General features: G+C 56.4%; 45 protein-coding genes (1 of these 45 cut by a window edge). 12 read left to right on the forward strand and 33 right to left on the reverse strand.

All coding sequences use genetic code 11. The features are described from left to right. Window positions 1-16: 16 nt before the first annotated feature. Entirely contained in the window at window positions 17-517 is a 501-nt protein-coding gene (locus tag ACI1P1_RS10790) for a hypothetical protein (protein ID WP_416216390.1), read from the reverse strand. Between the two features lie 222 nt (window positions 518-739). On the opposite strand from ACI1P1_RS10790, the gene ACI1P1_RS10795 reads away from it, so the two are divergent. After that, window positions 740-895 (forward strand): DUF1540 domain-containing protein, encoded by a 156-nt coding sequence (locus ACI1P1_RS10795; protein WP_416216391.1) that lies wholly within the window; start codon window positions 740-742, stop codon window positions 893-895. Window positions 896-1454: 559 nt separating this feature from the next. On the opposite strand, the gene ACI1P1_RS10800 is transcribed toward ACI1P1_RS10795, so the two are convergent. The 4 genes from ACI1P1_RS10800 to ACI1P1_RS10815 form a co-directional block, all read right to left on the reverse strand. Continuing rightward, complete coding sequence (locus ACI1P1_RS10800; RefSeq protein ID WP_416216392.1) at window positions 1455-2108, reverse strand: FMN-dependent NADH-azoreductase; 654 nt, start codon at window positions 2106-2108, stop codon at window positions 1455-1457. 156 nt (window positions 2109-2264) lie between these two features. Next, the gene (locus tag ACI1P1_RS10805; RefSeq protein WP_416216393.1) at window positions 2265-4109 is read right to left on the reverse strand and encodes a CotH kinase family protein; all 1845 of its coding nucleotides are present in this window, start codon (window positions 4107-4109) and stop codon (window positions 2265-2267) included. Between the two features lie 18 nt (window positions 4110-4127). Continuing rightward, window positions 4128-4802: a DUF4956 domain-containing protein gene (locus ACI1P1_RS10810; protein ID WP_416216394.1), complete on the reverse strand. Its 675-nt coding sequence runs from the start codon at window positions 4800-4802 to the stop codon at window positions 4128-4130. Window positions 4803-4804: 2 nt separating this feature from the next. Beyond that, the gene (locus ACI1P1_RS10815; RefSeq protein WP_416216395.1) at window positions 4805-5512 is read right to left on the reverse strand and encodes a polyphosphate polymerase domain-containing protein; all 708 of its coding nucleotides are present in this window, start codon (window positions 5510-5512) and stop codon (window positions 4805-4807) included. Window positions 5513-5697: 185 nt separating this feature from the next. Here ACI1P1_RS10815 and ACI1P1_RS10820 point away from each other — a divergent pair, with 185 nt between their 5' ends. Next, window positions 5698-6954: a purple acid phosphatase family protein gene (locus tag ACI1P1_RS10820; protein ID WP_416216396.1), complete on the forward strand. Its 1257-nt coding sequence runs from the start codon at window positions 5698-5700 to the stop codon at window positions 6952-6954. A 90-nt stretch (window positions 6955-7044) separates the two neighbouring features. Here ACI1P1_RS10820 and ACI1P1_RS10825 read toward each other — a convergent pair whose 3' ends face one another. From ACI1P1_RS10825 to ACI1P1_RS10840, 4 genes are all read right to left on the reverse strand, one after another. Further along, window positions 7045-8628: a copper amine oxidase N-terminal domain-containing protein gene (locus ACI1P1_RS10825; RefSeq protein ID WP_416216397.1), complete on the reverse strand. Its 1584-nt coding sequence runs from the start codon at window positions 8626-8628 to the stop codon at window positions 7045-7047. A 550-nt stretch (window positions 8629-9178) separates the two neighbouring features. Then, window positions 9179-10663, reverse strand: coding sequence for a glutamate synthase subunit beta (locus ACI1P1_RS10830; RefSeq protein WP_416216398.1), 1485 nt, complete (start codon window positions 10661-10663; stop codon window positions 9179-9181). A 109-nt stretch (window positions 10664-10772) separates the two neighbouring features. Next, a complete protein-coding gene (gene gltB / locus ACI1P1_RS10835; RefSeq protein WP_416216561.1) occupies window positions 10773-15371 on the reverse strand; it encodes a glutamate synthase large subunit in 4599 nt (1532 codons plus the stop codon). Between the two features lie 177 nt (window positions 15372-15548). Then, entirely contained in the window at window positions 15549-16244 is a 696-nt protein-coding gene (locus ACI1P1_RS10840; RefSeq protein WP_416216399.1) for a response regulator transcription factor, read from the reverse strand. Window positions 16245-16454: 210 nt separating this feature from the next. On the opposite strand from ACI1P1_RS10840, the gene ACI1P1_RS10845 reads away from it, so the two are divergent. The 5 genes from ACI1P1_RS10845 (at window position 16455) to ACI1P1_RS10865 (ending at window position 22253) form a co-directional block, all read left to right on the forward strand. Further along, window positions 16455-16826 (forward strand): response regulator, encoded by a 372-nt coding sequence (locus ACI1P1_RS10845; protein WP_416216400.1) that lies wholly within the window; start codon window positions 16455-16457, stop codon window positions 16824-16826. Window positions 16827-16838: 12 nt separating this feature from the next. Further along, window positions 16839-19718, forward strand: coding sequence for an ATP-binding protein (locus ACI1P1_RS10850; RefSeq protein ID WP_416216401.1), 2880 nt, complete (start codon window positions 16839-16841; stop codon window positions 19716-19718). Between the two features lie 104 nt (window positions 19719-19822). Continuing rightward, complete coding sequence (locus ACI1P1_RS10855) at window positions 19823-20410, forward strand: thymidine kinase (protein ID WP_416216402.1); 588 nt, start codon at window positions 19823-19825, stop codon at window positions 20408-20410. A gap of 103 nt (window positions 20411-20513) precedes the next feature. Next, complete coding sequence (locus tag ACI1P1_RS10860; RefSeq protein WP_416216403.1) at window positions 20514-20969, forward strand: hypothetical protein; 456 nt, start codon at window positions 20514-20516, stop codon at window positions 20967-20969. 327 nt (window positions 20970-21296) lie between these two features. Then, complete coding sequence (locus ACI1P1_RS10865) at window positions 21297-22253, forward strand: DMT family transporter (protein ID WP_416216404.1); 957 nt, start codon at window positions 21297-21299, stop codon at window positions 22251-22253. Here ACI1P1_RS10865 and ACI1P1_RS10870 read toward each other — a convergent pair. Both ACI1P1_RS10870 and ACI1P1_RS10875 read right to left on the reverse strand, forming a co-directional pair. Next, window positions 22243-22599 (reverse strand): EamA family transporter, encoded by a 357-nt coding sequence (locus ACI1P1_RS10870; protein WP_416216405.1) that lies wholly within the window; start codon window positions 22597-22599, stop codon window positions 22243-22245. The genes ACI1P1_RS10865 and ACI1P1_RS10870 overlap by 11 nt on opposite strands. A gap of 178 nt (window positions 22600-22777) precedes the next feature. Then, window positions 22778-23668, reverse strand: coding sequence for a YihY/virulence factor BrkB family protein (locus tag ACI1P1_RS10875; RefSeq protein ID WP_416216406.1), 891 nt, complete (start codon window positions 23666-23668; stop codon window positions 22778-22780). 180 nt (window positions 23669-23848) lie between these two features. Here ACI1P1_RS10875 and ACI1P1_RS10880 point away from each other — a divergent pair, with 180 nt between their 5' ends. Beyond that, window positions 23849-24754, forward strand: coding sequence for a GNAT family N-acetyltransferase (locus ACI1P1_RS10880; protein WP_416216407.1), 906 nt, complete (start codon window positions 23849-23851; stop codon window positions 24752-24754). 531 nt (window positions 24755-25285) lie between these two features. Here the strand turns inward: ACI1P1_RS10880 and ACI1P1_RS10885 are convergent. Together ACI1P1_RS10885 and ACI1P1_RS10890 are read right to left on the reverse strand one after the other, a co-directional pair. Next, entirely contained in the window at window positions 25286-27688 is a 2403-nt protein-coding gene (locus tag ACI1P1_RS10885; protein WP_416216408.1) for an S-layer homology domain-containing protein, read from the reverse strand. 5 nt (window positions 27689-27693) lie between these two features. After that, window positions 27694-29553, reverse strand: a complete 1860-nt coding sequence (locus ACI1P1_RS10890) for an ABC transporter substrate-binding protein (protein WP_416216409.1) — start codon at window positions 29551-29553, stop codon at window positions 27694-27696. A gap of 127 nt (window positions 29554-29680) precedes the next feature. On the opposite strand from ACI1P1_RS10890, the gene ACI1P1_RS10895 reads away from it, so the two are divergent. Further along, the gene (locus ACI1P1_RS10895; protein ID WP_416216410.1) at window positions 29681-29851 is read left to right on the forward strand and encodes a hypothetical protein; all 171 of its coding nucleotides are present in this window, start codon (window positions 29681-29683) and stop codon (window positions 29849-29851) included. 52 nt (window positions 29852-29903) lie between these two features. On the opposite strand, the gene ACI1P1_RS10900 is transcribed toward ACI1P1_RS10895, so the two are convergent. Continuing rightward, window positions 29904-30887, reverse strand: coding sequence for a Gfo/Idh/MocA family protein (locus tag ACI1P1_RS10900; RefSeq protein ID WP_416216411.1), 984 nt, complete (start codon window positions 30885-30887; stop codon window positions 29904-29906). A 487-nt stretch (window positions 30888-31374) separates the two neighbouring features. On the opposite strand from ACI1P1_RS10900, the gene ACI1P1_RS10905 reads away from it, so the two are divergent. After that, a complete protein-coding gene (locus ACI1P1_RS10905; RefSeq protein ID WP_416216412.1) occupies window positions 31375-32571 on the forward strand; it encodes an MGDG synthase family glycosyltransferase in 1197 nt (398 codons plus the stop codon). Between the two features lie 283 nt (window positions 32572-32854). On the opposite strand, the gene ACI1P1_RS10910 is transcribed toward ACI1P1_RS10905, so the two are convergent. From ACI1P1_RS10910 to ACI1P1_RS10920, 3 genes are all read right to left on the reverse strand, one after another. After that, entirely contained in the window at window positions 32855-34882 is a 2028-nt protein-coding gene (locus ACI1P1_RS10910) for a YhgE/Pip family protein (protein WP_416216413.1), read from the reverse strand. Window positions 34883-34966: 84 nt separating this feature from the next. Beyond that, a complete protein-coding gene (locus ACI1P1_RS10915) occupies window positions 34967-35542 on the reverse strand; it encodes a TetR/AcrR family transcriptional regulator (RefSeq protein WP_416216414.1) in 576 nt (191 codons plus the stop codon). An 86-nt stretch (window positions 35543-35628) separates the two neighbouring features. Beyond that, the gene (locus ACI1P1_RS10920; protein WP_416216415.1) at window positions 35629-37488 is read right to left on the reverse strand and encodes an ATP-binding protein; all 1860 of its coding nucleotides are present in this window, start codon (window positions 37486-37488) and stop codon (window positions 35629-35631) included. A gap of 271 nt (window positions 37489-37759) precedes the next feature. Here ACI1P1_RS10920 and ACI1P1_RS10925 point away from each other — a divergent pair, with 271 nt between their 5' ends. Next, window positions 37760-38425 (forward strand): oxidoreductase, encoded by a 666-nt coding sequence (locus ACI1P1_RS10925; RefSeq protein ID WP_416216416.1) that lies wholly within the window; start codon window positions 37760-37762, stop codon window positions 38423-38425. A gap of 64 nt (window positions 38426-38489) precedes the next feature. Here the strand turns inward: ACI1P1_RS10925 and ACI1P1_RS10930 are convergent, their stop codons facing one another. From ACI1P1_RS10930 to ACI1P1_RS11005, 16 genes are all read right to left on the reverse strand, one after another. Further along, window positions 38490-39998, reverse strand: a complete 1509-nt coding sequence (locus tag ACI1P1_RS10930; RefSeq protein WP_416216417.1) for an SPFH domain-containing protein — start codon at window positions 39996-39998, stop codon at window positions 38490-38492. A 13-nt stretch (window positions 39999-40011) separates the two neighbouring features. Beyond that, window positions 40012-40536 (reverse strand): NfeD family protein, encoded by a 525-nt coding sequence (locus ACI1P1_RS10935; protein ID WP_416216418.1) that lies wholly within the window; start codon window positions 40534-40536, stop codon window positions 40012-40014. Window positions 40537-41296: 760 nt separating this feature from the next. After that, window positions 41297-41590: a hypothetical protein gene (locus tag ACI1P1_RS10940; RefSeq protein WP_416216419.1), complete on the reverse strand. Its 294-nt coding sequence runs from the start codon at window positions 41588-41590 to the stop codon at window positions 41297-41299. 194 nt (window positions 41591-41784) lie between these two features. Beyond that, the gene (locus ACI1P1_RS10945; RefSeq protein ID WP_416216420.1) at window positions 41785-42669 is read right to left on the reverse strand and encodes a metallophosphoesterase; all 885 of its coding nucleotides are present in this window, start codon (window positions 42667-42669) and stop codon (window positions 41785-41787) included. A 47-nt stretch (window positions 42670-42716) separates the two neighbouring features. Continuing rightward, window positions 42717-44435, reverse strand: coding sequence for a type 2 periplasmic-binding domain-containing protein (locus ACI1P1_RS10950; RefSeq protein WP_416216421.1), 1719 nt, complete (start codon window positions 44433-44435; stop codon window positions 42717-42719). Then, a complete protein-coding gene (locus tag ACI1P1_RS10955) occupies window positions 44432-45832 on the reverse strand; it encodes a response regulator transcription factor (protein WP_416216422.1) in 1401 nt (466 codons plus the stop codon). The genes ACI1P1_RS10950 and ACI1P1_RS10955 overlap by 4 nt, the downstream gene beginning before the upstream one ends. Further along, the gene (locus tag ACI1P1_RS10960) at window positions 45807-47573 is read right to left on the reverse strand and encodes a histidine kinase (protein ID WP_416216423.1); all 1767 of its coding nucleotides are present in this window, start codon (window positions 47571-47573) and stop codon (window positions 45807-45809) included. The genes ACI1P1_RS10955 and ACI1P1_RS10960 overlap by 26 nt, the downstream gene beginning before the upstream one ends. Before the next feature lie 141 nt (window positions 47574-47714). Continuing rightward, window positions 47715-49541, reverse strand: a complete 1827-nt coding sequence (locus ACI1P1_RS10965; protein WP_416216424.1) for an extracellular solute-binding protein — start codon at window positions 49539-49541, stop codon at window positions 47715-47717. A gap of 970 nt (window positions 49542-50511) precedes the next feature. Next, window positions 50512-51405: a carbohydrate ABC transporter permease gene (locus ACI1P1_RS10970; RefSeq protein WP_416216425.1), complete on the reverse strand. Its 894-nt coding sequence runs from the start codon at window positions 51403-51405 to the stop codon at window positions 50512-50514. Window positions 51406-51424: 19 nt separating this feature from the next. Further along, window positions 51425-52396, reverse strand: coding sequence for an ABC transporter permease (locus ACI1P1_RS10975; RefSeq protein WP_416216426.1), 972 nt, complete (start codon window positions 52394-52396; stop codon window positions 51425-51427). A 488-nt stretch (window positions 52397-52884) separates the two neighbouring features. Continuing rightward, on the reverse strand, window positions 52885-53274 hold the full coding sequence (locus ACI1P1_RS10980; protein WP_416216427.1) for a DUF350 domain-containing protein: 390 nt from the start codon (window positions 53272-53274) through the stop codon (window positions 52885-52887). Beyond that, on the reverse strand, window positions 53274-53948 hold the full coding sequence (locus tag ACI1P1_RS10985) for a signal peptide protein (protein ID WP_416216562.1): 675 nt from the start codon (window positions 53946-53948) through the stop codon (window positions 53274-53276). Before ACI1P1_RS10985 ends, ACI1P1_RS10980 begins: the two co-directional genes overlap by 1 nt. A 5-nt stretch (window positions 53949-53953) precedes the next feature. After that, window positions 53954-55150, reverse strand: coding sequence for a glutathionylspermidine synthase family protein (locus ACI1P1_RS10990; protein ID WP_416216428.1), 1197 nt, complete (start codon window positions 55148-55150; stop codon window positions 53954-53956). A gap of 44 nt (window positions 55151-55194) precedes the next feature. Further along, on the reverse strand, window positions 55195-56202 hold the full coding sequence (locus ACI1P1_RS10995) for a hypothetical protein (RefSeq protein ID WP_416216429.1): 1008 nt from the start codon (window positions 56200-56202) through the stop codon (window positions 55195-55197). Window positions 56203-56272: 70 nt separating this feature from the next. After that, window positions 56273-56497, reverse strand: a complete 225-nt coding sequence (locus ACI1P1_RS11000) for a hypothetical protein (RefSeq protein ID WP_416216430.1) — start codon at window positions 56495-56497, stop codon at window positions 56273-56275. 90 nt (window positions 56498-56587) lie between these two features. After that, window positions 56588-57478, reverse strand: coding sequence for an aldose epimerase family protein (locus ACI1P1_RS11005; RefSeq protein WP_416216431.1), 891 nt, complete (start codon window positions 57476-57478; stop codon window positions 56588-56590). A gap of 161 nt (window positions 57479-57639) precedes the next feature. Here ACI1P1_RS11005 and ACI1P1_RS11010 point away from each other — a divergent pair, with 161 nt between their 5' ends. After that, window positions 57640-57671, forward strand: partial view of an MFS transporter gene (locus ACI1P1_RS11010; protein WP_416216432.1) — the beginning only. It continues 1261 nt past the right edge of the window; the window shows 32 of its 1293 coding nt (coding positions 1-32); it begins with the start codon at window positions 57640-57642; its stop codon lies off the right edge, out of view.

A 57671-nucleotide genomic window follows, 5' to 3' on the forward strand; every position in this document is an offset into this window, starting at 1 on the left:
CTTTTTGGGGGTTTTTTTATCGGATTGCCCGTTTTCGGTGGGCGTAAATCCAGGTTTTTTTGATTTCCTTCATCAGATCGTCCTCGGCTTCCAGAACACGATCCACATAGGCGTCGAAGGTGGCAAAACGCTCCGGCTCCACAGGCAGCGGCTCTGTGCCCTCCCCGAGGAAAAGCTGACCCTGCAGACGGTAAGCCAGATTATGAGCCAGCTTCATCAGCAGGAAATCCTCCCAGGTGGTGGCATCCTCCTCCCGGGCAACCAGAAGCTCGGGAGCTCCCGTTGGACCCTGCTCGCAGGCTAAAAGAATGCCCTGCAGACGGTATAGAATCTCAGGCAGCAGCAGCCAGCCTTCTTTTCCCCCAAATGGCGGAACCAGCATTTCTCCTGTGGGAATCAGCTCACAGCCCCATTCCCCGGCAATCTCCCGGGCAACCGGAAGCGCCGCCTGCAAGGACAATGCCTCAGCTCCATTAACGGGTTGTACAGGTGTCCGGCAAATCCGCAGGTTCATCATAACGGCTCTCCCCCTTTTCTTCGTGCGCCAATGGGTTCATTATACAAACTCTTTGAAAAAAATGAAAACGGCCTGATGCGGTAAACAGCAAAAAAACCTCCTAAGCATGCTCAGGCAGGCTTTTGGGGGCAGGTCATAAGGAATTACCCGGAAAATCCGGGCCGTATGTATAACGTCCCCCCGGTTGCGACCATCCTACTTGTGAGGGGAGGTGAATCACCGATGGCAAAAGACGTAGTGTGCGAAGTTAATTCCTGCAAATACTGGGCAAACGGTAATCTTTGCAGAGCATCCTCCATCAAAGTTACCCACCACCGCGGCAAACAAGCCTCCAATTCCGAAGAAACCGATTGTAGAACCTTTGAGCCCAAGGTCTGATGACCGGAAGAGCGGCAGCGCCACTGCCGCTCTTCTTTTTTTGGGACAGCTGGGAGGAGAGCGCCGCGGTTGGCGGACAGTGCCTGGTAAAGGACATGGTAAAGGGCCTGTTACAGGCACTGGTAATAGTATAGCCATTATTGAGAATGATTATCACTTATGTGCTGTAAAAAGATGCGGGCGGGACGGGCTGGTACTTGTTTGATATGGCTCCCTCGTGCGGGCGATAGGTTTTTTGGGTAAATGCTCCGCGGATATTCTAACGGCGGTGAGCGCCGCTATTTCCTGATTATGTGCCCCTCTCGGATTCTAACGGCGGCCAGAGCCGCTATTAGGGCCTTTTCACCGGATTTATGCGCAAAGGGCGGCCAATAAGGTCCGTAGCTTCCGTTAGAATTTTGGAAACACCTTTTAGGGCAGAATAGCGGCGCTCACCGCCGTTAGATTTTTTGCCCTATGGTTCTATACAAACCACCATCCCTATACCTATGCTAAGCCGCAAAAAGAAACCCCCAGCTTGTCCATACTGGACCTCCGGGGGTTATTGGTTTGTTAGCCTTTATGCTTTTCCCGCCAGGGAAAACCGGGCGGCTTTTTCCTTGGCCTCGGCAATGGCCTTTTGCTTGATGTCCTCGGCTTTGTCCGGGAAGGCGCTCATGCCTTCGACGAAGATGGCATCCACTTGGGTAACGCCGATAAAGTTGAGGATTTTCACCAGATAGCTGTGTCCGCTCTCCAGCGCCGCTGCCGGGCCTTCCGAATAAATCCCGCCGCGGGCCTGGATGTGCAGCGCCTGCTTGTTGTTCAACAGGCCCGCTGGGCCTTGTTCGGTGTACTTGAAGGTTTTGCCGGCGATACAGATGGCGTCGATGTACGCTTTCAGCACGGGCGGGAAGCTCAGGTTCCACATAGGAGTGACAAAAACATATTTGTCTGCGGCGACAAATTGGTCCACCAGCTCGTTGAGCTTGGTGATTTTGCTTTTTTCGGCCTCAGGCAGCTTGTCGAAAGCGGCGCCGGAGCGCAGTTGGCCCCAACCGCTGAACACGTCGGCATCAATATGCGGAATGCCCAGCTTGTACAGGTCCAAGTGCACCACATTGTCTTGGGGATGCTTCTCTTTGTAGGCGTCGACGAAGGCCTTGCCGACAGCCAGACTGTAGGACATTTGGTGGTCCAGCGGATGGGCGGTAATATACAGCAATGTAGCCAATGGAATTCTCTCCTTTTTTTGTGGGAATGAGGATGTTGTTGTTCATGTTCCTCTTTGAGTGTTCGCTCTTTCCGTGGAAAATATTATCCACGACTGCGGCAAATCCGAAAGCAAAAGCCAGCCCCGGACATAACTCCGGAGCTGGCTGCCTTCATGTTAGTGCTGGCGCCTGAATCGCAGGATAAACCAGCTGGCCGCCAGCATCACCAGCAGCAGTGCTCCTGCTGTTACAGCCTCGCTGAAGCCGCCTGTCTGGGCTGCCTGCTGGCCGCCGGGGCCGCCCGGCATTCCGGGCATGCCGCCTTGAGGGCCGCCGCCTTCACCGCCGAAATCCGGCGGTATCATTTGGCCACCCTGCTGCTGGCGTCCGCCTGGGCCGTTCTGCTGGGGGACTCCGCCCTGCTGTTGGCCGTCGCGGTTACCCTGCTGCGGGATTCCACCCTGCTGCTGGCCATTTTGGCCGTTCTGCTGGCCGTTGGTTTCCCCTGCGCCGCCTCTCATCCCGCCCATGCCTCTGCCGCCGCCCATTCCTCCGCCGCTGCCCTGTCCATTGTTAGTAGAAGCAATGGTTCCGTTCAGCTGCTGAATGACACTGGTGATCATGGTGGTGTTGGCGGTTTTCAGCTGCTCCACTCCCTTGAGATACTCCTCGTAAGTGTAAAAGGAGGTGGGATCATTCTCCACATAAGCGGAGATTTTCGCGGCGAGCCCATCTACCTTGGCATTAAACTTTGTTTCCGAGAGGAAGCCTTCACTGATTTCCTTCAGAATGGCGTGGTAACGCTCCTTATACTCGTCCACCGCCAGCAGCTTGGCAATCAGCGGCCGTTCGGCCACGGCGCCTTGGGTAGGCTCATCGATGAGCACCGAAGCGCCCGTTGCCGTCTGGGCGTTTTGACCCCCCATGCCGGGCTGCTCGGCTTGTCCGTTGCCTTGCTGCGCTGCTCCCGCGTTGGCCTGTGCCTGGCCAGCCGCATCCGCACCGTTGGCATTCCCTTCTCCCGTCGGGACGTTTTGACCGCCCATACCTCTGCCGCCCATACCACCCATGCCGCCGCCCATACCTCCGAAGGCCATGTTATAGTCCCAGGGCAGGACGTTGAAGATACCTTCATCCTCATACAGATAATAATTCTGCTTGTTGGACCCCAAATAACTGTCCATATTGTTGGTTGCCACATTCAGTGCAATGTACTTGAGCACATTGTCTACATTCAGCACGGACTCATAATCGGTGCCGTTGTTCAGCTCCTCCAGCATCTCAATGAGAACATCCCCGTTGGAGGACTTGGACTTTTGCGCCAGCCCCGTATACTTGGAGAGATCGTCTCCCAGCCAGGACAGGTCACTGCCAACACCAGTCATCTCGCCTTTGTACAGAGCACCGTAGGAGTTGCCGAAGTTCCGCTCCAGATAAGCATCGCCCACCTGCTCCACGGCCAGATAGAAGCCCCACAGCTTTCCGTTGATGTAGACGTTGACGTAGGAATGGCCAGGTGTAGGCAGCCCCATCTCCTCCGCCAGCTCGTAGGTCAGGAACTCCCGCATATACGAGGCATCGCTGTAATTGTTATTCAGATTGATTTTACTGATGCCAGCCAACGTTTGGTTATCCACATATTCATCAAAGGACAGCTTGAAGCTGTACCGGTCAGAGTCTTGCATCTGGACCACGCTGCGCAGGCTCAAATTTCCCTTGGTGCGGATTCCCACGTTGTCGAATTTGGTCCCGTTGTACTCCACCGAGGCCATTTTGTATTCCTCCAGGGAGGCATTGTCCAGCATGTCCTGGAAATCCGCCTCGTCCACAGTAATCTTTACATCAATAACCTTTTCCTTGGGAAAAACCGTTTCCGACAGCTCCTCCGCCGTTTTTCCCGAATAGGCATTTGCCGGTACGGTTAAGGCCTCTTGGCTGCCGGAGTATTTTCCGTACAGCCCCACCGCCAGCATCACCACAAACAGTATCACCAGCACAGGTACCGCCGTTTTGGATTTCATCTGCATTCACCGCCGTTATTAGGATACATAATCGCCGCTATAGCTGATCAGCACGGCGTTCTTGACTCCGTCAACAGCAGAAACACGATTGACGAATTGAGCCTCCTTTTCCTTCACACGGATCTCGATGGTCAGCTCCACGTTGCCGCGGGACACGGTTTTTTGCTTCAGGTTAAAGCGTTTGGCTTCGCCTTGAACGGCCTTCATCACATGGGTTTCGCTTTCGTCGCTGTCGCAGTTCACGACCAGCAGGTACGGGGTTTCGAAGGATGCTTTTTTGATAAAGATGAACATAACCAGACCGATCACGACAGAAGCTGCCAAGGCCAAGGAATAGAATCCTGCACCCGTTACAATACCCACAGCGGCGGCCCAGAACAGGAAGATCAGATCAGTAGGGTCCTTGATGGGCGTTCTGAAGCGGACGATGGACAGGGCCCCGACCATACCCAGGGACAGCACCAGGTTGGAGTTAACGGCAATGATCACCATGGACGTAACCATTGTCATTCCGATGAGAGAAATGTTGAAGCTTTTGGAATAAAGCACCCCGCTGAAAATCCGCTTATACAGGATGTAGATGAAGAAACCCAGCAGGAATGAGATGGACATGGTGATGATGATTTTGCCGATATCGATGTTTGCCGTGAAATTATCCATTACCGAGTTTTTGATCATGTCTGTAAAGTTCATCGTTATTGATCCTCCCAGGAGTTCATTTTAATATACTTGCGGCAAATCACATACTTGGAGGCTGACTGACGCTGCAAACCCTCCATTTGCAGAGCATCCCGGATGTAACCGGGGAGATATTCGTCGAATTTCACTTCGAGAATGATGAAATTTTCATCTAGCGCACGGACGGCTCCCAGCTCCGTATCGAACAAATCCGTACTGCTCAAGCCGCTCCGCAGCTCCTTGTCGAAGGTAATGCGGACGTTGCCGTTGGCGCAGACATAAGGCTCCCGGACATAATCTACGATCACCTTGGGGCGGAGCAGCCGGTGCTTCATTTCATCGTACAATTCGGCGAACAGCGGCTTGTCCGGAACGTTCAAAATCTCAATATTCCCGTGCAGCAGCTCATCGACCATACTGCGGGTGAGGGACTCCTTTACCTTGGCAATGTACTCGTTTTTCTTGATTTTTTTCTCAAAATGGATGACCTTGTCTTCCATGTTGTAAATGCGGATCCGGTATTTCACCCGGTCGCTGACACCGCCCAGCTTCTCATCCAACGCCGTATTGCCGATATCGTCAAAATATAGGCTGCGAATATGGTATTCACCGTTAGGCCCGGCATGCTCATCGCGCTTCATCAAGGCCTTGAGGCGCTGCCGGATGGTAAAATACTGGTGGTAATTAATCATAAATTTCAGCTCGTTGCGATATTTAAGTCCCATGGTTGTGCACCCCGTTTCTGTGTGTCTTGGAGAAGGGAAGCGGCTTCCCTTGTTTCTTGAGACCATCATAACGGTTGTTTATGAATGTTGGTTTAAGGAAGACTGAATGTTCGCTGAATGTTATGCTTATGTTAACGGAATGTAAACGCCTCTTCGGAGCACTGCAAAAAACCAATGGAAGGAGAATGGCCGTGAAGTGGAATTCGATCGCCTTGTGGGCGGGGGTGGGTGCTGTTATCCTGGTCGCTGTGTTGCTGTCCACTCTCCAAAACCTTGGCAGCAGCGGAAAAAATGGCCCCTACTCCATTGGAATGACATTCCGCGGGGAAGCGTCAACGTCCCGCGCATTTACTTGGCGGTATGACCAGGGTGAGGCGGACGGTGTTCTGCAGGTGGCCCTAAGCCGCGATGGGCTGGTGAAGGATCAGGCGGACAAGCTGAGCTTCACCGCCTCCCGGGAAATCCGTACGGGGGAAAAGGGTAAGACCGAGGGGGTCTATCAGGCGGAGGCATCAGGTCTTAGCCCCACTACCGGCTATTGGTACCGGGTGGGAGATGCAGCGGCGGATGTGTGGAGTGAGCCGGCTTCGTTTACGACCGGGCCGGAGGCCGGAGCGGACGGGGAAGTGAGCTTTTTGCATGTGACGGACTCGCAGGGAGAGACGGAGGCGGACTTCCGCCTGTGGAGCCGCACCCTGGAGCAGGCGGTGAGGCAATTCCCCCAGGCAGCTTTCATCATGCATACAGGGGATCTGACGGAAAATCCGGAGGATCCGGCGGCATGGCGGCACTTTTTTGACCTGGCCCGGCCGGTCCTGTCCCGTCTGCCCTTAATGCCCACAACCGGCAATCATGATGAGGTGGATAACGATGCTCTGGAATACCGCTCCCGCTTTTTTCTGCCGGACAACGGAATCACCTCCAAGGATAAAGGCCCCAGCTATTCCTTCGATTACGGGCCAGTGCATATGGTTGTGCTGAACACGGAGTCGGATTTGAACAAGCAGCGGGATTGGCTGAAAAAGGACCTGGCCGCGTCGGCGGACAAGCCTTGGCGGATCGTAGCCATACACCGGGGCGCTTATGGGGGCAATAGGTACGACAAGCTGGAGGATTGGGTGAAGGTGTTCGATGAGTACCAGGTGGATCTGGTGCTCCAGGGGCATAATCATGAATATTCCCGTTCGTATCCCCTGCGCGGCGGCAAAGTGGTTGGCAACGGCGATGATCCCGTCCGGGAACGGACCGGTACTGTCTATGTGACGCCCAATACGGCAGGGCCGAAGTTTAACGACAAAAAGGAGGACCTGTTTTACCACAAGGTCCACTTCCAGAACAAGAAGCAGATGTTTGGCGGTGTTACCGTCGCCGGCAAGACGCTGACTTATGAGGCCTATGATGTGGACGGCCGCCTGCTGGACCGTTTTGTGCTGGAGCATTGAATATGTGTTATATGCCAAAAAAACCGGAGCTCACGAACGCTCCGGTTTTTTGGTGATCGGGTTGTTTGATCGGGTTAATAGTTGATCGTGTTAATCCAGGGTCACGATTATCGAAGAGGATTCCGCTTCCCACTGCAGGTTTGCACCCAGCGCTTCCGCTACACTCCGCAGGGGCACATAGAAGGAGCCTTGCTCCACCACTGCAGGACGCTCCAGGGAAAGGTCCGTTGAACCATTGAGGGCTGCTTTGCTGCTGCCTGCTGTCAGACGGATGCTGTGTTTCCCGTCAGCTGTAGTTAGAACCACGGATTGGCTGGCTGCATCCCAAGCCAAATCCATATCCAAATTGGCAGCCAGGGAACGGGCGGGAACCATGGTTACGCCGTTATCGCTGTAAGCCGCCCAGCCGGCAGTATATTCATCCAGCTCCTCCTGGGGCATCACGTAGAAATAACCGGTTTTGCGGGTAACGTGAAGATCATCCTTCAGGAATTTGTAGAGGGCCGACTCAGGCTTAATTGCCTCCAGCGCTTGTTCCGGACCGTCCAGCTTCATGAGATCCAGTGCCCCGGCAGTTGAGATGGTGTCAGCTTTCACCGTACCGTTCACATTCCAGTTTTCGAAGCTGCTTTTGACACGGATGGACTTCAGAGGGCTTGCGTCCGTTTCCGTCGGCGCCAGCAGCAGGTTAGCCACGGACTTGCGGACCTTCATGTTGTTGTCCACATACAAATCGACCGTCATGGAGGATTTGTCTCCCAGGAACTTCACCGCTTCCGTTCCTTCGCTGTCCAGCATGACCAGCAGAATAACCAAAAGCTGCTTGGCTTCCGTTTGGACAACCTCTACACCCTCCTCCTTATTCTGGAGGATGGAGCGGATGGCCCCGAGCACCGAGCTCAGCTCATCGTCACCACTCATATCCGCCGGAATGAAGCTGTTCACGGCGCCTTGAATCACATCATAGTATTGGGCAATAACTGCCTTCATGGCCTGGTCATCCTTCATCAGGTTCAGGATGAAGGTCCGCAGCAGCGGCAGAATGTCCTTGCCGTCCAGATCAGCGCGGACATGGTGCAGGTACACGCTTTCGCCGTTGATGGTTTCATTGCCGGACTCCAGCTTCAGCTTGGAGGGGTTGGGCATTTTGCCAAGGAGATATTCATACAGCGGTTTGATGTAATTGGGGTCTGCCGCCTTCTTCTGGAAGTCGGTCATCCATTTCATGTCTACGCCGTCGTACAGCCCTTCTCCAGTAGGATCGGCAAGATCCGTGGTGGAGATGGTAAAGGGTTTAGTGGCCCCTTCCGGCAGTACGGTCAGTGCCTCCGGAGATATGTATGCGGTAAAAGGAATCGACTTCTTAGCCACTTCTAACGCACCTTTTACCGAAGCCACTTGAGTGCTCTCCTGCTTAATGTGGTCGAAGCTCAGCTTCATTTGGCTGAAGGCCGCCATAGCCGCCGAGTCCGGGCCCGCTTCCTTCAGCGCAGCCTCATCCAGCTCCAGCGAAACCTCAACGGAGCCCTTGCCTTCCATCGTCTTCATATCGAAGGAGCTTAATAATGCCTTGTTCAAATCCACGCCGCCGATTGCTTGGCAGCCCCCGATCAGTCCTGCAATCAAACAGACTACTGCTAATAAAATTCCGTAACGCTTGGTTGTCCTTCTCATCCATCTGCCTCCTGTCAATAGAACCTGCTATACCATTTCCATACTTATGGATGGTTTTCCTTCTCTATACCTGTAAATCATGCCAAAAATGGTGCTTCGGTCCCGCGGGGGACGTTGAGGAGGAGCACCAGCACGATTTATCGCTTCGGCGGAACACGCGCAATCGTTGCTTCCGGACAGCCCCCGCCACCTCCCGGACGGCTAACGGAACTGAGCGACGCTTAGAGGCGGAAATTAGCTACCTCGGCGCGCTAATGGATCTTAGCGATGCTTAGAGGCCGAAATCCCCTTCTCGGGGCGCTAACGGAACTAGGAGGCTCTTAACCGGGGGAACCGGACCAAATTAGCTTAAAAATATGCGCTAAGAGGCGCTGAGTTCCGTTAGAAATCAAACGGGGCCCTTTTCTGCCGCTAAGCGCTTCTCAGTTCCGTTAGCGGTTCCGCCGCCCCTCCTGCAGCACCAAAAACCCCCGGAACACGCTGCTGCGTATCCCGGGGGTTGTGTGTTACAAGTGTTTAGTTGGTGCAAGTTGCAAGAAACTGCTGCAGCTTACGGCAGGTCAGTTGCACCCATCAGGAAACGGTCCACTTCACGCGCAGCCTCGCGGCCTTCGTTGATGGCCCATACCACCAGGGACTGGCCGCGGCGCATGTCGCCGGCGGCGAAGACACCTTCGACGCTAGTGGCATATTTGCCATAAGCAGCCTTGGCGTTGGTGCGCTCATCCTTCTCCACACCCAGTTGATCCAACAACTGGTTTTCCGGACCGGTGAAGCCCAGCGCCAGCAATACCAGCTGTGCCGGATATACCTTCTCGCTGCCGGGAACTTCCGTAGGAACAAACCGGCCGTTGCCGTCTTTTTTCCACTCGATAAGAACGGTGTGGACTTCCTTCACATGGCCGTTCTCGTCGCCCACAAAACGCTTGGTAGACACCAGGTAATCGCGGGGATCGCGGCCGTGTTTGGCTGCGGCTTCCTCTTGCCCGTAGTCCATCTTGAAGGTTTTGGGCCATTCCGGCCACGGGTTATTGTCTGCCCGGTGCTCGGGAGCCTTGGGCATAATTTCGAACTGGTGAACACTGTTGGCTCCATGACGGACAGAGGTAGCGATACAGTCGGTACCGGTGTCGCCGCCGCCGATGACGATCACATCCTTGCCGGCTGCGGAGATGTAAGCACCGTCGGCATGGTTGGAATCCAGCAGGCTCTTGGTGTTCTTATGCAGGAATTCCATCGCCAGATGGATACCTTTCAGCTCGCGGCCTTCCGTGGGAAGGTCGCGTCCCTTGGTGGCGCCGCCGCACAGGACAACCGCGTCAAACTCGGACTTCAGCTTTTCCGCCGGATAGTCCTTGCCTACTTCTGTGTTGGTGACGAAGGTAACGCCTTCCTCCTCCAGCAGCTTCACGCGGCGTTCCACAAGAGACTTCTCCAGCTTCATGTTGGGAATACCGTACATCAGAAGCCCGCCCGGACGGTCGGAGCGCTCGAACACGGTAACGGTGTGTCCGGCTTTGTTCAATTGGGCAGCGGCCGCCAGCCCGGAAGGACCGGAGCCGATAACGGCTACCTTCTTGCCGGTGCGCTTAGCCGGAGGCTGGGCCTTGATCCAGCCTTCTTCGAAGCCCTTATCCACGATAGACCGCTCAATATTCTTGATAGTGACAGGGCTATCGTTCAAGCCTACCGTACAGGAGCCCTCGCAGGGAGCGGGGCAAACCCGGCCGGTAAACTCGGGGAAGTTGTTGGTTTTGTGCAGACGGTCCAACGCCTCCCGCCACATGCCGCGGTACACCAGATCATTCCACTCGGGGATCAGATTATGCACCGGACAGCCGGCAGCCATACCGTTCAGAAGCTTGCCCGTATGGCAATAGGGAATACCGCAATCCATGCAGCGTGACCCTTGGGTGCGAAGCTTCGACTCTTCCATATGCTCATGAAATTCCTGATAATGGCCGATTCTTGACAAAGGCGACTCATCCACAGGGAGTTCGCGCTTGTATTCCAAAAAACCCGTAGGCTTTCCCATGGTTCTCCTCCTAAAAGCTTACTTCGCTAGAGCTTTCTTAATTAAGGGGTCCCCCAAAAGCGCCGGCCAGCCCTTTCGAAACTCCCGTCACTTTTTGGGGGGGATTGGTTTAGTTACCGCCAACACGGGCGGCGTCGCTCATGTTTTCCTTAAAGGCCGCCATAACCGCTTCTTCCTGGTTAAGCCCGGTCAGCTTGGCTTTTTCGATGGATTCGAACATCCGTTTGAAGTCCTTCGGAATCACCTTCACGAAGCTGAACACATTCTCTTCCCAGTTTTCGAGGATCCTCTGGCCAACGGAGCTGCTGGTGAACTTCACATGGTTGCGGATCAGGGTTTTCACCTCATTGATCTCGTACTGCTCGCTCAGTTCCTCCACATGGACCATTTCCTTGTTGATCTTGCTCTTAAAGCTGCCGTCGGCATCGTATACGAAGGCGATACCGCCGGACATCCCTGCGGCGAAGTTGCGGCCGGTCGGGCCCAATACAACCACACGGCCGCCGGTCATGTATTCACAGCCATGGTCGCCTACACCTTCGACAACCACACGCACACCGGAGTTCCGTACGGCAAAACGCTCGCCCGCCACACCGCGGATGTAAGCTTCACCCTCGGTTGCGCCGTAGAAAGCGGTGTTGCCGATGATAACATTCTCTTCCGGCACGAAGGAGGAGCGTTCGGGCGGGAAGATCACAATCTTGCCGCCGGAGAGGCCCTTGCCCACATAGTCGTTGGCGTCGCCTTCCAGCGACAGGGTTACACCCTTCGGTACGAAGGCGCCGAAGCTTTGGCCGGCGGAGCCGTTGAAGTGCAGCCGGATGGTATCGGCAGGCAAGCCCTCAATACCGTAGCGGCGGGTAACCTCGCTGCCAAGGATGGTGCCCACAACGCGGTTGACGTTGCGGATCGGCATAATGGCATGCACATTTTCCTTATAGTCGAGAGCCGGCTTGCACACGTGCAAGAGCTCCTTCATGTCGATGGACTTCTCCAGACCGTGGTCCTGCTCCATTTGGCAATAGGTGCCGTAATCTGCAGGAACTACCGGTTGATACAGAAGCGGAGACAGATCCAACCCCTTGGCCTTCCAATGGTTCACAGCCACAATGGCTTCAAGCGCGTCCGTACGTCCCACCATCTCTTCTATGGTACGGAAACCAAGCTCGGCCATCAGCTCACGAACCTCTTGAGCGATGAAGGTCATGTAGTTGACCACATGCTGCGGGTCTCCGGCGAATTTCGCACGAAGCTCCGGGTTTTGGGTGGCAATGCCTACCGGACAGGTATCCAGGTGGCAAACCCGCATCATTACACAGCCCAATGCGATAAGCGGCGTGGTGGCGAAGCCGAATTCCTCGGCGCCCAGAAGAGCGGCGATAACTACGTCGCGGCCGGTCAGGAGCTTGCCGTCGGTTTCCACGGTAATCCGGGAACGCAGATTGTTCAGGATCAGGGTTTGATGAGTTTCGGCCAGACCCAGCTCCCACGGCAGACCCGCATTGTGGATGGAGGTCTGCGGAGATGCGCCTGTGCCTCCATCATAACCGCTGATCAGTACCACGTCGGCTTTGCCCTTGGCTACACCGGCGGCGATGGTGCCTACACCCACCTCAGATACCAGCTTTACGCTGATCCGGGCACGGGGGTTGGCGTTCTTCAAATCGTGGATCAGTTCGGCCAGATCCTCGATGGAATAGATATCATGGTGAGGCGGCGGAGAGATCAGGCCTACGCCGGCAGTAACGCCGCGCACTTCCGCAACCCACGGGTACACCTTGCGGCCTGGCAGCTGTCCGCCCTCGCCGGGCTTGGCGCCTTGAGCCATCTTGATCTGAATTTCGTCCGCATTCACCAGGTAGTTGCTGGTAACGCCGAAACGTCCGGAGGCAACCTGCTTGATGGAGCTGCGGCGGGAATCGCCGTTGGCGTCCGGAATGAAGCGCTCCGGATGTTCGCCGCCCTCACCGGTGTTGCTGCGGCCGCCGATGCGGTTCATGGCGATAGCCATTGCCTCATGAGCTTCCTTGGAGATGGAGCCGAAGGACATGGCGCCGGTCTTGAAGCGCTTGAAGATCGCTTCCAGCGGTTCAACCTCATCCAGCGGGATGGAACGGCGGTCGTTCTTGAAGCCGAGCAAATTCCGTAGTGTGTATTTGACCTCGGGATCAGCATTGATCTTGGAGGAGAACTTCTTGTACAGACCGTAGTCCGCAGTGCGGCATGCGGTTTGCAGCGTGTAGATGGTCTCCGGGTTGTACATATGCTCTTCGCCTTCGGCACGCCATTGCAGCTGTCCGCCGGTTTCCAGCACACGTCCTGTGGTTTCTACCTGGGAGAAGGCCTTATGGTGGCGCAGCTCCACTTCCTTGGAGATGGTATCCAGATCGATACCTTCAATACGGGATGCGGTCCAGGTGAAGTACTTGTCGACAACAGCCTTGCTGATGCCGATGGCTTCGAAAATTTGGGCGCCGCGGTAGCTTTGTACCGTGGAAATCCCCATCTTGGCCAGAACCTTGGTTACGCCCTTCACACAGGCCTTCAGGTAATTGTAAGCGGCCTTCTCGTAGGTCAGGCCCTCCAGCATACCGTTTTTGACCATGTCCTTCAGGGACTCCAGAGCCAGGTACGGGTTCACGGCGCTGATGCCGTAGCCCAGCAGCAGAGCGAAGTGATGCACCTCGCGGGGTTCGCCGGATTCCAGCAGCAGGCTGACCTTGGTGCGTGTGCCTTCGCGGATCAAATGGTGATGCAGACCCGCTACAGCCAACAGCGCCGGGATACCGGCCAGGTCCTTGGAAATGCCGCGGTCGGTAAGGATCAGCAGGTTGGAACCAGCGGCGATGGCCGCATCGGCTGCCGCATACAGGTCCTCCATGGCTTTCTCCAAAGCGCCTGCACCGTCATAAACGGGATACAGGATCGGCAGATCGATGGAACGGAAGCCCTCCCGCTCTACATGCCGGAACTTGGCCAGATCCTCGTTGCCGATAATGGGGCTGGGGATCCGGATTTGGCGGCAGCTCTCCGGCTTCGGATTGATCAGATCGCCTTCAGGACCGATCGTGGTTTCCTGGGAGGTAATGATTTCCTCGAAGTTGGAGTCAATGGGCGGATTGGTTACTTGGGCGAACAATTGTTTAAAATAGCTGTATAATAGCTGCGGTTTCTCGGATAATACCGCCAGCGGGGCGTCATTGCCCATGGAGCCGATCGGATCCACGCCGGTTCTGGCCATCGCCTCCAGGAACTTGCGGTTGCCCTCGTAGGTATAACCGAAGGCCTGCTGGCGCTGCACCAGCGCTTCCGCTTCAGGAGCCGGGAGTTCGGGTGCGGCAGGCAGATCGCTCAGATTCACCAGATGCTGATCCAGCCATTCCTGGTACGGATGCTCGCTGGAAATGCGGCTCTTGATTTCGTCGTCGGAGATGATCCGGCCTTCCACGGTATCCACCAGCAGCATACGGCCGGGGCGGAGGCGGTCCTTCTTCACGATCTTGTCGGGAGCCAGATTCATTACGCCTACTTCAGAGGCCAATACGATCACATCATCGGTGGTGATGTAATAGCGGGACGGACGCAGACCGTTGCGGTCCAGCACCGCGCCGATAATCGAACCGTCTGTAAAGGCGATGGCGGCGGGGCCGTCCCACGGCTCCATCAGACAGCTGTGGTATTCGTAGAATGCGCGTTTTTGGGGATCCATGTTTTCATGCTTGGACCAGGGCTCGGGAATCATCATCATGGCTGCATGCGGCAGGGAACGGCCGGAGAGCATCATGAATTCCAGCGTGTTGTCGAACATCTGGGAGTCGGAGCCTTCATTATCGATAATCGGCATGATCTTCTGGAGATCATCTCCGAACAAGTCAGTATTGCACATGGCCTGGCGGGCATGCATCCAGTTCACATTGCCGCGCAGGGTATTGATTTCCCCGTTGTGAATCATGTAGCGGTACGGATGAGCCCGTTCCCAGCTGGGGAAAGTATTGGTACTAAAGCGGGAATGCACTAAAGCGAGTGCGCTCTTCAAATCAGGATTTTGCAGCTCGAGATAATACCCGTATACCTGCTCCGGCGTAAGCATGCCCTTATAAACAATGGTACGGCTCGAGAAGCTGGAATAATAAAACGGCTTGCCAAAATCGGTGGTAGCGCCCAGGTTTTCGGTGCGCTTGCGAATCACATACAGCTTGCGTTCGAAAGCAAGCTCATCCTTGCCTTCCAGGGCGGCGCTTGCGCCAATGAATAATTGGCGGACAAAAGGCTCTGCAGACTTGGCGAAATCGCCCAGCGAGGAGTTGTCAACAGGCAGGGTTCTCCATCCGATGACCGTCTGGCCTTCCTCCCGGACAACCTTCTCCACCATTTGCTCGCAGGCTTCGCGTGCCGAGGCATCCTGTGGAAGGAAAACCATGCCGACGCCGTATTTGCCGGGGGCGGGAAGCTCAAAGCCCAGCTCCTTCACCGCTTCGCGCAGGAAGCTGTCGGGAATCTGCAGCAGAATGCCTGCACCGTCTCCGGTATTGGCTTCGCTGCCCTGGCCGCCGCGGTGGTCCAAATTGCACAGCACCTGGAGCGCCTGGCTGACAATCTCATGAGATTTGCGGCCCTTGATATCGGCCACAAAGCCAATTCCGCAGGCGTCATGCTCATACTGCGGGTCATACAATCCCTGCTTGGGAGGCAATCCGTTTTGGGTCATCATTGTGCAACCTTTCCTTCTGTTTTTATTGGTTCCTGCCGATAAAAATTATTATTTCAGCAAGGGAAGAGTGATAGTATTTTTTTAATTTTAACATCCCATGTTAGCTGAATCAATTTAAAAATGTAATGAAAACCATCGCAAAAACAGATTATTGTAAGGGGTTTCTAGGGCTTCCTAATCTCCCTCCGGCACAAATTTGTAGCCGACTCCCCATACAGTTTTAATGAAACGCGGATTTTTCGGGTCCGCCTCGATTTTTTTGCGCAGATTGGTGATATGCACGTCTACGGAGCGTTCCGTTACATACGTATCGATGCCTCTGATCCGGTTTAGCAGCTCTTCTCTGCTGAAGACATTGTTCGGATGCAGCCACAGCACCTTCATAATTTCAAATTCGGAGTAAGTGGTTTCCACCAGCTTGTCCGCTACATACAGCACCCTCCGGCTCTTATCCATATGCACGGCGGGACGGACATCCTTAGCTGCAGCAGGCTCCACAACGGGAGTCATGGCGGAACGCCGCAGAAGTGCGGTCAGCCTGGCGGCCAGCTCCCGCATAGAAAAGGGCTTGCACAGATAGTCGTCGGCGCCCACCAGAAGTGCATTCACCCGGTCTGCCACTTCCTTCTTGGCGGAAACCATCAGAATGGGAATAACCGTGACCAGACGGATTTCCCCGCACAGGGTAATGCCGTCCGTATCCGGCAGCATCACGTCCAGAATAATGATGTCCGGCTCCGCACTCTGCAGGAGCTTCTTGCCCTCTTCGCCGTCTGAAGCCCAGGTGACCGTGTACCCCTCTTCCTCCAGGTAAATGGTCATCATGTCGGCAATGCTCTGATCATCTTCAATAATGAGTACTTTAGGCATAACCAGCTCTCCTTGCCGCAATTTAACATTTTCCTAGCACTTTTCTGCAACTTTTCTAAAGGATAAGGCGGATAATAGGTGTTGATACCTTTTATTATAGCGAATAACGCGGATTCCTGCCGGGATTCGGCTCGAATTGGGCAAAAATCCGCAATTTATATCCGGATCTTCAAAAGTCCGGCATCCCCTACAACGCAGGAGGCTTGCTGCATGCGCATCCTGATTATCGACCCTGCCGCTTTCTCCCGCACGGTACTCCGCAGAATTGTGGAGGAGGCGGGTTATGCCGTTGCCGGCGAAGCGGGCAACAGCGAGCAAGCCCTGGTCCAATACAGAAGCACCGCACCCGATGCGGTGACCATCGATTTGACAGCCCCCACCCTCAACGGTGTGGCGCTGATCCGCCGGATCCGCAGTCTGGATCCCGAAGCCCGTATTTTGGCCATATCCGGAATGAACCAGAATGCCTCCGGCCAGGAAGCCCTCCAGGCGGGAGCCTATGATTGTGTAATGAAGCCCTTGGAGGAATCACGACTGCTCACAGCACTGGCCCATGCCCGGCTGCTGATGCAGGAACCGTAGGGGGGCGTCTGCATGTCCAAACACAGGCTTATTCCTCTGGTGGTGCTCTTTCTGCTTAGTGCAGCCTCTCTGGCCAGCGGGCTTTTTCCCCTGCGGCTGATGTTCGGCGTTGAATATTTCCTTGCTGGCCTGTTCGGCTTTGCCGCTTATGCCCTGTTCGGCCCCTTCGCGGGTGTCGGCGTGGTTCTGATCGGCGTGCTGCCCAGCTTGTGGTATTGGGGCCATCCCTACGGCATGGTTCTGATGGTGCTGGAGAACATACTTGTTTCTCTCCTGGTCAAAAAATACCGATACGGCTATACCACGGCCAGCCTCATCTACTGGGCAGTGATCGGGATTCCGCTGACCCTGCTTTTCTATGGTCTGATCCTGGACATCCCCGGCACCAGCCTGCAGTTCATCGTGTTCAAAATGGCCCTGAACGGGCTGGGCAATTCAGCAGCCGTTTCCCTCGTCATTCCCGTTATTGCCCTTATCTGCAAAAAGTTACCCCACTCCGTTATGGGACGCCGGGGCTTCTATGATCTGGCTCCCTTCAGCCTGGCAGGCCAGCTGTCCAATATTATGGTATTTATTATTCTCATTATGGCGATGGTACAGATGGGCATCCACAGCCGTCTTCTCATTGCTAATGAAGAGGATACCATTGCCGAGAAGCTGGTATACGCCGCGGAGCAAATGAATTTGTATACGGATACACCCGGCAGCTTTCCGGTGCAGGAGGCCTTTGCGCTGCTGGATGACCGAATGCCGGAGCTGCGCTTCCGTCTGGTGGACCGCGGGCTGAAGCCGGGGGCTTCCATGGAGGACCAATACGGGCCGCTGCCCGCCTATCTGACCGGCAATGCCGATGACTCCCATGTCCGGGCGGTGACGGAACGGGTGAATTTATGGTCGCCCAGCCTAGATGAATCCGGCAGCCGGATTACACAGCGGATGAACTCCGTCTATTATGTGGACATGCGGTGGAACGGGGATCAGCGGTTCCAGATTTTCGTAGAGCTGCCCGCCCGGGCCACGTGGACCGGAATTTACGGGGAGCTGGCCCAGGAGCTGACTACGGCCTTTACTATTTTGGCGCTGGCGGTGCTCATTATTTATCCCATCTGCCGCTACCTGAACCGGCCCATTGTGCAGCTGGCAGAGTTATCCGGCAGACTGTCGTCCTCCATCGGCACCGGCTTCCGTCCCCAATGGCCGGACAGCGCCCTGGTGGAGATCCAGGCGCTGACCAACGCCTTCAAGCTGATGTCCATGGACTTGAACCAGCAGTTTGCCAGCATTCTGGAGGCTACCCGGGAAGCCATGGTGCTCTGCGACAAAAACGGCACCATCCTGTACGCCAACAGCCAGTTGGATGTGTTTTTCGGCGAACGGCCCATTGGCATGCATTCCATGAAGGAGCTGTTCGGGGCCATGCGGCGCTTTCCCAAGGATGACGCCACCCAGCTCCAGCAGGAGATCGACTCCATTCTGCACCATGTGGGCGAGCACGGCTCTCTGCAACGCAACATTACCTTCCACAATAACCAGCGCAAAATGTATTTGTCCTTGTATGTGACCGTCATCCAAGGCACGGAGGAAATCCGGGACCGCAACCGCCTGTTCATCTTCCGTGACCGTACGGAGGAGATGGAACGGGAGCTGCTCCAGGAGGAAATGATTGCACAGGTGTCCCATGAATTCCGGACCCCGCTCACCCCCATTCTCGGGTATTCGGAAATTCTGCGCAGCAAGGAGCTGCCGCCGGACAAGCTGAAGTCCTATTCCGCCACCATACACCATGAAGCGGTCCGGCTGTCCCGGCTGGTGGATGATTTCCTCGATTTGCAGCGGATGGAGTCAGGCAGGCAGCCCTATTACCTAGTTCCCCTGGACTTGCGGGAAATGGTCTCCCAAACGGTGGAGGAATGGCGCCACAACGGCAATCATCATTCCATCCTCCTGAAGCTTCCGGAGGAGCCTGTCATCGCCCTGGCGGATGCCGACCGGATGCGGCAGGTGCTGGACAACCTGATCAGCAATGCGGTGAAATATTCACCTGACGGGTCGGAGGTGCATATCTCTGCGGCTCTGGAGGGCGGCGCCATCCGCATCGACATCGCCGATAACGGACTGGGCATCCCGGAGAAGGACAAGGAGAAGGTGTTCCGCAAGTTTTACCGGGTGGAAAACAACGACCGCAAGAAGATTCCCGGCAGCGGCCTGGGCCTGCCCATCGCCAAGGAAATCGTCGAGGGCCACAGCGGCCAGATCACCTTCGTGTCCCGTCATTACGGGGGCAGTATCTTCACGGTGTGGCTCCCGGTGTATACCCCGCCCTCCACCGCAGGCGCCGTCCTGCTTATCGGCAAGGAGGACGGCTATACGGAAAGCCTGGCCAGCGTTCTGGCCCAGCGGGGCGAGCATGTGCTCCACCTGGGCTCCTTTGAGGAGGCCCTGTTTGCCATTGGCTGCGGCAACATCAATATGCCCCGCATCATCGCCGCCAATCTGGTGGGCACCGGGCTGATGAACGGACTGGAATTCGCCTCCCGGCTCCTGGCATTGGATTGCCCGCGTAAGGCGGCCATGGTATTCCTGGAACGGATGGCCTCCCCCTCATCCCCAACCGCTTCCGCTTCCGCTTCCGGGCCCAATCTGGAAATGGTCCAGCCCGTTAAACCCTTCAGCCTCCGGGAGATGGTCCAGTTTCTGCAGCCGGGCGCCGCCCGGGGGATCGCTTCCGCCGGTATGCGCGAGCCGGACTGGTGCTACTGCTTTTTTCCCGTCCAGGAGGAAAAGGTGCTGCGGATGCAGCTGGCCAAATTCGGCCTGATTCCAGAGGTTTTGGCGGAAATGAACGATATGCTCCTGGCCGGTTTTGCGCCTAAGGGGAACAATCATCCATAGGAAAGGCTGCAAAAACATGCTATCCTTGGAGAGGGCCGGGACGCTCCTGGACCTTAGGGTTAGGGACCGCCCCGCATCAAGTGCTGCAGAGAGGAATAAACAACGTGGCTAAATTATATTTTCGTTATGGAACCATGAACAGCGGCAAATCCATCGAGGTGCTCCGTACCGCCCACAACTATGAGGAACAGGGTAAACGGGTGCTGCTGTTCGTCCCCGCCATCGACGACCGGTTCGGCGTAGGCAATGTCACCTCCCGCATCGGGATGCAAAAGGAAGCCATCATCGTTCACGAGAATACGGATATGTACGCCATTGCCAAGGACACCATGCCCAACTGCGTGCTTCTGGACGAGGCCCAGTTTCTGACCCGGAAGCAAATTGAGCAGCTCACGGACATCTGTGATGACCTGGGCATTCCCGTTATCGCCTACGGACTGCGCTCCGACTTTATGGGGAATCTGTTCGAAGGAAGCCTGCAGCTGTTTGCGGCTGCGGACAAAATCGAAGAGGTCAAAACCGTCTGCTGGTTCTGCGACCGCAAGGCTATGCTGAATATGCGCTGCAAGGACGGTCATCCCGTATTCGAGGGGGAGCAGATCCAGATCGGCGGCAACGAAAGCTATATTCCGGTATGCCGCAAGTGCTACAAGGAACGCAAGAAACGGTCGCAGCAGGACGCACAGCGCTAAAAATATCCGTATCCCCCGCCCCCACCTGTACCCCTCCAGGATTGTTCCCGCTGCATATAATGCAGAAAACAATCCTTGTGCGGGTGAACGGAGGGTGAGCGTTATGACGGAAAACTCCGCCCGTTGGCGGCTTGTGATTTTTGTGTATTTGTCCCTGGCCTTCGCCGCTTCCGCCGCCTGTCTTCTGTATCTGTTAAGCGGCGGCCTGGAGGACCCTGCCTCCGCCTCCCTGACAGCGGTAAGACCCTATTTATTTTATATCAGTGCCGGGTCCCTGGGCGGCTCCCTCTATGCCCTGCGGGCCTTCCACCAGTTTTATGACCAGCCGGTGACCATCCGCTTTGTGTATTGGTATTTCATGCGGCCCTACCTCTGCGGCGGTACGGCCATGATTACGATTATCCTGCTGGACAGCGGCATTATGCTGCTTTCGGTAGAGAATTCCCTGTCAGCCCGGACCGGGCTGGCATTTCTCACCGGGTTCGGCTACGGCAAGTTTATGGAGAAGCTGACCCATTTGGCGGAGGCGCTTTTTAACGGCAACGGTAAAAAGGAATAGCAGGCTATCCTGCAAAAGTGCAGTTATTTTTCACCATGACGCGCGTTATCCGTTCCTATCCTGCAAAAGTGCAGTTATTTCACTCAAAAACCGCAAAACAAGCAAAATCGGCAGGCAATAAATGCACTTTTGCATTTGGGCCTGCCGCTTAAGTTCTAAGCCATAAAATAAATGCACTTTTGCATCTCGGCTCATCTCAGCCCATTTCGGCCTGCCGCAAAACCTTAAGCAAATCCTTCAACTAAAATAGCCGATTCTCCCAAAGTAGGATATAATGGAGAGGTTGTGCAATTGCGAGTTTTACCCTGGAAGGAAGTATTGCAGCCCATGTCTGACAACCGTTCCCCGCTCCCCCGTTGGGTGCTGCTGGCCCTTTTGGTGACCGGCATTATTGCGATTTCATTCTCATCGATCTTTATCCGCTGGTCCCATGCGCCCTCCTCTGTGATGGCCATGTACCGGCTCTTTTTCACGGCCGTTTTGATGGGCCCCTTCGTGTGGAGAAGCAAGCCTGACCTGAAGGCTCTCTCTTCATCGGACTGGGGCCTTATGGCCGTTTCGGGGCTGTTTTTGGCCCTGCATTTTTTGTTCTGGATGGAGTCACTGGCCTTCACCTCGGTAGCCAGCTCCACCATTATTCTCGCCCTGGAGCCTATCCTGATCCTGGCAGGCGCGTATTGGCTGTTTAAGGAACGGACCACCCGCAAGGCGGTGCTGGGCCTGGCCGTGGCCATCCTGGGCGCCTCCCTTATCGGATGGGGAGATATCGGCATCTCCGGCAGAGCCCTGACCGGAGACCTGCTGTCCTTAGCCGGCACGGCGGCGGTGGCCCTTCACCTGTTGGTAGGCCAGCGTCTGGCAAGCCGTGTCCCCTCCTTGTTCTACAGCTTTTTCATCTTCCTCGTGGCCGGGACCGCTTTCCTGATCTACAACCTGGCCCGTGGCACCGCTCTCGGCGGATATCCCACCCGGGAGTGGGGCATCTTCCTGCTGCTTGCGGTAGTGCCCACCGTCTTCGGCCATGTGCTGTTCAATTGGCTGCTCCAGTACGTCAACGCCGTCACCGTCTCCATGAGCGTGCTCGGCGAGCCGGTGGGGGCCACCATCCTGGCCTACCTGCTCCTGGACGAGAAGCTTACGCTTACTCAAGGGGCAGCCGGCCTGGTGATTATCTGGGGCGTCTGGTACTTCATGCGCCACAATCAGGTGAGGTATGCGGTTGAAGAGGCAGACAAGCCGGTCAAGCACAAAAAGGCCGCAAGCGGCCCGTCCGTTACCGGGTGATGATGAAGATGCCCACCATAATTACCAGGGCGCCGGCAATTTTTTGCAGCGTCAGCGCTTCATTCAGAAGCACGGCACTGAACAGGAACACGAAGATATAGCTCATGCTGTTCAGCGGATACGCACTGGTTAAGTCCGCGCGGGACAGCACCTTGACCCAGATCAGGGAGCTTAGGGCAAACAGCAGGATGGCCATCCAGAATTCGGGCACACGCAGAATCCGCCCGATATCGGTGGCGAAGGTGGCCGGCGACAAGGTAAGGCGTCCCACCCGGTCCGAGCCGTGCTTCATCATGATTTGCCCGATGGAGCCCATCATGGCGGACATCAGGACAAGCCGGAACATGTCCGCCACCTCCGCTCAAAGCCGCCGCGGGCTGAGTTCGTAAGCCATATGCGCATGAAGCAACCCCTACTTTCTACAGTTGAAATCGGACTCATACCACTATATGTGATAGAAGAGGGGTTTATCCCAGCCATATGTACAGGCGTTTCGCCCGCGGTTCAGGCTCCATGCGGCAGGCTCATTCGGGCTTCTTTTTCTTCCAGAAGGACAGACGGCTGCTGAAGGATTTACAGCCGGGTTTGCTTTTTCCCTCCTTGTCAAAGGTAAGAGTGGCGTTGATTTCCCCCCCGAGGATGATTATGATGCAGCTGATGTACAGCCACACCAGAAGCACAATGACGCCGCCGAGGCTTCCGTAGCTTTTGGAATAGTTGCCGAAGTGGCTTACATAAAAGGAAAACAGCAGGGAGATGGCAATCCACCCCAAGGACGCAAACACCGCTCCCGGAAGGACGCTTTTAAACCGGAGCCGGCGGTTAGGCACTGTCCAGTACAGGAGGGCAAATCCCAGCAGCATGGCTGCCAGCGGAATGGAGAATTTGACCAGACCCCAGATTAGCTCAAAATCATTGGGGTAGCCAAGAAACTTGAACAGCTGCTCCCCGATTACATGGCCGAACACCAGAAGTACAAAGGTAAGAAGCATCACCAGGGTCAGACCGACAGTCGCCAGGAGGGCCAGTCCCTTCAGCTTCCAGAACGGCCGGGTTTCCGGTTCGTCGTAGGCCTTGTTTAACGCCTTGATCACAGCAGACAAGCCATTGGAGGCCGCCCACAGCGTACCGATCATACTGAAGGAAAGCAGTGCTTCGTTGCGGTTCTCGAAAATTTCGTTCATAATATCGTTGACTGCCTTATAGCTGGATTCCGGCAAAACCATGGCGATCTGCTCCCAAACATCCTGTGTGGAGATGGGGGTCATGCCCACAATGGTCAGAAGGAAAATTAAAAATGGAAAAAAGGCGAGAATCATATAGTAGGTCATTTGTGCGCCGAGGGCTGTGACTTCGTCGTCCTCATACCGGCAATATAAGGCTTCCAGAAAATGCAGGCTTTTTTTCCAATTCATCGCCGTCCGCTCCCTTCGCTGTTGATTGATATTTTTTCCCAAAAGAACACCTTGGATTCGCCCGAAGGTGAAGATGTGATGTTCATACCCGCGCGGAAGATGCGCTGAAACAAGACAACACAGGTGATGCAGACAGTCAGCACCTTATTATAAGACTTTTGAAAAAAGGGGCAATTGGTTTTGATAAAACATGGGTTGGTAATTCCGGACGGGATGACGGAGCGGCAGCTTCAGGAGGTACGGGAGCTGGCCGGTCGTTGCGCGAAGGCGGACAGCCTGGAGCTGAAGCTGAACTGGGGAATGCTGGAGCACCGGCCCCGGGGGACGGCCAATGATTTTCTGTGGTATGAGCGCGGAAAGCTGGTGGGCTTTTTGGCCTTGTACCACTTCGTGCCCAAGGAGGCCGAGGTGGGCGGTATGGTCCATCCGGATTTCCGGCAGAAGGGGATCTTCAACGCATTGACGGAGGCCGCCCTGTTATCCGCCCGCAAGCAGAACATCCCGTCCCTGCTGTTTGCCTGTCCGCGCCAGTCCCAGGGGGCCAAGGCCTTTGCTGAAGCCAGGCGGGCCGGTTACACCATCTCGGATTACGGTATGAAGCTGACGGAGCAGGTAGCGCATGAGCCCCTGACCGGCATCCGGCTGGCCCGCGGCGTCAAGTCCCAGCGGGAGCTTCTGATCCGTCTGGATTCCCTCGGTTTCGATTCCTCCGAGGAGGAGTCCGAGACACTGGTAGACATGACGCTGGACAACCCTCCCCAGGACACGCCCTATATTGCCTATAATGAAGAAGGGGAAGCGGTGGGACGGATCAATTCCCATATCCGCGACGGCAATGCCCATTTCTTCTGCTTTTCTGTGGTGCCGCAGCACCGGCGCAAGGGCTACGGACGGCAGATTCTTCTCTCCGCCATCGGCCTGGCCAACAAACAGGGCCTGCGCAGCATGACCCTGGAGGTAGCCTGCAATAACGCCGAGGCGCTGACCTTATACCACCGCTGCGGCTTCCGGGAAACCTATATCAACGACTATTACAGACTGGATACCCAGGCTTTTGTGCGGGAGGAAATCTGTACGGGCTATTAAGCTCCGGCACAGCTTCCTGGTCCCTTGTCCTTGCCCCTCCCTTACGGGGCAGGGGCTTTTTTATTTCAATCTTTGTGTTACTTCCAACCTCTTCCGAAAACTTCCGAAATGCAAAAGTGCATGTATTTGGTAAACAAACCTTCGTTTTTACGGTCTATCCTGCAAAAGTGCATTTATTATCGGCAGATGGGAGCAAGATGTACCCCGCGGCGGAAAATAGATGCACTTTTACACTTGGAGTTTAGCGAGAGCCAGAATTCCAGCAGAATAGATGCACTTTTGCAGGATCATGCTGGATGGCATATGCAAATTACTAACATTGTCAGAGGCGCTATTAGGATCAAACAACTTAGTAAAAACCAGAATAACCAATCCGGCCTACGGCTCGGACCATCTTCAAGGTAACGGCTTCTGCTTCCGTTAGGATGGCCACCCGGGCCGGGGCTATTGCTGCTGAAAAATAAAAAAACCTCCCCGGCGGATGGAAGTCCGCTCAAGGGGAGGTTGGAAGCCGGGTCCGGCTTCTAAAGCTTAATAACGGGAATCCTGCAGGGTGCCGCGCTTCTCCAGGAACCGGAAGAAGGCGGTGGCCGCTTGGGCACGGGTTACCTCGTCCGCTGGTCGGAACTGGCTGCCGTCGGCGCTCATAATACCCAGCCCTACAGCGATGGCCGCATGGCCCTTATGCTGGATGGTTTCGGCATCGGTCACATCCAGACGGAACATGGAGCTTTGCTGGGCCAGCTTGTTGTAGCCCAACGCCCGGACGATCAGCTGCGCCATATCATCGCGGGTCATAATTTGGTCCGGATTGAATTCGCCGGAGGGATCACGGTCGATCAGATTCATATCCACCGCATTCTCCACATAAGCGAACAAGGCGCTGGAGGCCTTGACGTCAATGAAGGAGGCGGCGCGGGAGGAATCATACGCCATCGGCAGATAACCTCCGCTTGCGGCCAGCACCAGCATCTTGATCAGCTCGCCGCGGGTGGCCGTCTGATCGGGGTTGGCCTTACCGTCCTTGAGGTCGATGGCATTATATTCCACCATCAGGGACAGGGCACGCTCTGCCCAGTGTCCGGAGATATCCGTTGCGGCCGCCCGGTCGGAACGGGCCGTTTCGCCATTGCGGTTGTCTCTCCACTCGCCGGTTTGCGCGTCCAGGAAATATCCGTTCGCCAGGTCCGTGTTTTGGGCTACCGGCACGTAGGACAGGCGTACCTTTTGATTTCCGGCCGGGGAAGGCGGCAGTTCACCTGCAGCCACCATCAGATTGTACTTCTCAATGGGATAGCTGCCGTCATAACCCGCCATCCAGTCAACTGCATATTGCAGCTGCAGCTTATATTGGCTAAGCAGCTTTTCCTTCGCTTCGGCCGGGTCTGTTAATGCCGGCTTGGATGCCGGATAGCTGTAGCCGGTCAGACCATTGGAATAATTGACCACGGCACCGTTGGTTGCATCCACGGTGACCTGAACAGTTTCGCCGGTAATAATGCCGTCGATGGTCCGGTCAAAGCTGAAGCCGTAAGACGGATTGGAGTTCCAGTAGGAGGCGGCCGCCTGTTTGGTCGGATCGCTGTAGTGAAGCTCCAACTGATGGGCCATATGGGGAAGCAGGCTTTTCACCAGCTCCACCGCTGTAGCTTTGGCCGTATCAATGGAGACCTTGTAATCCTCCGGCTTCATTGCAGTTGCCAGAAAGGGGCGGTACTCGTTGCGGGAGTAGTTTTTGATCTCTCCTGTGGACGCATCCACAGCGGCGCGAATGGAACGCGAGCCCATGGGGTAAGCGATTTTGTCAGCTGCTTCGGACTTGCTTTTTTCGTCCTCGGGAAGCGTCCAGCTGATATTCCAGGCTCGTGTAAGGCCGTCCATATTATTTTCATTGTATTCCTGGTAGGAGGCGTTCTCCAGCTTGGCACCCGTTGGCAGGGGGAAGCGGGCCGTTACAGCATCGATGGCCTGGCTTTGAGTCAGCTGCTTATCCTTGGCGGGGGCTGCTCCAAGAGGCGCGGTAGCGATGGGACCGCCGGACTCCTGCACCGGCATATTGCCGGTGTCCATCTCTCCGGTGAGCGCATTCAGCCGAACCGGTGACAGCCGGTAAGCAATGAAGGGCGAAGCTGTATTGGTGTTCTTGTTATACGGCCGGAAATACGAAGCGGTGAGCTTGGACTTCTCCTTCCACAGGCTCTCCGCCTTCTCTTGAGAGATGACGGAGGCGGGGTCCGGGAACTGGGTGGTTTTATCCCATTGATAGTTGAAGCCCACCACTTGGCCGGAGCCGTTCACATCCACGCTGAAGCCGTTCCCCGGAAACACCACACCATTGACCACACGGTCATAACGGTAGTTGTAGCGCACGTCGCCCATAAGCGGTGTTTTGAAATTATCCTCGGCAACGGTGTTGTAGCGGGTTTCCGTCAGCTTGCCCGGATACAGGCTGTTGATGAAAGCTTCGCCTATCAGCTTGGCCGCCTTCAGATCCTTCTCGGGCGGATAGGAGGGCGGAGAATCCACATTGTTGATATAGGCACTCATCTGAGTCAGCTCGCCGGTGTCCGCAGAGATCCCGATATAATAATTGCCGTAATACTTATCCTTCACTTGTTTGGAAAAGTTAATGGACCATGTAGCCCCGGCTGTGCCGGTTGCCGCAGCAGTCTGCAGAGTGACGTTGGATACCTCGTAATCCTGGGGCACTTGGGCCAGCTTGCGGGCCAGCTCCACCGCCTGGTCGCGTTTGATGGCGGTCTCGGTGTTCACGGCCGCCTCGGAGCCGGGGGCTGATACCGAAGCGGAGCCGCTTGCGGAGTTGGATGCAGAAGTTACAGGAACAGGAACGGAAGACGCAGCCGCCGGCAGAGCTCCGGCAAGCAGAAGCACAGCGCTCAAGCCCACTGCACCGGCTTTGATTGACTTTTTCATAACCGTTAACCACCCTCTCTGGGAATTGGATGTACCTGCCTCCTAGACGGTGAATCCTGGGAAAAGGTTTCAGGCTGGAACCATAAATCTTTAAAATCCACCTGACCCAGGGTATTGACGGTTACACCCCGCAGATTGGGGGAATGCACAACCTTGTTTGCAGGGTGGATGAGCAGGATGACATCCCGGTCTCTGGCCAGCAGCTTCTGCAGCTCCTTAAGCCCGCTTCTCCTGACCTCCTCGCTCTTTTCCCGCCGGATGCCTGACAGGCGCTCCTCCAGCTCCCGCCGGAGCTCCCCATGCAGGAAAAATCCGGAATAATGCCCCGCATGCAGCAGCTCAAGGAGAAACATCACCGTATCCTCATCCGCTGCCAGCCCTCCTACATAACATTGGGCATGCTTGACCCACTTCAAACCGGCCGCTTCCTCCCGGCTCATCACATCCAGCTTCACTTGAATGCCATATTGGCCCAGCCAGCGGACGATCCATTCCGCCATCTCCACATGCCCCGTATTCAGCATCAGCGTCAGGGGCTCTCCCCGGTAGCCCGATTCCTTCAAAAGCCGGAGGCCCTCCGCCTCATCGTGGCACGGATCGGCATCATCCTCTGGCGGATACTCTGGAGGCAGAAGCCATTGGGCCGGGATGCTGGCATCTTTTTTGACCTCCCGGATAAAGGCCTGCCGGTTTAAGAGCAGCTGCACCGCTTCCCGGAAGAGCCTGTTCTGCTGCGGGCCCGGCCGTTCGATATTAAAGGACATAAAGTTACAGCCACGCGTCAGCCCGCCGTTAAGCCCCGCGGACAAATTTTCTTCGTCCTGCCTGGTCTCCGAACCCTGCTTGGGAGAACAGCCCCAATCGCTGATCTGCAGCTGGGGCTGCACCTCCATACCGCTGGGAAGCACCCACAGCTCCACCCGGTCTAACAGCGCCCGCTCCCTGAAGTAGTCCGGGAACGCTTCCAGGATGCACATGGACGCATCCTGCTCCACCAGCCGGAAGGGACCTGTTCCGGATGGGGCGGGAGTTTTCCGGCTGCCATATACATCCTTGGGCACAATGGACAGCCCGGCGGAGCTGGCGTACCGGTCAAACATATAATTCGGTGCGGACAGCACAACCTCCAGAATATAGCTGCCCATCGACCTGGCGCGCTCCACCTCCCGGACCAGCCAGGAAAAGGGCGTCTGCTCCCCCGCCTCCTTCAGCCGCATCAGACTGAATGCCGCATCCTCCGCCGACAGCTCCCGGCCATGATGGAACCGGACACCCTTGCGCAGATAAAAGGTCCACAGCCTGCCGTCTGCCGACGCTTCCCAATGGTGGGCCAGATGAGGCATGACCTGACCGGTTGCGGGGTTCACCCGCACAAGGGTGTCGAACAGCTGCCGGACCAGATGCATGTCCTTGGAATAAATCATCCGAGTGGGGTCCAATGTCAGAAGCGGTGCGTAATATGGCAGCCGCAGCACCTCCAGCGGCCGGCTCCGCCCGCTGACCTCCTGATAGCCGAAGGCCCCGCCCAGCCACTGGAAAAAAGCCTCCTTTTCCCCCGGCTCCATACCCGAAAGCCCCACCAGCTCCAGGGCCGGCTTGATGTTCTCCTCCTGCACCAGCCGCATGGCCTCCTGCCGGAGCAGGACGCTTGAATCCTCCAGCAGCTGAAGCTCCGAGTGGTTGCCCCGGCCCCGGCCCGGCTTCCACACGATCCAATTCTGGTCCGCCATCTTGTGGAGAATGAACTTCACATTGCGCTCCGAGCAATAAAAAATACCGGACAGCTGCTCCAAGGTGACGGGTAATCCCCCGCGGGCCTCCGGCAGCTCCGTATGCAGAAGATGGTAATATTCGATGAGTTGCATGCTTGTCCACCCTGTTCCTGATTTGACCCTCTCATAAAAGAGGAAATAATTATAATCAATTATACCCTTTTTATCCCCTTTTGTATCTGCAAAAATGAAGGAGAGAAAACAAAAGGAAGTGTATCACATGGAACCCAATATTTATCAAATGGAAAAATGGCTGGAGGATCAGGAGCTTCATCTCCGGGAGGCCTGCCGCAGCGCCGTGGGCCGAGAGCGCGGAAGGACAAAAAGACCGGCACTGGGTCCGGTCTTGGCTTGGCTGGGATGGAAGCAGCCGGAAAAAGCTTTGAAATAACAATCCTACCATTAGTAGGATGTGGTATGGAACACTTCTGCGCTAGCCCCGTTTACCGGTCCCCGGCGTAATATGCTCTGGTCAAGATCTCCGCTACCCTGCTGGTGCGGATGGCCGACTCTCCGGTGGAGAGCGCCTTTCCCCGGCCCAACAGCTCATCCACAACCGTTTGAATCAACGGCTGCTGCACATGGGGCGGATGCGCCAGACTCCGCTTCTGCTCCTGTTCCGCCGTCCGCAGCACCACAGGCTTTTCCTCAAAGGTGGAAAACCATATGCTGCCCTTCGAACCCACGATTTCATTGTATTCCTCATCCGCATAGCTATTGAAGCACCAGATCCCACTCCCGTGCACCCCGGATTCGAAAACATATTCCCCGGATACCGTATCCTCAGCGGCATACGGACTGCCCATATTGGAGGCGTGGCCGCTTACATCCCGGATGGGTCCCAGCAGGTAGTCCAGGAGATCCAGGGTATGACTGCCCAGGTCCAGAAACAGCCCGCCTCCGGAAATGGCCGGATTCACCCGCCACATCTCTTCCCCCGTCTGAGCCAAGGGTTTCGCCATATGTACGGTCCGCACAAACCGGATGTCGCCGATCGCTCCCTCATCCAGCCACTTCTTCACCTGCTGAAATCTGGGCAAGCCCCGCCGGTAAAAAGCCACATATAGAGGAACGCCCGCATCCTTGCATGCTTCGATCATGGCGGTGCATTCCGCCGCATTCATGGCCATGGGCTTTTCCACATAGACGGGTTTGCCCGCTTTGGCGGCGGCAAGAGCATATTCCTTATGGGAGGATGGCGGCGTTGCCACATATATTGCATCCACCTCAGGGTCAGCAATCAGCTGGTCTGCCTGTCCGTACCAGCGGGATACTCCATGCCTCTTGGCATAGTCCTCCGCTAACGCGGCGTTTCTCCGCATAACGGCGGTGAGGCTTGAGCCCTCCGCCTTCTGCAGGGCCGGCCCGCTTTTGACCTCCGTTACATCTCCGCATCCGATAATTCCCCAACGTATCAACTTGTCCACCCGCACGCCTCCCCATTGTATCCTGCCCCGGACCTTTACCGGTGCCATTGGTCCGTATAAAGCCTGTTCTGCTCTATAGTATCATGAATCCCATCCGGCTCCCACTGGAGTGGGCATCAGGCCGATTAAGGCAGCGGAGGTTCTTTTTGCTCTGCTTGGGGCAACGTGCTAATATGGAGGGACAAGAGGCCAAGCCCTGTGCTGGGCTGGAGTCTGTTCGACGTGAATACATATTCTTGTGGAATGACTGGGAGGGAAAGAGTTGAGAGTTTTCCCTCAGGAAAACTGGCTTCGGAAGCAGATGCTTTGAGGGCGAGTTTTTTGGCGGCTTTGAAACCTTATAGATTCCATTCAATCAAGGCCGACAAAATGTGTTTGAGCCTCCAAGGCACTCCTTTCCCGGTAAGGAATGAAACCTTAAGAATATTTAGTCACTAAAACTACTCCGTTGGACAGGCTCCTAAGGCCTAATGAGGTGAACTGGAAAATGAGATATTCCGCCGACCGCACTCCCTCCATCCTTGTCCTGACGGGCAACCTGGGCGACGGTCACCGCCAGGCGGCCCATGCGATTGCGGAGGCTGCCAAAGTGCTGTACCCCGGCGCCCGCATCCGTGTGGTGGACGTTATGGACGGCACCCATCCGCTCCTCCACCGTTTGGCTCAATGGAGTTATATGATATGGATTACTAAGCTGCCTTGGCTGTACGGTTTTTTGTTCCGCCGCACCCAGAGGGACAGCCTGCTCTCCCGTTGTCTCAACCGTCTGCCGCTCTGCAGCTCAAGGCGGCTGATCCGGCTGGTGGAGGAGATGAAGCCGACCGCCGTGGTCAGCACCTTCCCCTCCGCCTCCGCTGCGGTAGCTCGGTTGAAGGCTGTGGGCCGGATCAAAGCAGTAACGGCAACCGTCATGACGGACCACACCTCCCACAGCTATTGGCTCCATCCCGCTACCGACCGGTATATAGTCGGCTCTGAGCATGTCCGCCGTCTGCTTCAGGATTGGCCCATACCCGACCGCAAAATCGCCGTTACGGGAATCCCCATCCGGCCCGCCTTCCGCGCTGTGTATGACCGAGAGGCCATCCGAAGGTCCCTTGGCCTATCGCCGGAGCTGCCCACCGTGATGATTATGGGCGGGGGCGGCGGGCTGATCGGTGGGGACTGGGCCCGGCTGCTCCAGGACCCGGGTCTGCTGCCACTGCCGCTGCAGGTAATCATCGTCTGCGGGCGCAACGTGAAGCTGCAGGCCAAGCTTGCCCGGGAGCTGGCGGATTACCCTCATCCGGTCCGGCTGACCGGATATGTGGATAATATCCCGGAGCTGATGGCCGCTTCGGATCTCCTCGTCACCAAACCCGGCGGCCTGACCAGCTCGGAAGCGCTGGCCTCCGGCCTGCCTATGCTGTTGTACAAGCCGCTGCCCGGCCAGGAGCATGACAATGCCGCCTACCTGACCGGAATCGGCGCAGCCGTGCAGGCCAAGGGGCCCGGGGAATTTACCGCGCAGCTGGCGCGGCTTCTCACTGAGCCGGCTCAGCTGGCGCAGATGAAGTCCTGCGCGCGGCTGTACAGCCGCGCGGATTCCGCCGAAGGCGCCGTCCGCGAAGTCCTGGACGCCGCCGCCAGCGTCAGCCCGGAGAACGTGCCGGTGGGCAAACGGATCTTCGCCGCCAAGGCGTAAGCTCCGTGTCGGCCCCGCCCTGTCAGAAGCAATAGGCCGCGGGAGCCGTGGTACGACAGCGGAGCACGCCTGCTGGAGGAAGCCGGTGATCATGTGACACCTGCCGATCTCCCGGACGGCTCCCCCACCTGGCGCATGGGCCAACGGACCGTACAGCCCTTGTTCGCAGCCACCGTAGGCACTCCTTCGCACAGAACCTCTCCTCCCGCTGACACCCATCAAAAAAAGCCCGCCAGGACCAAATGTCCCGGCGGGCTTTTTCGATATGCTCATTACACGAGGCTTACAGCGCAACTGCATCCTCCAGTTGGGTGGAAGGAGCGGATTGCTGCTTGCGGAAATGAATGATGTAGTAGGTCAGCGTGATGGCAGCCATCACGGCCATGTAGATTCCCAGCAGCAGGGCGGCTTGGTTGAAGTCGCTCATTTCGCCGCTGGAGATCACGGCCTTGTAGCCCTGTACGGAATAAGTCATCGGCAGCCACTTGTTGATCACTTGCAGCGGTCCGGGAATCAGCTCAACCGGGAAGGTGCCCGCGCAGGTAGTCAGCTGGAGAATCAGGATCACGATGGCTACGAACCGTCCGGGGTTGGCGAACATGGACACCAGCATCTGGATCATAATCATGAAGGTCCAACTGGTCAGCACCGTAAGCACAAAGTACAGCGGCATGTTTTGGAGCGTCAATCCCAAGCCCCATTTGATTACCACGGCCATCACCAGCGCTTGAATCAGACCGATGAACAGCATGGTGCCCAGCTTGCCGAAGTACCAGCTGGCGCCGGAGCGGGGACGGACAGCAGGGTCCTTCACCGGGAAGACGATAGTCAGCAGCAGCGCGCCTACGAACAGGCCCAGGCTCATGAAATACGGGGCGAAGCCGGTACCGTAGTTAGGTACCTCCGCCATCTTCTGCTCCTCAAACGCCACCGGCTGGGAGAAAGCGGCGTACAGCTTGTCGTTGCCGTTGATGGACGAGGTTTGCACCGATGCATCCTTCAGCTTGCCCGAAAGCTCGCCTGTGCCGCCAGCTACTGTTTGTGCGCCGTCGGTCAGCTTCTTCGAGCCGTCGGTCAATTGAACCGTACCGTTGGCCAATTGGCCGATGCCATTCTCAATCTGAGCCAAACCGGCCTTCAGCTGGGCGCTTCCGGGCACCAGCTGGCTTGCGCCGTCGGCTACAGACTTGCTGCCGGCGGCAGCTTCATTGAGCTTGGCGTCGAAGGCGACAACGCCGCCGTGCAGCGTTTTTTGCCCTTCAGCCAGCTGCGCGGCGCCGGCGGCCAGCTGCTTCTGGGCCGCTGCAGCAGAATCAGTGCCTGCGGCTACTTGTTTGCCCGCCTCCACCAGCTTGGCGAAGGACGGATTTTCGGCCAGCTGCGGCATGGCGGCAGCCAACTGCTCCAAGCCGGCGGCCAAGCCATCAGCGCCGGTTTTCAATTGATCCAGACCGGCGGAGGATGCGGCCAAACCGCCGTTCAGCTTGGCGGCGCCTTCCTCAGATTGGGCTGCGCCCTGCACGATGGCCTGATGGCCGTTAGACAGCTGCTCCAGCCCGCCGCTTACGGTGGTTGCGCCCTTTTGCAGCTGGGCCAGCCCGTCGTTCAGCTTGGTAGCGCCGGTATACAATTGCACAGCCCCGGTTTCCAGCGGCTGGGTGCCGGCGGTCAATTTGACCAGTCCCTCATCCAGCTGCTCCAGACCGGTTACGACACTGCCGGTGCCCGCGGACAGCTTGGAGGCGCCATCGGCAGCCTGGGCCAATCCCTCGGACAATTTGCCTACGCTGGTAAACAAGGTCTCCGTATACGTTTTGGTCAATTCGGCAGACAGCTCACCCTTAATGCGCTCCACGGCGGTTTTGCCGATTTGGGCGGCCAGGAAGTTGCTGCTTTCATTGGGGATGTAGCGGAAGGTGGCAGGCTGGGGATCGGAACCCAGCACCTCGGTGGCCCTTTGTGAGAAATCCTCAGGGATTTCGATGGCCATGTAATACTTATGCTCCTTCAATCCCTTCTCCGCCTCACCCTGGGAAATGAAATCCCATCCGAAGGCCGGATTGGTCTTCAGCTTCTCCACAAACTGGTCTCCGACGGACAGCTGCTTGCCCTCGAAGGCTGCACCTTTATCCATATTGACCACGGCAACGGGAAGCACATCCATCTTGGCGTATGGGTCCCAGAAGGTCCACAGGAACATGAAGCTGTACAGCAGCGGCACAAGCGCAACGGCGCTCACCGAAATCAGAACCTTCTTGTCTTTTACAATCGAAACCAGCTCGTGGGAGAACTGGCGGAAGCTTTTGCTCATATGGTTCACTCCTTATGAATCTCTCTTTTTATATAACTGACTAATATGTTCAATCGGTCAATTTAGACTGAAAAATAAAGCCGTTTATCGGACGGCCAATCCTTCGAACAAATACACATGAAAAAACTCCGAAATCTGATCCTTGGTCAACGGCCCGTGGGTCCGGTCCCAATCATACACAAAGGATACATACATCTTCAGGATGACGAATGCGGCAACCTGCGGATCACAGGACCTGATCTCCCCCTGCTCCATGGCGGTTCTCACGTTCTTCTCCAGAAACCCGAGAATGGCTCCCTCCAGGGACTTCATTCCTTCCTGGGCCTTGGCGGTTCCCATCTCGCTGATTTCGTGGGAGAGCCGGATCAACAGCTCATGGTTGCTGCGGAACCTGTAGAACTCCTCCAGCACCCGCTCCAGCTTCTTGATGAAGGTGAGCTCCTCCTGAATCACCTTGTCGGCAATCCGCTTCATTTCCTGGATGACATCGGTCATAATGGCGTCGAACAGCTCTTCCTTTGTGGAAAAAAACGTATAAATGGTGCCCTTGCCGACCCCCGCGATCTTCGCCACCTGCTCCATCGTCGTAGCCTTGTAACCGAACAGGGCGAAGGATTTGGATGCAGCCTCAAGAATCCACTTCTTGCGGTCAGCCGCCATTGCGCTTCTCTCCTCCTCTCAAAAATGACTGAAATTGAAATATGGTCAATTGGTCATTTTCATTATATGCACATTGCCCGGTGAAATCAAGTGGTTTGCGGGTCGAAGGGAAGAATTATTTCGACAGTTGTCCCCTGCCCGGGTTCGCTGTCAATGTTGAACCTTCCCTTGTGGTTGTCCACGATCTGGCGGCATATCATAATCCCCAGACCGTTGCCGCTTTCCTTCGTGGTAAAAAACGGCTCCCCGATCATCTTCAGATCCTGGCTTTCAATGCCGCAGCCTGTATCCGTAATCCGGATGCGGATATACGGCTGGATGCTCTCCACCGTGACAGTGAGCTTGCCTCCGTCAGGCATAGCCTCCAGACCATTTTTGACTACATTGACCAATACCTGCTTGATCTGGTTCTCATCGCAGGAAATCAGCGGCAGGTTGGGAGGGCAGCGGAACTCCAGCTCCACTCCGGCTCCGGTGGCCTGTGCATCGAACAAACGCAAATTGTCGCCAACGATGCCGCAAATGGATTTGAGAGCAAACTTGGGGCCGGACGGCCGGGCCAAAAACAGGAACTCGTTAACCAGCAGATTGATCCGGTTCACCTCGCCCAGCATCAGATCGATCATCGGAGCATGATTAACCTGCGTCCCCTTCTTCATCAGCTGGAGATATCCGGAAATCACCGTTACCGGGTTGCGGATTTCGTGCACCACACCTGCTGCCATTTGGCCGGCTACCGACAGCTTCTCCGTATTGGATAAGCGGAACAGAATGCTGTGAATTCTCCGCAGAATGACCACGATCAGACTTGTCAAAAAAGCCAGGCCGCCCCAATAGGAAAATTCGGGAAGCGGATTGTCCAGCATCAGCATCTGCCTGATAATATCCCCGGCACCGAAGGCGCAGAAAACCGCCAGCCCCGCCAGCACCTGCCCAGCGTCCTTATCCTTCTTCCAGGCAATCCGGCCGATCCGGATCACCGTAATGATGATGCTCACCAGCAGCAGTAGCTGATAAAATAGCAGAAAGACCGCACCCCGCACCAAATGAAGGGCCACAAACGGAATTCCGATGGCGCCGATGAAAAGATGGACCTTGCTTAACCGGAGCTTAAGCTTGCCCGAATCCGGGAACAGCTGCTCGGTGAATGCCAGAACCGCGGCCATCGACAGCACCAAAAAGGCCAGCTCGAAGACCATCCAGAATTCAGGGGAGTCCACCAGGGTGAGAACCAGCATGGTCCGGGACAAGGTATACAGCCCGAAGGACCCGGCAAATCCCGCGAAGGAAAACAGATAGCTCTGACGGATCCGCAGCCCCGCCAGGCAGGAAATCACGCCGATCATCAGATAAAAGCTGCCCAATATCAGCCGGATACCCTGTTTTTTGATAAAGCTCAGAATCATGTCCGAGCCTGAGGCCAGCTGCGGCTTCTGCAGGAGCCCGATATCCTTGCCGTTGGAATAAATCCGGACGGTCAGCAGCTTGCCCCGGGCATCATCCGGCAAGGCGATCATTCTGGGCGGGGTGCCGATGTACAAGGGATGGGCTCCCTTTATCCGCCCATGGCGGAACAGCAGCTCCCCGTCCAAGTATACCTCGAACAGCTGGCTGGCCTGCACCAGCAGGGTCGGGTCGTAGCCGGCATCCTGGGGCAGCCGTGCACGCAGCCAGAGAATCTCCCTGCCCTCCCGCCCGGGAGGATTAATGAGACGGTCGGTTTTCTCCCAGCCGTAATCCGGTATGTTAGTAAGCTTCGGTGAAGCAGTATACTCGCTCCAGGCATATTCCCAATCGGTCAAGCGGCGGGTTGAACCCGGAGCCTCCTCCGAACGGCAGGGAACAGAAGTCTGGTTATCGTCATTAAGTTGCATAGCTAACGGGGCGATTATGGACAAAACGATCAGGCTTACAAGAAGCAATAGGAGTGGTTGCCCTTTTTTCATTTCCACAGTCCCTTTTTTAGGCAGAATTTTGTAGAATTATGTCTTTCTGCCCCTATCATACCTGAAAATGCTTGTGCTGGATATGACATTTTTAAGTGTAACGAAATTATCCCTTTACCCCGTTGGTTTTCCCCCGGCAGGACGATTTCATGTACGGAAGGGCGTTGTGCCGCCTGTCTCTTCATATGTATTTTGTAATAGGATCGTTATATGATAAGGATATGTAAACCGTCAGGAGCAACTTCTAACATTCCGCGGAGGAGCAAAAATAATGAAAAAACATGCGGTAGTATTAGGCGCCACCGGCATGGTGGGAAACCAGCTGGTGCGTCAGCTTGCAGAGGATCCGCAGTATGGCAGAGTGACGGCGCTGGTCCGGCGCCCGCTGTCCACACCCCACCCGGAAGTGGGGCAGGTTATCGCCGATTTGGATAGGCTGGAGGAATACAGCCAGGTTTTCCAGGCTGATGTGGTCTACTGCTGCCTGGGGACAACCATCAAAACCGCCGGAAGCCAGCAGGCCTTCCGCCGGGTGGATCTGGATTATCCGGTGGCTGCCGCCCGGTTGGCAAAACAGTCCGGCGTCCCCGCCTTTGCGGTTATTTCCTCCCTGGGCGCAGATGTTAAGTCACCCTTCTTTTATTCCCGGGTCAAAGGGGAAATGGAGCACAGGCTGGGAGAACTAGGTCTTCCCTCCCTGTATATCCTCCGCCCCTCCCTCCTGTTAGGTCAACGGACGGAGACCCGCCCTGGGGAGCAGGCCGCGGCCGCCATCAGCCGGGTGATGCCTTTCCTTTATTCGGGCCCCTTCCGCAAATACAAGCCCGTTGAAGCGGATGTAGTAGCTGCTGCCATGAGAGGCGCGGTCAGGCAGGGAGAGTCCGGTGTGCGTATTTACCCTTCTGCAGAGCTTCCGGATCTTGCCGCCAAAGCATAAAGCGCTCCGCCGGCCTCCGTCCTATCTGGGAACGGAGAGCCGGCGGAACGCTTGGATCGGCCTGTTATTCCCCGGCTACGGGATATTCTTGGACCGGTACGGGTTTTACCGCCGGTTGAGTGCCTTTTTTATCTGTCAGCCCCTGGATCAGCTGGTTGAGGTCAAGCCCCGACACTTCCTTTAGCATCTTGGGCGCCGTGGCCATGAGCTCGGTGACGTAGTTGCTCACCCGCGCCGCGCCTTCTCCCTTGCCCGTATCCACCACGGTCAGCTGGTCGATGGAACGGATGGGATCGGCTATCCTGCCCGCCAGCTCCGGCAGCATCTTCACGACAATATCCAGCACGGCTGCTTCGCCGAACTTCTGGAAGGCGTCCGCCAGCTTCTCCTTGGCTTCGGCTTCAGCAAGACCCCGCAAGCGGATAACCTCCGCCTCGGCAGTACCCTTGGCCCGCTCCGCGTCGGCGATGGCCAGACCCTCCAACCGCTTCTGCTCCGCGTTGGCCTTGGCCTCCGCCTCGATGCGGTATTGCATGGCATCCGCTTCGCGCATGCGCTTGGTCCGGTCGGCCTCTGCCGCCTGCTCGACGGAATACCGGTCGGCGTCGGCCTTCTTCTTCACTTCCGCATCATACTGCTTCTCGCGGACGAGGATTTCCTTTTGCTGCAGGTCGATTTCCCGCTCCTTGCGCACCAGTTCAACCTTCATCTGCTCTTCCACGGCTATCTGCTTGGCCTTGGCCTCCTGAATGAAATAAGCCTGATCCGCTTCCGCCTTGGCCGTATCCTGGTCCCGCTTAAAGGCGGCCACCTTCAGCTCCCGGCCCTTCTCGGCCTCGGCAATATTGGTATCGCGCAGCAGCTCAGCCTTCTTCCCCTCTTCCTCTGCCAGGGCCTTCTGAATACGGGCATCCCGTACAGCATTGGCTTCAGCAATCTCGGCATCCCGCTTAACGGCGGCAATCCGGGGTTTACCCAAGGCATCCAGGTACCCTTGTTTGTCGCGGACATCCTTAATTGTGAAGGAAACGATCTGCAGCCCCATCTTCTTCAGGTCCTTGGCTGCCACACCCTGTACCTCCTGGGCGAAACGGTCCCGGTTCCGGTACACTTCCTCCACGGTCATGGAGCCCAGAATTGCCCGCAGGTGACCCTCCAGCACTTCCTGCGCTTCCGACTTCAGCGCTTCAATGGGCTTGCCCATAAATTGCTCCGCCGCTGTAGCCACATCCTCCACAGAGCCGCCAATCTTGATGATGGCTACCCCGTCGGCAATAACGGGAACGCCTTGCTCCGTGTACACCTCAGGCGTGGATACATCCAGCTTGTGGGATAAGAGCGAGAGGAACTGTGATGCTTGGAACACGGGCCAGATAAAGGCGCCGCCACCTCTGACAATTTTGATCTTGCGGCCGGAGCCGTCGTCGGTGTCCACATTCTTGCTTCCCAAAAACGATCCGGTGACAATCATCGCCTCATCCGGTCCCACCGTTTTGTACCGGGCCATAAAGGCCAGCCCCAGCAACACAATGACGCCTACTACAATTGCAGGAATGATCAAAAACTCGGGCATACCTCAGTCTCCTTTAAAGGTTATTTTCAAAGCGGGACACAAACAGCACACCGTCGCGGACATCTACCACCACGACCCGGTCCCCCGCCTGAATAGCACTTCCGTCAAAGCTTTCGGCAATATGGTTGGAATTGCCCGCCCCCACCTTCACCAGCACCTCGCCGCAGCCGCCTGTGGGAATGGAGGTAATCACCTCGCCCAGCCGCCCGGAGAGTCCTTTCATGGTGTAGGCCGTGGAATTCTCGGTGTTCTTCATAGGCTTCACATAATAGCGCCCCACCAGGAAACCGATAACCGCCGCAATCGCAACTGCCGCGACCGCCGCAAGCAGTGCCGGGATTGCCGTGTATTGCACCAGCATGATGCCCGCCCCGCCAAATACGGTAATCCCGACAGCCAGCACCGTGGGATTCAGAAAATCCAGAGACAGAAAATCCAGCGCCCCGTCCAAAGCCGAGCTGAGCAGATCCCCAAGCACAACCGTAACCAGCGTAAACAGCACGCCGAAGGCAAGGCATCCCCAAAACAGCTGCTCCATGTGTTGTTGGCACCTCCTGAGGGCTTTCCGAGAGGAAAGCCAGCATCGTAAGCATTGGCTGGGCTTTCCGAGAGGAAAGCCAGCATCGTAAGCATAAGCTAAGTTTTCGCGTCAGCGAAAATTGGCTTCATAAGCATAGGCTGGGCTAGTGTTTCCTTTGTCCCAATTAATTTCTAGTTTTGTTAAAGGCTGATACAGTTATATACGGCGAATTGTGAAAAAAGTTTCAAAATTGCAACTTTACGCAACATACAAAAAACGGCCCAATCCGGTTTTACTCGGAAGAGTGCCGTTTTATCAGCCGAACCTTTGCAGTTGCGTCCGCGGCTACCCTAACGGAAGCCAGAGCCGCTATTTGGAGAAAAAGGCGGTATTCCAAATTCTAACGGAAGCAGGCGCCTCTATTTGCCGGAAAACAGCTCTAAACGGGCCGAATTTCCACAAATAGCGTCTGTGGCCGCCGTTAGATTTCCAAACGAGGCTTTTTGGGGCAAATAAGGGCTGTGGCTTCCGTTAGGAGATTCCAGCAATCCGGCAGCCGACTCCAGCAACCCGTTCACCACGCGCTCGGAGCCTCACCAACAGACACCCGCAGTCTCAGCAACAGGCTCCAGCAGTTGGTTCATCGCATACCCGCTGCCTCTCATCACCAGCAGACACCAGTATCCGTCACGTCACCCGTATGGACTTTGCGATCAGTACCCCAAGGGCACCACGCGCTGACCGACCGTCTCACTCGGCCCACTGCCCTCAGCCCAAATTAGATCAGACCGATGGTGCGGGTGGCTTTCACGGGATAGCTCACTGTAAGCGTATGGTTCTGGCGGTGCCACGTAATGAGGCTGTCCCCCAGTTCAATGAAGGACTCGGTGCCCAGGCCATAGAACAGATCATCCGACAGGGTCCGCAGGCAATCCCGGCGCTCCCTGGTTTTCATGGCGCCCCACTCCTCCGGCTCCATCTCAAAAAATTCATGGCAGCCTTCTATATCCATCAGAGCGTCCGTCAGCTCTTCGATAATGTCGTTGTATTCCCGGTTGAATTTTACCCCCATGATGCGTCTCCCCCAATTTTTAGCTTGTATGCATTGCATTACCTGCATTGTACACCAAAAACGGGAGAATATGCGATAGGATTGCGTCACATTGGATGAACGCCTCCGGCTGGGCATCATGTTCCCGGCCGTGGCTCAGCCCGCTTTCGAATCCCGTTACTAAACGGCTGCGCATCCATTCAGGCCCTGTCCGCTCAGACCAGCGTATGAATGGTCAGCTCCGGCCTGCACCAGAAGCGCACGGGAATTCCCGTTACACCGACGCCCCGGTTGGTATACAGCTGGAAGATGTCATTGTTGGGCGGCCTGTACAAGCCGTCGGGGTAACGTTTGGCGCCGGGCACCCGTACCACAGGGCCGTGAAAGGGCAGCCGCACCTGGCCGCCGTGGCTGTGCCCCGACATTTGCAGAGAGATGGGATGCACCATCGTATTCAAGGCGTAATCCGGCGTATGGGCCAGCAGCAGCATAAATTCATCCTTGCCCACACCCTGTAGGGCCGTTTTGATGTTGGGCTTCCCGCGGCTGGAATCCTCCACCCCCAGCATGGTCATCACCGCCCCATCCCTTTCAACACGCACCGATTCGTTGCGGAGGACGCGGAAGCCGGCATTCTGCAGAACACCCGCCACTTCCTTGTCACTGAAATAATAGTCGTGGTTGCCTAGGACAGCAAACTTCCCCAGTGGCGCTTCCAGCTTGGCGAGAATGTCAGACATCTCCTTGCCTGCGGTTCCAATCTTGCGGTCCACCAAATCTCCGGTGAAGCAGATCAGATCCGGCTTCTCCTTCATGATCCGGTTAACAAGACTTTTCAGACGGCCCGGCCCAAAATGGAATTCATAATGCACATCGCTGAAGTGGGCGATCCGGATACCCTGAAAAGCCGGAGGAATGCGGGCCAGCGCCAGCCGGGTATGGACAACCTGAAGCCACCGGGGCTCCAGCGTAGTGACATATGTTCCCCCCAAGGCGGCCACACCGGCCAGCCCCAGAGCCCAGCCCCCCATGGTTTTCAAAAAAGTACGGCGGCTCATCGTCTGCGGCGGTGTTTCGGGCGGCATCTCTACTTCCGGCATAGTCTCTCCCTCCAGTCTTGCTGCAAGCTTTTTCTATGCCATCCATATTACCGCAATTTCCCTTCCGTATCCACCGGAACCGCCTGCCGCACCTCCTCCGTAATTTGAGCGCCACCCGCCAGCTCCCACTCCTTCACAAAGCGGCCGAACTCCTCCAGCGGCGAATCGCCGACGATCATTTTCAGGAATGCCTCATTTTCCATCCGCTGCAGCTCGCTCCACTTGCCGGGCATGGAAGGGGTTATCCCATAAAAGGCGCTTTTCACCCTCACACCCGGTGTGGAAGCCAGCACCCCTACACCGTACTTATACGCATTTACCGCTTTCCAGCCCTCCAGATCCTTCTTGGGCTGAGCCAACTCCAGAATCCACCTGTCATAAAGCAGCCGGGCTTCCGGCTCAAGCTTGCCGGGGTCGATTTTGCCGTGGAGCGCCTGCTGAAGGTCTGCGTAGTGAGTTTCAATGGCATCCGCATAATCGATCAGCAAATCAAACGGATAATACGCCCGGGGCTGAATCCCCGTTTTGGCGGAGAAATCATCCAAGGTTTTGGCTGCTTCATTGGGGTCCTGCCGGCGCTCCAGCCTCGTAAAGGCATTCACCAGCTTCACCACCGCCTCCGGATGCTCATAACCCTTGCGCACCACCAGGAAACGGTCAGTTGAAGGGGCGCTGTGAATGATGAAACGGCCCTGGGCATCCAACGGAGCGGCATATGCCCGCCACTCCGCATTCACATTGATGCGGACGGCGTCCGACAGCGGAAAGAAAGGCATCCACCAAGGCCCGAAGAAAATGCCGGCTTTGCTGGCCACAATCGGCTCCTGGGTTTCCTGGTACAGGGGGAAATCCGGATCGATTAACCCGCGCTTGTACCAATCCGCAAGCAGGGTCAGCGCTTGTTTGGCCTCCGGGGCGACAGAGCCGTAGATGATTTCTCCCCCGCTGTCCCGGACCCAATTGCCCGGATACGCGCCGAAGGCGTTGAACACCGAATCGAAGCCGCTGATGCGGGGCTTCTGCCCGTACACAATGTTGCGGTAGCCGCTGATCCCAACCGTATCCCGCTTGCCGTTGCCGTCCGGGTCCCGCTCCACAAAAGCCCGGGCGATCCGCTCGATGTCCTCCAGCGTTTCCGGCGGGCTCAAGCCAAGGCGGCTCAGCCAATCCTGGCGCACCCACAGGAGCGTGGCGGAGTCCGCCTGAAGCGCCACATTGGGCAGCCCGTACAGCCGTCCATCCCGGGAGGCCGCAGCCAGGACTCCGTCTCCTGTGGAGCGGTACATGTCCTTGACCAGGGAAGAGCCGTACCGGCTGAATACCTCCGTCAGGTCCTCCACCATCCCGCCGGTGACCAGCCGCTCCAGCTGCTCCCGGTCCACCACCATGGCGTCCGGCATATCCTTGCTGTCTACGGCCATCCGCACCCGCTGGGAATACGCCTCCTCCCCCTTGGCCTCCCAATAGTGGCTGATGCGGATATTCGTAATACTCTCCAAATACCGGGTCACCGGATTATTGTCATTGCTGTCCCCCGCCATCAGGTGGGAGTCCGGAATTTTGAAGCCGATGCGGAGGCTGACCGGCTTGGCGGAGCGGCCATAAGCCTCCGGCTCGGATGCGGCCGCAGAAAACTCCGGCCTGACGGCGTCGCCCGGCGCAGCATCCTCCCCACGGCAGCCGGAAGCCGCAGCCAACGCAGCCGCCAGCAGCACCGCTGCCGCTATACGCCATTTGATCCTGCCCGGCCAGGATGATTTCATCATTTCTCTCCTCCTTTCATCCTGAATTCACTGGGCAAAAAACCGGTAGACTCACGGAACAGCCTGCCGAAATAACGCTCATCCTCAAACCCGGAGCGCCCGGCGATCTCCCATACCGGCAGCTCCGTATGCAGCAGCAGAAACCGGGCGTGATCCAGCCGCATGCCCCGCAGGCTCTCTCCGAAGGGAATGCCGGCAAAGCGGGCATAACATTGGCTGAAGTAGCTGCGGCTCATACCGACGGAGGCGGCCACCCCATTCTGGTTGAGCTTCCGGCCAAGGTCGGCCCGCATCCGGCACACAGCCCGGAACATACACTGCATTACCTCCCGGGTAAAACCAAGCTCCAGCATCCGTCCTGCCGCCAGGTCCGCAAACCGCCGCAGCCATCCCTTCAGCACCGTCAGGCTGCGGCAGTCGAGTAGGGCGCGCTCCAGCGCCGCCAGCTCCTCCGGGTCAGGAAGGAAGGGGCCCCAGTCTGCGAGCAGCCGCCGGCAAAAAGCGAGGACCAGCGAATAATGAGGCTTCCGCCGGGACAGCTGCTCCAGGAAGCGGACCCGCTCGGCAGAGCCAAGGGTCCAGGCCAGCTCGGCCCCTTGCTCCAGCACCTCATCCGCCTCCTCCCGATCACGGAGCACCGCCGCCGCCAGCAGCTCCCGGTACGGCAGCATCACCAGCGGCATATGCCCCTCGGGATGGTAGAACAGGGCCTGCCCAAGCCTGGCGGAGCATTCTCCGGCAGCCTCCGCCATTGCCACCCCCTGCACGCCCGTAAGAACAGCCGTCATCCACCCCGTGCCCAATCGCTCCCGGACCTCCTGTCGCGCATCCTCCAGCCCGGAGCCCTGGCGCAGGGCAGCAATCCAAACGTTGCCCCGTTCAGCCAGCGGGCGAGCTGCGGTTCGAAGGGAATAGAGCAGCTCCCGGTCACCGTCTGTCCCCACAGCAACATACACTACCGCCTGATCCGTGGGAAACAGGTCCCCCTCCTCCCGCTGCCCGCCGCTGCGGAACCGCTCCTCCCACTTGAGGCGGGCCATAATCCGGCCGATGGTTTCATCCGCTTTTTCCAAATCCAAGAGCGTCTTCACAATATAGTCCACGGCCCCCAGCCGCAGGGCCTCCTGCACGTATTCGAATTCATGGTGGCAGGTCAGCACGACGGAATGAATATGGGGATGAAGCTCCCGGAGGCGGCGGATCAACTCGAAGCCCGACATGACCGGCATGGAAATATCCACGAAGAGCAAATCAATCTCCTCCGACTCCACCAGCCGGAGCGCTTCCCTGCCGTCCCCGGCCTCCCCTACCATCTCCACGCCGAAGGCCGCCCAATCGATCAAGGACATAAACCCCTTCCGCACCAGGCGCTCGTCATCCACAACAGCCGCTCGAATCATCCAGCTCCTCCTTTCGCTTCCGGGGAATGAGAATGCTGACGGTGGTGCCCTGGTCCGGCCGGCTTTGGATATCCAGCTTCATCTCCGGACCGAAATAGGTGTGGAGCATACGGGACACATAAGGAAACCCGATGCCCAGACCTTTGGATTCCGACGAAACGCCGGACAACAGTCTGGTTACTTCCTCCTCGCTCATGCCCGCGCCGTTGTCTTTTACCTGCAGCAAAATCCGGGTCTCTCCTTGTTTAGCGATAAGAAGCTCCACCCGTCCGTGATCGTTTATCCCGTGGTAAATGGAGTTTTCCACCAGCGGCTGGAGAAGAAACCGTGGAACCGCCGCCTGGAGAGCATCCGGGTCAGCCTCCACCCGGAAGTCAAATTCGTAGTCATACCGGATGCGCTGAAGCTCCATATAATTGCGGATGGCCTCCACCTCCTCCCGGATGGTTACGATGAGACTGTTTTTGCCCAGGTTATATTGCAGCACCTTCACCAGAAGCATCACCAGGCGGTCAATGTCCCGCTGTCCGTTCATGCGCGCCAGCCACTGGACCGTATTGAGGGTATTATGCAAAAAATGCGGATTAATCTGGCTCAGCAGCTTTTCCACCTCAAACTGCCGCTTCTGCTTCTCATTCTGCGCGACGGCGTGAATCAGCTCATTGATCCGCTCCTTCATCTGCTGGAAGTTGCCCAGCACATAATCGAACTCCTCCACTTGGGTGTAGGATACGGGAGCGGTTACATTTTCCGCCATGCTGCTGATCTCCTGGTTCAGCTTACGCAGGGGCGCATACATCCGCCGCCAGACCAGCACGCCCAGGGCAACGGCGAACAGCAAAGCCAGCACCGCCAGTACCGCCAGCTTGAGCACCCAGCTGTAAATTTCCCGGTTGAACACCCCGTTTTTCACAGCGGCAACTAGCTGCCAGCCTTGGGGGCTGGAATAGCGGAACAGGTGGTAGCCGCCCCATTTTTCGTGGGTGCTTCCGGAGGAGCGTGCAGCCGCCTGGGCCACGTCTTCGGGGAGCTCGCCGTTTACGGCATACACGTTGGCTCCATCCTGGCTGATAAGCAGATGCTGCATCTTCATTCCGTAGCTGTCCTGGTCGAAAATCCGGCGCAGCAGACTATAGTTGGTCTCCAGATAGATATACACCGGAATCCCGTCCACCATGACCGCCCGGCGCTCCGACAAAACCCGGCTGTCTCCGGCGGCATACATGGTGGGATGGGGACCGTAATAATCCGCCCCATTGTAGTGCATGAAGAGGGGGAGCGTCTCAAACCCGAAATCCTTGCGGGCGCTTAGGCTGGTAAACAGCACCTGCTCTCTGCTTTCGGGAGCCAGATAAGCCGTAAGCCCGATATAGGGGTTGGTAAAATTCACAAGGTTGATTTTTTCGGTAATGGAGGTCATGAGCTGGGCTTTCCGGTAAATCTGCCGCTCCTGCAGGAACTCGGACAATTCGCCCACAATCTGCCCATCCAGGGCAAACTGCTTGGAGGCGTAGTCCAGATTATCGAAGGCATTCTCCAGCCGGTACGCCTGCTGCTCCAATCCCGCATGAATTCCCCCGGCGATCTTGCCGGAGAGGATAGAATAGATGGAATAATAAGCGGCGCCCCCAGTCACAATCAGGGGAAGCAGCGCTGCGGCCAGGAAATGCCAAATCAGTACCTTCCTCAAGGACTTCACCCGCGGGCGGGACGGACCCGCACGTCTGTGCCTGATGTTCATCCCGTTAACTCCCTTCGGTGTTGTAAGACAGCCCCTGGCTCCAGAATACCATACTTATATGGAATATGGTGGAAAATATAGAAGATCAGACGAACCGGACAGTGCCGGGATCTGATCTTCCAAAGGGTTTACGCTTGCTGCTTATTTCACGCTTTTGCGGGCTTCAAACAGCTCCTGTGCTTTTTTGACGGAGAAGTCCAGCACCTCGGCATAGCCCAGCCCGTTTACCTTATCATGCATTTCCTTGTTCAGCTTGTCGTATTCGGCCTGATCCTTGGCGAACACCATCTTCCAGGACATTTGCTGAATCACTGTGCCGATTTGCTTGTTCTTCTGCTCCAGCGTTTTGTCCATGGTGAGCGGCTCCTTGCCGGTGAAGCCTTGAGGCGCAACGGCGAGCTGCTTGTTCTTCTCGAAATATTCCTTGGCGGTCAGCACGCCCATTTTTTCACGCCAGGAGCTTTCCAGCTTGTTGGGATTGCGCTCCAGTGTGGTTTTCCACAAATTATGGTCGTAAGGCTCATTAGTCTGCGGATTTACCATGGCCGGCACCACAAAGGAGAAGTTCATCTGGTTGGAGCCGTAATAGAAGTCGCCGCCGCCGTAATCCTCGGGAATCTTCGTGCCCTGCTGGTCGGCGAAGGCTTTCCAGCCAAAATCGGTAATAACCGGTTTGCCGCTGGAGTTAATATCCCAGGTAAGCCCCTTCGGCCCGTTGGGAATGGCGGTACCGCTGCCTGCCGACAGCATAGCCCCCTCCGGGGTGTACATCCAGTTGATAAATTCCATAATCCGGGCCGGCTCCTTGGCCTTGGACCCAATGGCGATAATGCCGTTGCCGCCGTACACGTTAAAGCCGGTAGAATACATCAGCTCGCCCTTGAAGGGCACCAGGGCAAAACCCTTGCCCTCCGCCGTGCGTTCCGGCGTGTTGTAGTTGGCGGCACCCAGCCACGGGAACCAGGAGAACAGGACACGCCCCTCCTTGTATTTGGCCACCACATCATCGAATTTCTGGGTCAGGGAGTCCGGGTCCAGAAGGCCCTGCTGATTGGCTTGGAAATAGAGCTTCAGGGATTTCATGTACCAGCTTTCCTCAGAGAGAAAATCATAATATTTCTCTTCGTCCGCTTTGACGTAAACAGCGGTTTCGGGAATTTCATCATAGCCGAACATATTGGCAAATTGCTTGGCCAGGGTCATCTTGTAGTTGCCGTCCCAGTCGGACCAGAGGGAGAAGGCGTAGGTTTTTTTGCCTTGTGCGGTTTTGGGCTCCAGCTCCTGCATCTTCTTAAGTACGGAGAGATAGTCGTCCACGGAATTGATGGCAGGTGCCCCGGCCTTCTGGTACAGGTCCCAGCGCAGGTCCGGCCCCCAGGTCATATCCTTGCCCTCCGAGGGTCCGGTGGGGTTGGTCGCCACATTGTTGCCGATGCCGTAGACCGCCGAACCTCCGCCAAAGGCTACCTTGGCTTTCTGGATTGCCTTGGGGAAGGTCTTCACAATATCGCCGCCGTACTTGTCCAGCAGGCCGTCCTTGGTCCAGTCCAGCAGCAGATTGCCCTTGATGGCATTGGGATAGTGGTTCTTGTCATCCCCGAACACAATAATGTCGCCCAGGTTGCCCGACGCCATCATGGCGGATATCTTGGTGTCGCCGCCGGTCAGGTTGGAGGCTACAATATCCATCTCGATGTTGAACTTATCCTTAATGGTTTTGGCAAACCAGCCGGTTTGGGGTCCGGCATAGTTGGCCGTGGTGGAGAACACGGTAAGCTTCAGCGGCTTGGAGCGGTCCAGCCCAGTACTGCTCGACGCACCCGGTGTGGGGGTCGCAGCTGCGCCCGATGCTGCCGGACTGGCCGTGGCGGCTGGAGATTCCCCCGCCTTGTCGTCCTTGCTGCAAGCACCCACCACTGTGGTTGTGGCGGCGGCCAGCAGAACAAGCATTGCCTGTTTGACCTTCATCGTTTTTTTGCCTCCCTTGGGAGCTGCGGGTGTGGAAATGATTCCGCCGCAGTCTCTTCATATGGTTCAACTTCTCTTGCGGTCTGGCTATCGAATCAACCCCCCGGCCAGGCTAGGACGGAAGCCGGGGACAGGCCCGTTGGGACCAGCCGGCATACCTCCGTTCCACCTCCAGCGGCGGGAGCAAAACCCAGTAAACAAGTTTGTGGCGGGATGACGCCCGCTGCGGCCGTTTTAGACGGCTCCCTGCGACCATTTCCAGACGGATGGTGTTTTATTTTCGCAAAACCGGTTTCCATATGTGGGCGTCCGGCGGACATTTTCGCATGGGTGGCGGACATTCTAGCACGGCTGGGGGCCGCTTCGCACGGGCGATGGCCGCCCAGCCAAGGGAGGGATTCTAACGGAAGCCACAGCCCTTATTTGCGCCAAAAGTGGCAATTTGAAAATCTAACGGAAGTGAGCGCCGTTATTTGGTGGAAAACCGGGTTTTTGAGGCCTCGCTGACTCAAATAGCGGCTCTGGCCGCCGTTAGAATTTTTGAGGGGCCGATTTAGCCGAAATAGCGGCGCTGACCGCCGTTAGCCTGGTTAGCTAGCCCAGTCGGTTTGCTAGGTCGATTTACACAGGCGATTTGCTCGGTCGTTTAGCTCGGTCGATTTACATGGTCGGTTCGCTCAATCGGTTAGCACAGTTGGTTAGCACAGTCGGTTCGCTCAATCGGTTAGCACAGTTGGTTAGCACAGTCGGTTCGCTCAATCGGTTAGCACAGTTGGTTAGCACAGTCGGTTCGCTCAATCGGTTAGCACAGTTGGTTAGCACAGTCGGTTCGCTCAATCGGTTAGCACAGTTGGTTAGCACAGTTGGTTAGCACAGTTGGTTAGCATGATCGGTTCGCACGCGCGGTTTGCCCCGTTAGTTAGCCAGATGGTTAGCTCGGTTGAAGGCCGCTCCCCCTCCAATTTTCCGCTCACCCCTTTACGGCGCCGATCAAGATTCCCTTGACGAAGAACCGTTGGAAAAACGGGTACACAATCAAAATGGGCAGCACCACGATCATGGTGACGGTCATCCGGACGGAAGTGGGCGTCTGCATATTGGCCACGCTGGCCGCCATGTCGGGGGAGCTACGAATGAGCGCCGCCAAGGAGCTGGACTCGTTAAGATAGCGCCACAGGAGGAATTGCAGGGTGAAGTATTTGGTATTCGTCATCAGGAAGGCCGTGTCCACAAAGGAGTTCCATTGGTTAACGGCGGAGAAGATGGTGATGGTGGCCAGAATCGGCATAATTAGCGGCACCATAATGCTGCCAAAGCAGCGCAAGTAACCCGCCCCGTCCATAGCTGCAGATTCCTCCAAAGCCGGCGGAATGGCTTCGATGAAGGTTTTAACCAGAATAATATTGAAGGGTGTAATAATCGTCGGTAGAATGTATGCCAGATAATTGTTGGTCAAATGCAGGTTGTTCATGGTGATGTACCAGGGAATCAGCCCGGCGCTGAAGTACATGGTAACAATGATGAACCGGTACCAGATGCGGCGTCCCCACATTTCGTTTTTGGTGAAAAGGTAGCCGAGAAAGGCGGATGAGGCCACCGTAAGCAGAGTGCCGCAGACCGTGCGATATATGGACACTACGGCGGCATGGCTGAGCCCGCTGATGGCCAGAACCTTCACATAATTGCCGAAGTGGATGCCGCGCGGGTAAAATTTAATTTCACCCGCCGCCGACAAATCATTGGCGCTGACCGTATTGATGAACAGATAATAGAACGGATACAGGCAGCTTAAGGTAAAAATGCCGAAGAACAGATACAGGCATATCTGGAACCCCACCTCACCCGCCGTCGTTTTCCTGCGCATGTGTCCTCCCCCTTTCCGTTTAAATAATGGATTCGCCCCGGACTGCCTTGGAGAGTGTATTGGCGGTGAACAGCAGAAACACGCTTATGATGGATTTCAGCATGCTGACGGCGGTGGCGAAGGGAAAGTTGTTGGCGAAGGCGATATTGTACACGTACAGGTCCAGCACCTCGATGGAATCCTTGTTCATGGCGTTCTGGAAGGCAAAGTATTGCTCCATGCCGTTATTTACAAAATTCCCGATGGACAACAGCAGCAGCACGAAAAAGGTGGGCATCAGGCCGGGCACGGTAATATGCCAGATTTTGCGGAAGCGTCCCGCGCCGTCGGTTTCCGCCGCCTCGTAGAGATCCTGGTCGATGCCTGCAATCGCCGCCAGATACAGGATGGCTCCCCAGCCCAGGGATTTCCACCAGTACCAGATGATCATTTTGAGCCAAATGTGGGAGGAGGAGGCCAGGAAGTTGTAATCCTCCGGCACCATCCCCAACCGGGCCAGCAGAGCGGTAATGACACCGTTATCCACGGAAAAAAGGGAGAAAGCCAAGGCATACACCAGAATCCAGCTGATGAAATTGGGAATGGTGGTCAGCGTCTGCGCCAGCTTGCGGTACCAGCCATGCCGGATTTCGGCCAGCAGAATGGCGAAGATGAGAGGCAAAAACGAGGTGACAATCCCCAGGGAGCTCATGGCCAGCGTGTTTTTCATCACCCGGAGGACCTCGGCCGTTTGGGTGGGGTTGGCGACGATGGACTTAAACCATTTGAGCCCGGCAAACGGCGTATCCTTCAGCGGTATACCCGGTATGTAGTCATAGAAAGCATAAATCCAGCCGCTTATCGGTAAATAATAGAAGATAAACGTAATAACCAGAAACGGAAAGGCCATCAAAAACAGCTTATGCTTGTTCTGCAGCTTGCCCGCTCCCGGCTGCCGCTTTACCAGTAGCGGCTTACCCTGCTCAGTCCCTTCCGTTGGCAGCCCCCTCATACACTCACCTGCCCTTCTCATTGTTTACGCTTTCATTTTACCGGACAACAGCCTTCCCCCGTGTGGGACGCCGGACTCCGTTTTGGGGAGAACGGTTGCCGGTAATGGAACCATTTTCACCGCATATCGAACCGTTTTCACACCTGGGCAAACGCGCTAACGGAACTCAGCGGAACTCAGCGGAACTCAGCGGACCTTAGAGGCCAAAATCCGCTATTTGGCCGCGTTAACGGAACTGAACGACGCTTAGCCTGCTTAGCTGACCAATTGGACTGCAAAATGTGCTCTTAGGTACGCTGAGTTCCGATAGAAAACAAATTGGTCCATTTCCAGCCGCTACGTGCTTCCCAGTTCCGTTAGCATTCCTGCAGAGTTCCCGCTCCTACGGATTTGGTTTGCAAAACACGGGCAGCATAAATAACAAAAAAGCTGTCCCTTCGGTCATAGGAATGACCTCGGGGACAGCTTATTTGCTTTGAGCCCACATATTAGATAATCAGGCTGCTGACGGAAAAGCCCATGCCCACGTAAACGGAGGCCAGCAGAATGCCGACAGCCACGTTGCCTTTTTGCAGCTGCTCATGAAGGGTAAGCTTGGGTGTAACCAGTTCCAGCACCCAATATGCTGCCAGCAGGCAGACGTAGCCTACCGCAAACCACAAGGCCATATGCCAGATGGTGCTGTTGGTGAAGGCGGAAACCCCCAGGATAATTGCCGTTCCCAAAAATTTGCCGCCCATGGCCAAACCTACCGCTACATTCCCCTTGCGCAGCTCCTCCATGTCATTAAACGGAGTCATCCAATTGAATACCAGCATCCCAATAAATTGCAAAACAATAATTACTGCCACGCTGATGATAATATTAACTGCTACCATTAGTCCGCCCACCCCCTGAATTTTGCCATAGCCAAGTCATAATCGCCGAAGTCATGGACTTCCTCCAGCATGACCTTTACCGTTTTTTGCTCCTTCATACTCTTATAACGCTCCTCCGGAATCGGCTGCTTGACGCTGTTGCCGGTAGGAAGCGTAATGACCGCAAAATACCTGGACTTGCCCTGGTAGTCGGTTTTGTAGACGCCCACCAGATCCACTTCCGTTTTCAGCTGGACCTTAAGCCCGGCAAGATCCGTCTGGGCCGCATCTGCGGTCCGGTAGCTTTTGAGGGGGGCCCACTGGGACAAATTGACGCTGTTCTGGCCGTCGGAAGCGGTTTTCATTTCCGCGGTCATGTACGACATCACCCATACTTTGTCTCCTGTGGCGTAGTTATCGTCATTGGGCAGAAGCTGGTTGTTGGGGGAAATGGTCATATCCGAACCCACCAGATCGCCAACCTTGGCTTCCTCCACCTTATAATCCCACGGCACCGTGGAGCTGCCTGCCGCGGCAGCCGACTTGGCCTTGCTGGAGGAGGCGCTTTTCCCGGAATCCTGCCCGCAGCCTGCGGCCATACCGCCGGCCAGCACCAGTACCAATGCGCCCATCAGCATCCGCTTCACGGGACGCCAGCCGCCGCTTTTCCTTCTTTCGTTTGAGTTGGCTATCATATAGCTCAATCCTTCCTCACTCCCATCGCCACAAAACGGCTGGAGTTTCCCGTAATCAGTCCGCCCGCCCGGCCCAGCAGGCCGCAGGCTTCCCCGTGAATCATGAACACACCGGTTAACAGATGATATTCTCCGTCATGCAGCCGGACGCGGGGCAAATCGGCACGCGCCTGGTACACCGGCCGGAAAAAGACACTGGTATCAAAGCCGTCCTGGTCCTTTATCTCCATCCCGCCTTCCGCGCCGTACATCCGCACGGAGCCGCCCTCCCGGCCAAACATGGATTTCTCCACATAATCGCCGTGTAAAACAGGCTCGTTATAGGTAGGCAGCATATAGGCTTCAATGGCGTCATGCTCGGTTTCGCTAAAAAACGGAGCCTTCAGCTCATGCAGGCCCCAAATCACCGCCTGCAGGCCTTTGGACTGGAGGATCACCGCATGGGGAGAATTGAGTATCCGGAGCTGTCCGGTTTCAATGCTGTACGCCAAGGCCTCTCCGCCGTCATCGACCCCCATCCATTCCTTGGGGTAAAGGGCGAATAAGCTGTCGATGGCCTGGCCGGACGCGTCCCGCAAAACTCCCTCATCCACCCACAGGTCAAGGGTGTCCACACAGATGACAGGCTGCTCCATATGCCGGACCAGCATATCGATGGTGCCGCTGTCCTCCTCGTGTTTGCCGTAGGCGATGCAGGCCGCATAAGCGGGAGGCGCCTCCGCAAAGGCCCGCTGCACCTGCCTGGCCATGCCGGTATTCGGCGTCCACAGGCCATGCTGGCTGCACATCCACGGTGTTGCCACAGAGGACTCCACATAGCCCGTAGGCGTATCCGCGTTCAGCTCCATGAGCTTGATAGTTCCGCCAAGCCCCACGCTAAAATCGAATCGGGCATAACGGGAGAGCAGCCCCGGCTCCTCCGGGGGAACGGCGTCCAGCCCATCCCAGAGCACCTCCGGTATAGACAGGAGCTCATACATATCCCGTCTGCCGTGGACGAAACGCGCGGCTTTGTCGAAGATGCCCCAAAGCAGCTGGCATGCATCCTGCAGCTCCTCCCAGACCCGCGGGTCCATGGCTACCGCCTGATCCACCCAATACGCCTCTTCCTCCAGATCCGCCCAGCCGAAGCCCATTTCCTTCAGCTGCTGTACCCGCTGCGCCCTGTCCTCTGCGGGTTGGCCTACCACCTGAAAGCTCATGCTTTACCGTCTCCTCCGTTTTGAAGTTCCTGCCCTAGCCTTCATCAGCTGCCGGAGCTGCTGCTGCCGGAAAAGCCGCTGGACTTCCCGCCGATGCTGCCGGAGGACGAGGATTTGCTGGAGCTGGAAGACGACGATGACGACGATTTACTCGATGAAGAGGATGATGACGATGATTTGCTGCTGTCGACGGACGATGAGCTTCCGCTTGAAGTTGACCCGGAAGAGGTAGAGCTCCCGGTAGATGATTTCGTTGCATTATCTGCCGGCTTGCTGGCCGAGGAGGATTGGCCTGTTGCCGGTTTGGTTCCGGTTCCTGCCGATGTTCCGGAGGTTCCCGAATTACTGGAGCCGGAGGAAGACCCGGAGGTTGTTCCCGATTTGGACGCCGTAGCCTTATTGATGCTGCCGGACTTGGTGTTGAATGAGCCGCTGGATACGCTGGTTTTGGGCTTCACATTGCTGCCCGGAACCTGCTTGTTCTGGAACGTACCCGCTGAATAAGTCTTGGGCTGATACGGCTGATTGGTTCTGGCATCGTAGGAAGGATAGCTTTGGTGCCATCTTCCCGACGAATATGAACCCCCGCTGTTGAACAGCAGGTGGTACAGAAGCATGTCATCCCATCCAAAGCTGCTGCCCTGGTGGATAATCGTCGTGTTTCCGCCGCCTGTGGAGCCTGAGGCTCCGCCGGTTCCGGTATTGGCCTGCATCTGGGGAACAACCCCCTGCAGTTCCTCTTCGGGGAGGGCAGGCAGACTCCAGTCCACACTGGCGTCATAATAAGCCTTTACCTCTTCCGTAGACCATTCCGACAGGGTAGGCTGGGCTGTTTCCGCTGCGAATGCGCCGCTGCCCCCCATCAGCAATCCCGGGGCCAGAAGCATATGGGCCGCCAAGGTCATACCCAATGAGGTGGACAACACCTTAACGGGAAGCCGCACCGCTCTGTCAGACGCTTCGGAGGAATCTCCGGCGCTGCGGGGCAATCCCGTATGGGATTGGATCTCCCCGGGAACAGCAGGCTGTCTATTTTCGTCTTGATGATTCATAGATTCATTCTCCTTTCACCGCACCGGTGTATCCGGTCCGGTTCTTCCTTACGGATTGGCGCAAGGCGTCTTACCCCTCCGCCGTTTCGGCCGCTTCCTGCTTCACGGCCAGCACCAGAACCTCCATATAGGGTTCGTTGATATTCAACCGGCCTTCCACCATTTCATATTCCTTGCCGTTGATCAGCAGATAATTGGCATGATTCATCAGGGCGATCATCTGATCGTTCCAGTCTCTTGCATCCAGTGCCACCAGCTCGCCTGCTTCTGTTTTTTCCATAATGACTACCTTCATTGTTTTCCAGCCTCCCGCATCCGTTAATGATTTACCCCGTTTGGGTCATGCTTAATATAACGTAAAGGAGCTTGTGAAGGTTTCATATGCTCAGCCGGGAAATCCTGCATCCTCCGCTCTGATGACAAGCCGGGCAGCCAGAATGTCCCCCGGCTCAATCCATACCAGATCCCCTCCCCGGTTCAATTCCCCGGTAAGGCCCATCCATGGTTCCACACAGATAAATTCCGCACCCGGAACAGTCCAAATCACCACATAGCGGAAGTGGCGGGAATACTCCATTTCGATCCTCCGCCCCGTTCCGGGCAGGCAGAAGGCAATCCGCGGCTCCCCTGCATCCAGAAGCGCCACCGCCTCCTTCAGCGGACCGATATCCAGACGTCCGGTAAACGGCTTTACGCTACCGTCGTTGTAATCCATATAACGTGATGCATCCGTTTCATAAACCAGATCCTTCTCGGCCGCGGCAAAATAAGGATGGAAGCCCGGATACACCGGCATCCGCGCATCAGACAGGTTCTGATACTCCTGTTCAATGACAAGCGCTCCCTTTTGGACCCGGTAGGTAAAGACCAGCTTGAAGGCAAACGGATAGGAAGCCAGCATGTCCGACGTAGATTCCAGCCCCAGTACCGCGTACGGCTCCCCGTCAGCCGATACCCCCGTCTCCTCCACCGTCCACGGGGAGGTCCGCGCCAGCCCGTGATTCTTCATGGCGTAGCGTTGTCCCTGCCACTCATACGCCCCGTCCGCCAATTGGCCGCTGATGGGGAACAGCACCGGATTGCCACCGCGGATATTGGCATTGGGGTCGAGGAAGGTTCCCCGGTCCAAATAAAACACCTCGTTCCCTCCGGGGGCATAACCCGTGGCAATGCCTCCCCGCTCGGGGCAAAGGCGCAAGGTGGTTTCTGTGGAAGCCTCGAATAACTCCAGCATCCGGTAAGGCCCGTCCTGATATTCATTCACTTGGGATATCACGTGCTTACCCCTCCTTGTATGGTTCAATTCCCTAATCGCAACGAAAAAAATAAAAATTTTACCAGCATCCTATTCTATCATGAATTCCGTTGATATAGTTCGAACATTCCGGTGATATTCTGAAGGAAAGTTGAACGAATTCACCGACAGGAGAGATCCGTATGAACCCCAGAGCTGTACGCGCGTGGATGAT

The sequence above is a fragment of the Paenibacillus mesotrionivorans genome, from assembly GCF_046098205.1.
GTDB classification, from domain to species: domain Bacteria; phylum Bacillota; class Bacilli; order Paenibacillales; family NBRC-103111; genus Paenibacillus_AR; species Paenibacillus_AR mesotrionivorans.

What these genes read in the sequence shown, in the direction of transcription:
- ACI1P1_RS10790 (WP_416216390.1), bottom strand. Translation starts at nt 517, where the DNA reads ATGATGAACCTGCGGATTTGCCGGACACCTGTACAACCCGTTAATGGA.
- ACI1P1_RS10795 (WP_416216391.1), top strand. Translation starts at nt 740, where the DNA reads ATGGCAAAAGACGTAGTGTGCGAAGTTAATTCCTGCAAATACTGGGCA.
- ACI1P1_RS10935 (WP_416216418.1), bottom strand. Translation starts at nt 40,536, where the DNA reads ATGGAGCAGCTGTTTTGGGGATGCCTTGCCTTCGGCGTGCTGTTTACG.
- ACI1P1_RS10810 (WP_416216394.1), bottom strand. Translation starts at nt 4,802, where the DNA reads ATGAACTTTACAGACATGATCAAAAACTCGGTAATGGATAATTTCACG.
- ACI1P1_RS10875 (WP_416216406.1), bottom strand. Translation starts at nt 23,668, where the DNA reads ATGAATTGGAAAAAAAGCCTGCATTTTCTGGAAGCCTTATATTGCCGG.
- ACI1P1_RS10825 (WP_416216397.1), bottom strand. Translation starts at nt 8,628, where the DNA reads ATGAGAAGGACAACCAAGCGTTACGGAATTTTATTAGCAGTAGTCTGT.
- ACI1P1_RS10930 (WP_416216417.1), bottom strand. Translation starts at nt 39,998, where the DNA reads ATGCCCGAGTTTTTGATCATTCCTGCAATTGTAGTAGGCGTCATTGTG.
- ACI1P1_RS10985 (WP_416216562.1), bottom strand. Translation starts at nt 53,948, where the DNA reads ATGATAGCCAACTCAAACGAAAGAAGGAAAAGCGGCGGCTGGCGTCCC.
- ACI1P1_RS10850 (WP_416216401.1), top strand. Translation starts at nt 16,839, where the DNA reads ATGTCCAAACACAGGCTTATTCCTCTGGTGGTGCTCTTTCTGCTTAGT.
- ACI1P1_RS10925 (WP_416216416.1), top strand. Translation starts at nt 37,760, where the DNA reads ATGAAAAAACATGCGGTAGTATTAGGCGCCACCGGCATGGTGGGAAAC.
- ACI1P1_RS10970 (WP_416216425.1), bottom strand. Translation starts at nt 51,405, where the DNA reads ATGCGCAGGAAAACGACGGCGGGTGAGGTGGGGTTCCAGATATGCCTG.
- ACI1P1_RS10915 (WP_416216414.1), bottom strand. Translation starts at nt 35,542, where the DNA reads ATGGCGGCTGACCGCAAGAAGTGGATTCTTGAGGCTGCATCCAAATCC.
- ACI1P1_RS10840 (WP_416216399.1), bottom strand. Translation starts at nt 16,244, where the DNA reads ATGCCTAAAGTACTCATTATTGAAGATGATCAGAGCATTGCCGACATG.
- ACI1P1_RS10990 (WP_416216428.1), bottom strand. Translation starts at nt 55,150, where the DNA reads ATGAGCTTTCAGGTGGTAGGCCAACCCGCAGAGGACAGGGCGCAGCGG.
- ACI1P1_RS10890 (WP_416216409.1), bottom strand. Translation starts at nt 29,553, where the DNA reads ATGCAACTCATCGAATATTACCATCTTCTGCATACGGAGCTGCCGGAG.
- ACI1P1_RS10945 (WP_416216420.1), bottom strand. Translation starts at nt 42,669, where the DNA reads ATGCCGGAAGTAGAGATGCCGCCCGAAACACCGCCGCAGACGATGAGC.
- ACI1P1_RS10980 (WP_416216427.1), bottom strand. Translation starts at nt 53,274, where the DNA reads ATGGTAGCAGTTAATATTATCATCAGCGTGGCAGTAATTATTGTTTTG.
- ACI1P1_RS10815 (WP_416216395.1), bottom strand. Translation starts at nt 5,512, where the DNA reads ATGGGACTTAAATATCGCAACGAGCTGAAATTTATGATTAATTACCAC.
- ACI1P1_RS10950 (WP_416216421.1), bottom strand. Translation starts at nt 44,435, where the DNA reads ATGATGAAATCATCCTGGCCGGGCAGGATCAAATGGCGTATAGCGGCA.
- ACI1P1_RS10960 (WP_416216423.1), bottom strand. Translation starts at nt 47,573, where the DNA reads ATGAACATCAGGCACAGACGTGCGGGTCCGTCCCGCCCGCGGGTGAAG.
- ACI1P1_RS10955 (WP_416216422.1), bottom strand. Translation starts at nt 45,832, where the DNA reads ATGATTCGAGCGGCTGTTGTGGATGACGAGCGCCTGGTGCGGAAGGGG.
- ACI1P1_RS10910 (WP_416216413.1), bottom strand. Translation starts at nt 34,882, where the DNA reads ATGAGCAAAAGCTTCCGCCAGTTCTCCCACGAGCTGGTTTCGATTGTA.
- ACI1P1_RS10995 (WP_416216429.1), bottom strand. Translation starts at nt 56,202, where the DNA reads ATGAATCATCAAGACGAAAATAGACAGCCTGCTGTTCCCGGGGAGATC.
- ACI1P1_RS10895 (WP_416216410.1), top strand. Translation starts at nt 29,681, where the DNA reads ATGGAACCCAATATTTATCAAATGGAAAAATGGCTGGAGGATCAGGAG.
- ACI1P1_RS10885 (WP_416216408.1), bottom strand. Translation starts at nt 27,688, where the DNA reads ATGAAAAAGTCAATCAAAGCCGGTGCAGTGGGCTTGAGCGCTGTGCTT.
- ACI1P1_RS10905 (WP_416216412.1), top strand. Translation starts at nt 31,375, where the DNA reads ATGAGATATTCCGCCGACCGCACTCCCTCCATCCTTGTCCTGACGGGC.
- ACI1P1_RS10870 (WP_416216405.1), bottom strand. Translation starts at nt 22,599, where the DNA reads ATGTTCCGGCTTGTCCTGATGTCCGCCATGATGGGCTCCATCGGGCAA.
- ACI1P1_RS10975 (WP_416216426.1), bottom strand. Translation starts at nt 52,396, where the DNA reads ATGAGGGGGCTGCCAACGGAAGGGACTGAGCAGGGTAAGCCGCTACTG.
- ACI1P1_RS11000 (WP_416216430.1), bottom strand. Translation starts at nt 56,497, where the DNA reads ATGAAGGTAGTCATTATGGAAAAAACAGAAGCAGGCGAGCTGGTGGCA.
- ACI1P1_RS10805 (WP_416216393.1), bottom strand. Translation starts at nt 4,109, where the DNA reads ATGAAATCCAAAACGGCGGTACCTGTGCTGGTGATACTGTTTGTGGTG.
- ACI1P1_RS10860 (WP_416216403.1), top strand. Translation starts at nt 20,514, where the DNA reads ATGACGGAAAACTCCGCCCGTTGGCGGCTTGTGATTTTTGTGTATTTG.
- ACI1P1_RS10965 (WP_416216424.1), bottom strand. Translation starts at nt 49,541, where the DNA reads ATGAAGGTCAAACAGGCAATGCTTGTTCTGCTGGCCGCCGCCACAACC.
- ACI1P1_RS10940 (WP_416216419.1), bottom strand. Translation starts at nt 41,590, where the DNA reads ATGGGGGTAAAATTCAACCGGGAATACAACGACATTATCGAAGAGCTG.
- ACI1P1_RS10830 (WP_416216398.1), bottom strand. Translation starts at nt 10,663, where the DNA reads ATGGGAAAGCCTACGGGTTTTTTGGAATACAAGCGCGAACTCCCTGTG.
- ACI1P1_RS10845 (WP_416216400.1), top strand. Translation starts at nt 16,455, where the DNA reads ATGCGCATCCTGATTATCGACCCTGCCGCTTTCTCCCGCACGGTACTC.
- ACI1P1_RS10920 (WP_416216415.1), bottom strand. Translation starts at nt 37,488, where the DNA reads ATGAAAAAAGGGCAACCACTCCTATTGCTTCTTGTAAGCCTGATCGTT.
- gltB (WP_416216561.1), bottom strand. Translation starts at nt 15,371, where the DNA reads ATGACCCAAAACGGATTGCCTCCCAAGCAGGGATTGTATGACCCGCAG.
- ACI1P1_RS10820 (WP_416216396.1), top strand. Translation starts at nt 5,698, where the DNA reads ATGGCCGTGAAGTGGAATTCGATCGCCTTGTGGGCGGGGGTGGGTGCT.
- ACI1P1_RS10865 (WP_416216404.1), top strand. Translation starts at nt 21,297, where the DNA reads ATGTCTGACAACCGTTCCCCGCTCCCCCGTTGGGTGCTGCTGGCCCTT.